Annotated in this window: 55 protein-coding genes, 1 pseudogene and 1 riboswitch (2 of these 57 running past the window's edge); of the genes and pseudogenes, 27 read left to right on the top strand and 29 right to left on the bottom strand. The window is 71.9% G+C overall.

Annotated elements, in window-relative coordinates; all coding sequences use genetic code 11:
- Positions 1–323 carry the 5' portion of a molybdopterin-dependent oxidoreductase gene (locus ACWENQ_RS05270; RefSeq protein WP_449921224.1) on the bottom strand. It extends 310 nt beyond the left edge of the window, so only the first 323 of its 633 coding nucleotides appear in the window; it begins with the start codon at positions 321–323; the stop codon falls past the left edge of the window.
- Between the two features lie 217 nt (positions 324–540).
- Between ACWENQ_RS05270 and aroF the strand changes: the two genes are divergently transcribed.
- On the top strand, positions 541–1575 hold the full coding sequence (aroF, locus tag ACWENQ_RS05265; RefSeq protein WP_449921227.1) for a 3-deoxy-7-phosphoheptulonate synthase: 1035 nt from the start codon (positions 541–543) through the stop codon (positions 1573–1575).
- Between the two features lie 118 nt (positions 1576–1693).
- The gene (locus tag ACWENQ_RS05260) at positions 1694–1984 is read left to right on the top strand and encodes a YiaA/YiaB family inner membrane protein (protein ID WP_354910090.1); all 291 of its coding nucleotides are present in this window, start codon (positions 1694–1696) and stop codon (positions 1982–1984) included.
- A gap of 60 nt (positions 1985–2044) precedes the next feature.
- Here ACWENQ_RS05260 and ACWENQ_RS05255 read toward each other — a convergent pair whose 3' ends face one another.
- On the bottom strand, positions 2045–2230 hold the full coding sequence (locus ACWENQ_RS05255; RefSeq protein ID WP_452412932.1) for a hypothetical protein: 186 nt from the start codon (positions 2228–2230) through the stop codon (positions 2045–2047).
- Here ACWENQ_RS05255 and ACWENQ_RS05250 point away from each other — a divergent pair.
- Positions 2219–2716 (top strand): annotated as a pseudogene (locus ACWENQ_RS05250) (cytosine permease); the annotation flags it as partial. The gene ACWENQ_RS05255 and the pseudogene ACWENQ_RS05250 overlap by 12 nt on opposite strands.
- Before the next feature lie 246 nt (positions 2717–2962).
- Here the strand turns inward: ACWENQ_RS05250 and thiI are convergent.
- The 3 genes from thiI to macS all read right to left on the bottom strand — a co-directional run bounded on the left by thiI (position 2963) and on the right by macS (position 6041).
- Entirely contained in the window at positions 2963–4159 is a 1197-nt protein-coding gene (gene thiI / locus ACWENQ_RS05245) for a tRNA uracil 4-sulfurtransferase ThiI (protein WP_449921237.1), read from the bottom strand.
- Positions 4160–4270: 111 nt separating this feature from the next.
- Positions 4271–4906: a response regulator transcription factor gene (locus tag ACWENQ_RS05240; protein WP_354910087.1), complete on the bottom strand. Its 636-nt coding sequence runs from the start codon at positions 4904–4906 to the stop codon at positions 4271–4273.
- 25 nt (positions 4907–4931) lie between these two features.
- Positions 4932–6041 carry a MacS family sensor histidine kinase gene (gene macS / locus ACWENQ_RS05235; RefSeq protein ID WP_452412931.1) on the bottom strand — a complete coding sequence of 370 codons (1110 nt, stop codon included), beginning with the start codon at positions 6039–6041 and terminating at the stop codon, positions 4932–4934.
- Between the two features lie 115 nt (positions 6042–6156).
- On the opposite strand from macS, the gene ACWENQ_RS05230 reads away from it, so the two are divergent.
- Complete coding sequence (locus ACWENQ_RS05230) at positions 6157–7212, top strand: MHYT domain-containing protein (RefSeq protein WP_449921243.1); 1056 nt, start codon at positions 6157–6159, stop codon at positions 7210–7212.
- 232 nt (positions 7213–7444) lie between these two features.
- On the opposite strand, the gene ACWENQ_RS05225 is transcribed toward ACWENQ_RS05230, so the two are convergent.
- Positions 7445–8470, bottom strand: coding sequence for a 6-phosphofructokinase (locus ACWENQ_RS05225; protein ID WP_354910081.1), 1026 nt, complete (start codon positions 8468–8470; stop codon positions 7445–7447).
- 384 nt (positions 8471–8854) lie between these two features.
- On the opposite strand from ACWENQ_RS05225, the gene ACWENQ_RS05220 reads away from it, so the two are divergent.
- A complete protein-coding gene (locus ACWENQ_RS05220) occupies positions 8855–9565 on the top strand; it encodes a Clp protease N-terminal domain-containing protein (RefSeq protein WP_449921246.1) in 711 nt (236 codons plus the stop codon).
- Here the strand turns inward: ACWENQ_RS05220 and ACWENQ_RS05215 are convergent.
- Positions 9562–10497, bottom strand: coding sequence for a lactonase family protein (locus tag ACWENQ_RS05215; protein WP_452412930.1), 936 nt, complete (start codon positions 10495–10497; stop codon positions 9562–9564). The genes ACWENQ_RS05220 and ACWENQ_RS05215 overlap by 4 nt on opposite strands.
- 22 nt (positions 10498–10519) lie before the next feature.
- Between ACWENQ_RS05215 and ACWENQ_RS05210 the strand changes: the two genes are divergently transcribed.
- The 3 genes from ACWENQ_RS05210 (at position 10520) to ACWENQ_RS05200 (ending at position 12742) form a co-directional block, all read left to right on the top strand.
- Entirely contained in the window at positions 10520–11443 is a 924-nt protein-coding gene (locus tag ACWENQ_RS05210; RefSeq protein ID WP_452412929.1) for a bifunctional helix-turn-helix transcriptional regulator/GNAT family N-acetyltransferase, read from the top strand.
- A gap of 81 nt (positions 11444–11524) precedes the next feature.
- The gene (locus tag ACWENQ_RS05205) at positions 11525–12154 is read left to right on the top strand and encodes a GNAT family N-acetyltransferase (protein WP_452412928.1); all 630 of its coding nucleotides are present in this window, start codon (positions 11525–11527) and stop codon (positions 12152–12154) included.
- A 9-nt stretch (positions 12155–12163) separates the two neighbouring features.
- A complete protein-coding gene (locus ACWENQ_RS05200) occupies positions 12164–12742 on the top strand; it encodes a TetR/AcrR family transcriptional regulator (protein ID WP_452412927.1) in 579 nt (192 codons plus the stop codon).
- Here ACWENQ_RS05200 and ACWENQ_RS05195 read toward each other — a convergent pair.
- Positions 12724–13821, bottom strand: a complete 1098-nt coding sequence (locus ACWENQ_RS05195) for an alkaline phosphatase PhoX (RefSeq protein ID WP_449921260.1) — start codon at positions 13819–13821, stop codon at positions 12724–12726. The genes ACWENQ_RS05200 and ACWENQ_RS05195 overlap by 19 nt on opposite strands.
- A gap of 142 nt (positions 13822–13963) precedes the next feature.
- Between ACWENQ_RS05195 and ACWENQ_RS05190 the strand changes: the two genes are divergently transcribed.
- Positions 13964–16663, top strand: a complete 2700-nt coding sequence (locus tag ACWENQ_RS05190) for a KAP family P-loop NTPase fold protein (protein WP_452412926.1) — start codon at positions 13964–13966, stop codon at positions 16661–16663.
- Between the two features lie 132 nt (positions 16664–16795).
- Here the strand turns inward: ACWENQ_RS05190 and ACWENQ_RS05185 are convergent, their stop codons facing one another.
- Complete coding sequence (locus tag ACWENQ_RS05185; protein ID WP_354919314.1) at positions 16796–17263, bottom strand: Dps family protein; 468 nt, start codon at positions 17261–17263, stop codon at positions 16796–16798.
- A gap of 110 nt (positions 17264–17373) precedes the next feature.
- Between ACWENQ_RS05185 and ACWENQ_RS05180 the strand changes: the two genes are divergently transcribed.
- Both ACWENQ_RS05180 and ACWENQ_RS05175 read left to right on the top strand, forming a co-directional pair.
- Positions 17374–18498 carry a MerR family transcriptional regulator gene (locus ACWENQ_RS05180; RefSeq protein WP_449921267.1) on the top strand — a complete coding sequence of 375 codons (1125 nt, stop codon included), beginning with the start codon at positions 17374–17376 and terminating at the stop codon, positions 18496–18498.
- The gene (locus ACWENQ_RS05175; RefSeq protein WP_452412925.1) at positions 18495–21230 is read left to right on the top strand and encodes a VIT domain-containing protein; all 2736 of its coding nucleotides are present in this window, start codon (positions 18495–18497) and stop codon (positions 21228–21230) included. The genes ACWENQ_RS05180 and ACWENQ_RS05175 overlap by 4 nt, the downstream gene beginning before the upstream one ends.
- 158 nt (positions 21231–21388) lie before the next feature.
- On the opposite strand, the gene ACWENQ_RS05170 is transcribed toward ACWENQ_RS05175, so the two are convergent.
- Complete coding sequence (locus tag ACWENQ_RS05170) at positions 21389–22900, bottom strand: SDR family oxidoreductase (RefSeq protein WP_452412924.1); 1512 nt, start codon at positions 22898–22900, stop codon at positions 21389–21391.
- Positions 22901–23113: 213 nt separating this feature from the next.
- Here ACWENQ_RS05170 and ACWENQ_RS05165 point away from each other — a divergent pair, with 213 nt between their 5' ends.
- Both ACWENQ_RS05165 and mmuM read left to right on the top strand, forming a co-directional pair.
- Positions 23114–23626 (top strand): fasciclin domain-containing protein, encoded by a 513-nt coding sequence (locus ACWENQ_RS05165; protein WP_449921451.1) that lies wholly within the window; start codon positions 23114–23116, stop codon positions 23624–23626.
- A gap of 487 nt (positions 23627–24113) precedes the next feature.
- The gene (gene mmuM / locus ACWENQ_RS05160; protein ID WP_452412923.1) at positions 24114–24980 is read left to right on the top strand and encodes a homocysteine S-methyltransferase; all 867 of its coding nucleotides are present in this window, start codon (positions 24114–24116) and stop codon (positions 24978–24980) included.
- Here the strand turns inward: mmuM and ACWENQ_RS05155 are convergent.
- Positions 24913–25695, bottom strand: a complete 783-nt coding sequence (locus tag ACWENQ_RS05155) for a hypothetical protein (RefSeq protein WP_452412922.1) — start codon at positions 25693–25695, stop codon at positions 24913–24915. The two genes, mmuM and ACWENQ_RS05155, sit on opposite strands and share 68 nt — an antisense overlap.
- A gap of 68 nt (positions 25696–25763) precedes the next feature.
- Positions 25764–26465, bottom strand: a complete 702-nt coding sequence (locus ACWENQ_RS05150) for a lysophospholipid acyltransferase family protein (RefSeq protein ID WP_452412921.1) — start codon at positions 26463–26465, stop codon at positions 25764–25766.
- A 166-nt stretch (positions 26466–26631) separates the two neighbouring features.
- Here ACWENQ_RS05150 and ACWENQ_RS05145 point away from each other — a divergent pair, with 166 nt between their 5' ends.
- Positions 26632–27390 (top strand): alpha/beta hydrolase, encoded by a 759-nt coding sequence (locus ACWENQ_RS05145; protein ID WP_354919334.1) that lies wholly within the window; start codon positions 26632–26634, stop codon positions 27388–27390.
- Positions 27391–27432: 42 nt separating this feature from the next.
- Positions 27433–27876 (top strand): hypothetical protein, encoded by a 444-nt coding sequence (locus ACWENQ_RS05140; protein WP_449921287.1) that lies wholly within the window; start codon positions 27433–27435, stop codon positions 27874–27876.
- 31 nt (positions 27877–27907) lie between these two features.
- Here the strand turns inward: ACWENQ_RS05140 and ACWENQ_RS05135 are convergent, their stop codons facing one another.
- From ACWENQ_RS05135 to ACWENQ_RS05105, 7 genes are read right to left on the bottom strand one after another with little or no spacing between them, the layout of a single operon-like run.
- Positions 27908–29008 (bottom strand): hypothetical protein, encoded by a 1101-nt coding sequence (locus ACWENQ_RS05135; protein WP_449921289.1) that lies wholly within the window; start codon positions 29006–29008, stop codon positions 27908–27910.
- Between the two features lie 36 nt (positions 29009–29044).
- The gene (locus ACWENQ_RS05130) at positions 29045–29737 is read right to left on the bottom strand and encodes an endonuclease/exonuclease/phosphatase family protein (protein ID WP_452412920.1); all 693 of its coding nucleotides are present in this window, start codon (positions 29735–29737) and stop codon (positions 29045–29047) included.
- 9 nt (positions 29738–29746) lie between these two features.
- Positions 29747–30679: an ROK family glucokinase gene (locus ACWENQ_RS05125; RefSeq protein WP_449921293.1), complete on the bottom strand. Its 933-nt coding sequence runs from the start codon at positions 30677–30679 to the stop codon at positions 29747–29749.
- Positions 30680–30708: 29 nt separating this feature from the next.
- Positions 30709–31098, bottom strand: coding sequence for a DUF5304 family protein (locus tag ACWENQ_RS05120; protein WP_449921294.1), 390 nt, complete (start codon positions 31096–31098; stop codon positions 30709–30711).
- Positions 31091–32254, bottom strand: a complete 1164-nt coding sequence (locus tag ACWENQ_RS05115; protein WP_449921297.1) for an ArsA family ATPase — start codon at positions 32252–32254, stop codon at positions 31091–31093. The genes ACWENQ_RS05120 and ACWENQ_RS05115 overlap by 8 nt, the downstream gene beginning before the upstream one ends.
- Positions 32251–32688: an SRPBCC family protein gene (locus ACWENQ_RS05110; RefSeq protein ID WP_354919355.1), complete on the bottom strand. Its 438-nt coding sequence runs from the start codon at positions 32686–32688 to the stop codon at positions 32251–32253. Before ACWENQ_RS05110 ends, ACWENQ_RS05115 begins: the two co-directional genes overlap by 4 nt.
- A gap of 21 nt (positions 32689–32709) precedes the next feature.
- The gene (locus ACWENQ_RS05105; RefSeq protein WP_354919357.1) at positions 32710–33477 is read right to left on the bottom strand and encodes a metallophosphoesterase family protein; all 768 of its coding nucleotides are present in this window, start codon (positions 33475–33477) and stop codon (positions 32710–32712) included.
- A gap of 168 nt (positions 33478–33645) precedes the next feature.
- Here ACWENQ_RS05105 and ACWENQ_RS05100 point away from each other — a divergent pair, with 168 nt between their 5' ends.
- Positions 33646–35397 carry an AMP-dependent synthetase/ligase gene (locus ACWENQ_RS05100; protein ID WP_452412919.1) on the top strand — a complete coding sequence of 584 codons (1752 nt, stop codon included), beginning with the start codon at positions 33646–33648 and terminating at the stop codon, positions 35395–35397.
- A 10-nt stretch (positions 35398–35407) separates the two neighbouring features.
- On the opposite strand, the gene ACWENQ_RS05095 is transcribed toward ACWENQ_RS05100, so the two are convergent.
- Positions 35408–36625 carry an FAD-dependent oxidoreductase gene (locus ACWENQ_RS05095; RefSeq protein ID WP_449921304.1) on the bottom strand — a complete coding sequence of 406 codons (1218 nt, stop codon included), beginning with the start codon at positions 36623–36625 and terminating at the stop codon, positions 35408–35410.
- Positions 36612–37217 carry a PadR family transcriptional regulator gene (locus tag ACWENQ_RS05090; protein ID WP_449921307.1) on the bottom strand — a complete coding sequence of 202 codons (606 nt, stop codon included), beginning with the start codon at positions 37215–37217 and terminating at the stop codon, positions 36612–36614. Before ACWENQ_RS05090 ends, ACWENQ_RS05095 begins: the two co-directional genes overlap by 14 nt.
- Positions 37218–37385: 168 nt before the next feature.
- On the opposite strand from ACWENQ_RS05090, the gene ACWENQ_RS05085 reads away from it, so the two are divergent.
- The 7 genes from ACWENQ_RS05085 (at position 37386) to ACWENQ_RS05055 (ending at position 43165) form a co-directional block, all read left to right on the top strand.
- Positions 37386–38675, top strand: a complete 1290-nt coding sequence (locus ACWENQ_RS05085; protein WP_354919369.1) for an ABC transporter substrate-binding protein — start codon at positions 37386–37388, stop codon at positions 38673–38675.
- Positions 38675–39541: a carbohydrate ABC transporter permease gene (locus tag ACWENQ_RS05080; RefSeq protein WP_452412918.1), complete on the top strand. Its 867-nt coding sequence runs from the start codon at positions 38675–38677 to the stop codon at positions 39539–39541. The genes ACWENQ_RS05085 and ACWENQ_RS05080 overlap by 1 nt, the downstream gene beginning before the upstream one ends.
- Positions 39538–40452 carry a carbohydrate ABC transporter permease gene (locus ACWENQ_RS05075; RefSeq protein WP_354919374.1) on the top strand — a complete coding sequence of 305 codons (915 nt, stop codon included), beginning with the start codon at positions 39538–39540 and terminating at the stop codon, positions 40450–40452. The genes ACWENQ_RS05080 and ACWENQ_RS05075 overlap by 4 nt, the downstream gene beginning before the upstream one ends.
- 72 nt (positions 40453–40524) lie before the next feature.
- Entirely contained in the window at positions 40525–41403 is an 879-nt protein-coding gene (locus ACWENQ_RS05070) for an NAD-dependent epimerase/dehydratase family protein (protein WP_452412917.1), read from the top strand.
- Between the two features lie 47 nt (positions 41404–41450).
- Entirely contained in the window at positions 41451–42023 is a 573-nt protein-coding gene (locus ACWENQ_RS05065) for a toxin-antitoxin system HicB family antitoxin (RefSeq protein ID WP_449921312.1), read from the top strand.
- 35 nt (positions 42024–42058) lie between these two features.
- A complete protein-coding gene (locus ACWENQ_RS05060; RefSeq protein WP_452412916.1) occupies positions 42059–42853 on the top strand; it encodes a DUF4097 family beta strand repeat-containing protein in 795 nt (264 codons plus the stop codon).
- 108 nt (positions 42854–42961) lie between these two features.
- A complete protein-coding gene (locus tag ACWENQ_RS05055) occupies positions 42962–43165 on the top strand; it encodes a hypothetical protein (protein ID WP_452412915.1) in 204 nt (67 codons plus the stop codon).
- A gap of 31 nt (positions 43166–43196) precedes the next feature.
- Here the strand turns inward: ACWENQ_RS05055 and ACWENQ_RS05050 are convergent, their stop codons facing one another.
- From ACWENQ_RS05050 to ACWENQ_RS05035, 4 genes are all read right to left on the bottom strand, one after another.
- The gene (locus ACWENQ_RS05050; RefSeq protein WP_452412914.1) at positions 43197–44285 is read right to left on the bottom strand and encodes a glycosyltransferase family 4 protein; all 1089 of its coding nucleotides are present in this window, start codon (positions 44283–44285) and stop codon (positions 43197–43199) included.
- Positions 44286–44388: 103 nt separating this feature from the next.
- The gene (locus ACWENQ_RS05045) at positions 44389–45612 is read right to left on the bottom strand and encodes a M48 family metallopeptidase (RefSeq protein ID WP_452412913.1); all 1224 of its coding nucleotides are present in this window, start codon (positions 45610–45612) and stop codon (positions 44389–44391) included.
- Complete coding sequence (locus tag ACWENQ_RS05040) at positions 45609–46424, bottom strand: hypothetical protein (protein ID WP_452412912.1); 816 nt, start codon at positions 46422–46424, stop codon at positions 45609–45611. The genes ACWENQ_RS05045 and ACWENQ_RS05040 overlap by 4 nt, the downstream gene beginning before the upstream one ends.
- A gap of 153 nt (positions 46425–46577) precedes the next feature.
- Positions 46578–47114, bottom strand: coding sequence for a C40 family peptidase (locus ACWENQ_RS05035; protein WP_452412911.1), 537 nt, complete (start codon positions 47112–47114; stop codon positions 46578–46580).
- Between the two features lie 73 nt (positions 47115–47187).
- Positions 47188–47330, bottom strand: a riboswitch (cyclic di-AMP (ydaO/yuaA leader).
- A 340-nt stretch (positions 47331–47670) separates the two neighbouring features.
- Between ACWENQ_RS05035 and ACWENQ_RS05030 the strand changes: the two genes are divergently transcribed.
- Positions 47671–48600, top strand: a complete 930-nt coding sequence (locus ACWENQ_RS05030; RefSeq protein ID WP_452412910.1) for a LysR family transcriptional regulator — start codon at positions 47671–47673, stop codon at positions 48598–48600.
- Here the strand turns inward: ACWENQ_RS05030 and ACWENQ_RS05025 are convergent.
- Both ACWENQ_RS05025 and ACWENQ_RS05020 read right to left on the bottom strand, forming a co-directional pair.
- Positions 48564–49520: an NlpC/P60 family protein gene (locus tag ACWENQ_RS05025; RefSeq protein ID WP_452412909.1), complete on the bottom strand. Its 957-nt coding sequence runs from the start codon at positions 49518–49520 to the stop codon at positions 48564–48566. The two genes, ACWENQ_RS05030 and ACWENQ_RS05025, sit on opposite strands and share 37 nt — an antisense overlap.
- Positions 49521–49621: 101 nt before the next feature.
- Positions 49622–50899: an NYN domain-containing protein gene (locus ACWENQ_RS05020; protein ID WP_354919404.1), complete on the bottom strand. Its 1278-nt coding sequence runs from the start codon at positions 50897–50899 to the stop codon at positions 49622–49624.
- 168 nt (positions 50900–51067) lie between these two features.
- Here ACWENQ_RS05020 and ACWENQ_RS05015 point away from each other — a divergent pair, with 168 nt between their 5' ends.
- Positions 51068–52096, top strand: a complete 1029-nt coding sequence (locus ACWENQ_RS05015) for a phosphotransferase family protein (RefSeq protein ID WP_449921328.1) — start codon at positions 51068–51070, stop codon at positions 52094–52096.
- On the opposite strand, the gene ACWENQ_RS05010 is transcribed toward ACWENQ_RS05015, so the two are convergent.
- Positions 52091–52741, bottom strand: coding sequence for a response regulator transcription factor (locus ACWENQ_RS05010; RefSeq protein WP_449921454.1), 651 nt, complete (start codon positions 52739–52741; stop codon positions 52091–52093). The genes ACWENQ_RS05015 and ACWENQ_RS05010 overlap by 6 nt on opposite strands.
- Positions 52738–53907 (bottom strand): sensor histidine kinase, encoded by a 1170-nt coding sequence (locus tag ACWENQ_RS05005; protein WP_452412908.1) that lies wholly within the window; start codon positions 53905–53907, stop codon positions 52738–52740. Before ACWENQ_RS05005 ends, ACWENQ_RS05010 begins: the two co-directional genes overlap by 4 nt.
- Positions 53908–54018: 111 nt before the next feature.
- On the opposite strand from ACWENQ_RS05005, the gene ACWENQ_RS05000 reads away from it, so the two are divergent.
- Together ACWENQ_RS05000 and ACWENQ_RS04995 are read left to right on the top strand one after the other, a co-directional pair.
- A complete protein-coding gene (locus ACWENQ_RS05000; protein ID WP_354919413.1) occupies positions 54019–54237 on the top strand; it encodes a hypothetical protein in 219 nt (72 codons plus the stop codon).
- Between the two features lie 3 nt (positions 54238–54240).
- Positions 54241–54419 carry the 5' portion of a PH domain-containing protein gene (locus tag ACWENQ_RS04995; RefSeq protein WP_449921333.1) on the top strand. 313 nt of this gene lie beyond the right edge of the window, so 179 of the gene's 492 nt are visible here — the first part of the coding sequence; the start codon lies at positions 54241–54243; the stop codon falls past the right edge of the window.

The following is a 54419-nucleotide window of genomic DNA, read 5'->3' as shown; positions in this document are numbered from 1 at the left end:
CGGACGCCGGCGGCCGGCGGCGCGGCCGCGATGATCGTCTGCGGGGTGACGCCCGACCACTCGTTGCCCATGAGTGAGAACTTGGTCACGCAGTGGAAGTCGGCCAGAACCGACGTCCGGGGCAGTCGCCCGAAGTCCGTCCAGGTGAAGCGGTGCTCCTCGCCCGACGCCGTCGCGCCGAAGACCCGGAAGTCCCAGGTGTCCGGCTTGAATCGGGGCACCCGGCCGTAGTGGATGACGGGTCGGCCGCGTGGGATGTACTGGCCTGGGGGCAGGCGCGACTCCTCCACGATCACTCCCTCACCGACTGTGTTCCAGGCCATCCTCCCATCCCGGGTGCGGCGTCGCGGACGCGGTGCCTGGCTTGTCAGGTCTCCGGCATGCGCTACTATTGCCGGACTATGCGGATCACCTTCCTGTTTTGGTATGGCGACGGACCCGATCGGACCGTTCGCCATCTGGTGATGCGCTAGCACACAGGCGAACGAAGGCCCCGGGTCCATGAGGACTCGGGGCCTTCGTCATTTTCGAGGAGAGAACATGGTCATCGTGATGGGCTCCGAGGCGACGCAGGGCGACGTCGAGGCGGTCGTCGGCCTCGTGCAGGCGGCAGGCGTGGAGGCGTTCGTCAGCAGGGGGGTGCAGCGCACGATCATCGGGCTGGTAGGCGACGTCACGCAGCTCAGCGCCGTCAACCTACGCGGCATGAGCGGGGTGCGCGACGTCATGCGGGTGTCGACGCCGTACAAGTTGGTGAGCAGGGAGAACCACCCGGACAGGTCCACCGTGCACGTCGGCGGGGTGCCGATCGGCCCCGACACCGTGACGCTCATCGCGGGGCCCTGCGCGGTGGAGACGCCGCAGCAGACGCTCGAGGCCGCCCAGATGGCCAAGGCCGCGGGCGCGACGCTGCTGCGGGGCGGCGCCTACAAGCCGCGCACCTCCCCGTACGCCTTCCAGGGGCTCGGGGAGAAGGGGTTGCGCATCCTCGCCGACGTGCGCGAGGAGACGGGGCTGCCGGTCGTGACCGAGGTCGTGGACGCCCACGACGTCGACCTCGTCGCCTCCTACGCCGACATGCTGCAGGTCGGCACGCGCAACGCGCAGAACTTCGCGCTGCTGCAGGCGGTCGGCGCGGCGGGCAAGCCGGTCATGCTGAAGCGCGGCATGAACGCCACCATCGAGGAGTGGCTCATGGCCGCCGAGTACATCGCCCAGCGCGGCAACCTCGACATCGTGCTGTGCGAGCGCGGCATCCGCACCTTCGAGACCGCCACCCGCAACACCCTGGACGTCTCCGCCGTCCCGGTCGCCCAGCGGCTCTCGCACCTGCCGGTCATCATCGACCCGTCCCACTCGGGCGGCCGCCGCGACCTGGTGCTGCCGCTGACCCGCGCGGCGATCGCGGTCGGCGCCGACGGCGTCATCGTGGACGTGCACCCACACCCCGAGCAGGCGCTGTGCGACGGCCCGCAGGCCCTGGTCGACGGTGACCTGCGCGAGCTGGCCACGACCATGCGGACCTTCCCCGCCCTGCTGGGCAAGGGCCTGACCGGCGACACGGTCACGGTCTGACCAGGCAGGGGGCTCAGGGCTGGTACGGCCGGCGCGCCACGAACCGCCTGCCGTACTCACGAGTAACTAAGTATTTCTCCGCATGTGTCGGGCGCTCGTGGCGTCTCATCATCGAGCCATGAGCAAACCGATCCAGCCCTCCCAGACCACCGCCTACTACGTGCAGGCGGTCCTGTCCTTCGGCGCGTCGCTCGCCGCCGTGGCGATCGGCGTGGCCTACCTGCCGGTCTCCGGATGGATCAGGGCGTTCCTGACCGTCGGCGTCCTTTACGTGATCACGTCGGCGTTCACGCTGGCCAAGGTGGTACGCGACCGGCAGGAGCTGAGCGCGATGACCAACCGGGTCGACCAGGCGCGCCTCGACAAGCTCCTCGCCGAGCACGATCCCTTCAAGGTCGACACCCCCTGAGCGCGACGGCCCCCCTGATGGGACGGACCTCTGACGGGACGGACCCCTTGACGGGACGGCTCACAGGCTCGCGTCGCGGTGGGTGAGACGCCCGTCGAGGACGGTGAGCAGCACGGGCAGGTCGGGCAGGCCGGCCGTCGCGGTGATCGTGGCGGGCAACCTGTTCTGGGTGCTCACCGGCGTGCTCGCGGTCTCGGGCCCGGCCGCCGGCGCGCCCAGCGAGGTGATCACGGCGTGTACGGGCACGCCGTGATCGTGAAGCTCTACGTCCCGATCACCCTGGCCCTGGCCGCCGCCTTCGCCGTCGTCGCGGTCAGCGTCCTCGGGCACACCGACTTCTCCTACACGCCCCCCGAGCCGCTGACCGGCGTCGACCTGTGGGCCGTCCTCGTCGCCGGTGTCACCCTCATCGCCTCCGGCCCGCTGTCGTACACCACCAGCGCCGACTTCTCCCGCTACCTGCCCCGCGCCTCGTCACCGATGGCGATCGTGGGATGGACCGCCCTGGGCAGCTTCCTGCCCAGCGTCATCGTCTGTTCCCTGGGCGCGTTCGCCGCGACCGCGGTCGACATGACCGACCCGCAGACCGCGCTGGAGAAGATCCTGCCCGGCTGGTTCACGCCCGCCTTCCTGCTTGCGCTGGTCCTCGGCACGATCGCCGTCAACGCCCTGACCGCCTACAGCGCCGGCATGGCCCTGCAGGCCGTCGGCGTCCGCGTCCGCCGCTCCCTCAGCGTGATCGTCGACGGAGCCGTCGCCGTCGCCCTGACCCTGTACGCGCTGCTCGTCTCCGACTTCCTCGGCACCGTCAGCGACGTCCTGCAGCTGACCCGTGGGCATGGTCGTCGCCGCGGCGCTCTACGCGCTCCTCATGCGGCGACCGATCCGCGAAGGCCTCGGTCCGGGCCGGGAGGAGACCCCGCCCGCTCACCGGGCCTGATACTCCCCCGCTCCTCTGGCATGGGACGCCGTGGCCCGTCAGAGGGTGTATTCCTGGATCGAGTCGGCGAGCTGCACCACGAGCTCCTCCGCGTCGAGGCGCTTCTCGATCAGCTTGAGGTCCTCGATCTTGGCACGGGTCTCGGCGCGCTTGGGCGCCAGCAGGCTGCAGCAGTCCTCGTCGGGCAGCTCGGAGATCTCCAGCGTGCCGATCCGCCGGGCCTCGGCCATGATCTCGGTCTTGTCCCAGCCGATCAGCGGTCGCAGGATCGGCAGGTCGACCGCGTTGTCCTGGGCGGTGATGTTCTGCAGCGTCTGGGAGGAGACCTGGCCGAGCGCGTCGCCGGTGACGAGCGCGCCCGCCCTGATGCGGTGGGCGACCTCCTCGGCCGTCTTCAGCATGAGCCGGCGCTGGGCGATCACGGCCAGCCGGTCCTGCCCTGAGGTCCTGATCGACTGCTGTGCCTTGCCGAACGGCACGACCCACAGCCGCGACTTGCCCTGGAAGCGGTCGAGCCTGCGCACCAGCGCGTACGCCTTGTAGATCGACTCGGAGGTGGTGAAGGGGATGCCGGAGAAGTGCAGGAAGTCGACGTGGAGCCCGCGGCGCATCATGCGGTAGGCGGCCACGGGCGAGTCGATGCCGCCGGACATCAGCACCAGGGCCCTGCCGCTGCTGCCCACCGGCAGGCCGCCCTGCCCGGGCAGCCCGTCGGTGAAGACGAAGACCTCGTCGCGGTCGACCTCGATGTAGACGGTCAGCTCGGGGTTCTTCAGGTCGACGGGCAGGCCGTAGGTGTCGTTGATGGTGCCGCCGACCAGCCGGTCGAGCTCGTTGGAGCGCAGCGGGAAGCGCTTGTCGCGGCGGCGCGAGCGCACCGCGAACTTGGCGCCCCGCCTGACCTCCTCGCGGTCCCTGATCAGCTCCAGCGCGGCCTTGACGACCGTGTCGGGGTCCTTGGCGACCCGCCACGCGCGGTGGATCCACACCAGGCCCGGCACGTCGGTCACGCGCTGGGCCACCTGGTCGGCGACCTCGACGCCGGTGCCCTCGGGCAGGAAGATCGCGATGACGCCGTGGCGCTGGCGCACGTCGGTCTTGAGGTCGAAGTCCTTCAGGGCGGCGCGGATGTTGCCGACGAGCCTGCGCTCGAACAGCTCGCGGTTCTTGCCTTTCAGGACGATCTCCCCCAGCTTGAGCAGCACGCACGGCTCGCCCAGGGCGGACATCGTCATGGCGGGAACCTCCGGGAGGAATGTGGGAACGCGGCCCCATCTGCAACGCCGCGACCTTACGAGTTTAGTCCGCCGCGCGGCGGCGAGACCCGCCCGGCGTGCGGTCGTCCGTCAGAGGTCCTCGTCGAGCCCCTGCTCGATCGCGTAACGGACCAGCTCGACGCGGTTGTGGAGCTGGAGCTTGTTGAGCGTGTTCTGGACGTGGTTCTGCACCGTGCGATGGCTGAGCACGAGCCGGTCGGCGATCTGCCTGTAGGACAGCCCCTTGGCCACCAGGCGCAGCACCTCGGTCTCCCGGTCGGTCAGCCGGGGACCCTCCGGCCGCGTGCGCGACTCTGCGGCCAGCCGGCGGTACTCCCCCAGCACCAGCCCCGCGAGCCCGGGCGTGAAGACCGCGTCGCCCACGGCGGTCCGCGCCACCGCGTCGAGGAACTCCTCCCGGCCGGCCGACTTGACCAGGTAGCCGCAGGCGCCGGCTTTCACCGCCTCCAGCACGTCCTCCTGCTCGGCGCTCGCCGACAGCACCAGGATCTTCACCCCGGGCAGCCCTCTGGCCACCTGCGCCCCCGACAGATCGGGCAACTGCAGGTCGAGGACGACCACGTCGGGCCTGACCGCCTCGGCCACCCGGAGCGCCTGCCGTCCCTCGCCCACGGCGGCGACCACCTCGTACCCCGCCTCGGCCAGGTCCCTGGCCACCGCGTCGCGCCACATGGGATGGTCGTCGACCACCATCACCCGCACCATGCCGTCACTCTAAGGGCCGCCACCTTCAGGACCGCCGGCGAAGCGGCGCGGGCACGGTGATCTCCACCTCGGTGCCCTCGCCGGGCGTGGACAGGATCGACACCCTGCCGCCCAGATCGGCCACCCGGCCCTTGATCGACTGGGCGACGCCGAGCCTCCCGTCGGCGCGCGCCTGCTCCAGCCGTCCTGCGGCGATGCCGGGGCCCTCGTCGCGCACGCTGACCGTCACCTCGCCGTCGCCCTCCTCGGCGAACACCCAGGCCCGCGCCCGCTCGCCGCAGTGGGCGCGCACGTTGTCCAGCGCCGCCCGTACGGCGGCCGCCGTCTCCTCGGCCACGCCGGTGGGCAGGACCAGCGGCGTGGCCGGCGTGGAGATCGTCACCTGGGCCGAGCCGAACCTCATGAGCAGCGCCCGCAGATCCGCCGCCCCCGTCGGCGCGGTCCGCACCGCGACCAGCTCGCGCAGCGCGGCCTCCTGCTCCCCGGCCAGCCTGCCCAGCTCGGCCGCCTCGCCGCCGAGCTCCTGACCACGGCGCTTGACCAGCGCCAGCACCTGCAGCACCGAGTCGTGGATGCCGCGGGCCAGCCGTTCGCGTTCGCGCTGGGCGGCCTCCATCTCGACGGCGCGCTGCATGCGCTCCTCGGCCCGTACCGCGAGGCGCGCCACGTGCCCGACGACGACTCCCGCCATGAACAGCAGGACCGCCCCGTTGATCAGGATCGGGGAGCCGGGCCCCGCCATCCGCACCCAGAGGTCGGTGCCCGCCACGATCGCCGCCGCCACCCCGCCCAGGCGGCGCCCGCCGTACACGGCCCAGGCCAGGACGGGGCCGGCGATCCAGATCGCGGGGACCGGCATGCTGCCGAGCTGCCCCTGGAAGGAACCCTGCACGTACGGCGTGGCCAGCAGGCAGCCCAGCGCCACCAGCATGTCGACGGTCAGCAGCGGCCAGCCGCGCAGGGCCTCGACGGAGTAGCAGACGGTGGCGGCCGCGGTCCACAGCGCCATGATCGCGATGACCGTCCAGCCGGCGACCGGGTGGGCGAAGCCCTCGTGCTGGAGCATCAGCACCGCCGCGTAGATAAGCGACGCGACCCTGAAGACCGCGATCGCCCGCCAGAAGGCATCGCCCATGAGAGGTTCTCACGTTTCCGACAGAGGAGATTGACAGATAGTTGAGCTATCCATGCAAATGGGATAGACACGCTGCGACAATCCGGAAGATCCCTATGGCAAGGATTGTCACAACATGAATCATTTCACCCAGGGTCCGCTCACGCCGATCCTCGCGTACGTGATGTCGTGTATGGGCTCGATGCTCGGCCTACGGCTCACCGCTCAGGCCAACGCCTCGACCGGCTCCTCGCGTGCGCGATGGCTCATCGGCGCGGCCATCTCCATCGGCGGCACCGGCATCTGGGTCATGCACTTCATCGCCATGATGGGCTTCGACGTCGAGGGCACCGAGATCAGGTACGACGTCCCGCTCACCGTCGCCTCGGCGCTGGTGGCCGTCGTCGTGGTCGGCGCGGGACTGTTCCTGGTCTCCTTCGGCCGCGCCAAGGTGCTCGCCCTGCTCGGCGGCGGCCTGCTGACCGGGCTCGGCGTGGCCGCCATGCACTACATGGGCATGTACGCCATGAACATGTCGGCCCACGTCACCTACGACCCGACGTTCGTGGGCGCCTCCGTCGTCATCGCGGTCGTCGCCGCGACGGTCGCTCTATGGTTCACCCTGCGCGTCAGGCGGGCCCTGGCGATCACCGGCGCCGCGCTGATCATGGGTGTCGCCGTCGCCGGCATGCACTACACGGGCATGTTCGGGATGAGCGTCCAGCTCCACACCGCATCCGGGCACGTGGCCGGCGCGGACGCGCTGTCCTTCCTCGTGCCGTTGATGACGGTGGTCAGCCTCATCACGCTGACCATGCTGCTGATGGTCATCCTGTCTCCGTCGCAGGCGGAGATGCAGGAGGACGCCGAGCTGATGGCCCGCCTCGAGAGGCGCCGCCAGGCGGCCGAGAGCGCCCAGACCCTTCGCGCGCCCGTGCCCGCGGGCCCGCCCGCGCAGGGCCGGTCGCAGCGCGGCCGTCCCCCGCAGGGCCTGCCCCCGCAGGGCCTGCCCGAGCAAGGGCGGCCCGTGCACGGGCGGCAGGAGCGCGGCCGGGCCGCGCAGGGGCTGGGCGAGCAGGGACGGCCGGAGTACGGCAGACCCGAGTACGGCGCCGCCCCGCAGGCGGGCGGCCCCCTCCCCAGGAGGACGCAGGCGCCCTACGGCCGGCCCCAGCAGCACCCACGGGGTTGAGACATCCGCACGCGAGGGCCGCGGCGGCCGGGGCGATCCCGGATCCGCCGCGGCCCTCGCGGCGTTTCTCCCGGCCCTCCGGCCTGCGGGGACGGCGAGAGCGACAGCATCCGGCGGGTACGGCTCGCCCCCTTCATCATGGGCCGCGACAATCAGGGGCGAGCCGTACCCGGAGGGAATGGAGCGGTCTCCCGCTCTGCCCTCACGGTACGGCCCGCCAATTGCAATCCGCTTAACCGAAGAAGACCTCGGCCTCCTCGTAGCGCTCGACCGGGACGGTCTTCAGCTCCGAGGTGGCCTCGTCGAGCCCCACGCGCACGATGTCGGTGCCGCGCAGCGCCACCATCGTGCCGAAGTCGCCGGCGTGGACCGCGTCGATGGCCTGCAGCCCGAACCTGGTGGCCAGCACCCTGTCGAAGGCGGTCGGCGTGCCGCCGCGCTGGATGTGGCCGAGCACGGTCGTGCGAGCCTCCTTGCCGGTGCGCTTCTCGATCTCCTTGGCCAGCATCTCGCCGATGCCGCCGAGCCGTACGTGGCCGAAGGCGTCGAGCTCGCTCGCCTGCAGTGTCATCTGCCCCTCGAGGGGGTGGGCGCCCTCGGCGACCACGATGATCGGTGAATAGCGCGTGCGGAAGCGCGACTCGACGTACTCGCAGACACGGTCGATGTCGAACGGCTTCTCGGGGATGAGGATGACGTTGGCACCGCCCGCCATGCCCGCGTGCAGCGCGATCCAGCCCGCGTGACGGCCCATGACCTCGCAGATCAGCGCCCTGTGGTGGGACTCGGCGGTGGTGTGGAGCCGGTCGATGGCCTCGGTGGCGATGTTGACGGCGGTGTCGAAGCCGAAGGTGTAGTCGGTGCCGGACAGGTCGTTGTCGATGGTCTTGGGCACGCCGACCACCTTGACCTCACGGTCGGACAACTGGCGGGCGACACCGAGGGTGTCCTCGCCGCCGATGGCGATCAAGGCGTCGATCCCGCTCGCGGTGAGGTTGTCCTTGATCCGGTCGACGCCACCCTCGATCTTGATCGGGTTCGTGCGGGACGAACCCAGAATCGTGCCACCCCGCGGCAGGATCCCTCGCACGGCCTGGATGTCGAGCGGCATGGTGTCGCCCTCGAGGGGGCCGCGCCAGCCGTCCCTGAAGCCGACGAACTCGTGCCCGTAAACGCTGACACCCTTGCGAACAACAGCCCTGATCACAGCATTGAGACCGGGGCAGTCGCCGCCTCCGGTGAGCACTCCAATACGCATGGCGGGTTCCTCCCGATGGGGTTCACGGCCAAACTGCTGGGGCGGTGCCTTCGACGTATCGCCGATGCAACGCATTGTGCCCTTTGGTACCGGCAATGGTCTAGACCAAAAGGCGGGTGCCGTGCGCGGTCCGACGCCGGACGCGGGCACGACAGGCGTGACCGCGCCGGCCGACACCGGGGAGGGGCGGATCGGGTCGCGTGGTCACGAGGAGTTCCCTGCCCATCCTGGCCGGATCGAACACGCGCCGGAGGAGATCATCCGGCGGCGCCCGCGGCGCGGCGTACCGCTCCAGGACGGGGTATCGACGGACTCACCGGCGAGCGGCGGACCGAGCGTCAACCAACGGTTGACGACCCTTTATCGTCAACCTATGGTTGACGAATGGAGAACACCGTCAGGCTCGACGACCTGATCTCAGCGATCAAGACCCGCGGCGGCGATCCGCTCGACCAGCTGTCCGACGCGGTCACGCTCGGCGAACACCTCGGCGACGTCGCCGACCACCTCATCGGCCACTTCGTGGACCAGGCGCGGCATTCGGGCGCCTCCTGGACGGAGATCGGCCGCAGCATGGGCGTGAGCAAGCAGGCCGCGCAGAAGCGGTTCGTGTCGAAGGACGGCCCCACCCTGGCCGAGGACCTGCGCAACTACGCCCGCTTCACCGAGCGCGCCCGCCACGTGGTCGTCCAGGCCCAGGCGGAGGCGCGCGACGGCGGGCACGACCAGATCGAGGTGGGCCACCTCGTGCTCGGCCTCCTGCACGAGCCCGAGGGCATCGCCGCCAAGATCATGGTTACGCTCGGGGCGAGCCCCACGGCCGTGCGGGAGGCGGTGACGCCGCCGGCCGGGTCAGGCGCGCCCGACATGATCGCCTTCTCCGCCCAGGCCACCAAGGCGCTCGAACTCACCCTGCGTGAGGCGCTACGGCTCGGCCACAACTACGTGGGCACCGAGCACATCCTCCTGGGCGTCCTGTCGCTGGAGGAGGGCCCCGCGACGGCGGCGCTGACCGGCCTGGGCGTGACCAAGGAGGCGGTGGAGCCGGAGATCAGGCGGCTGCTGAGCGCGATCCTCGCGGCCAGGCCTGACTAGCGGGGCAGCACGCAGGCGGGCGCGACCACCTCGATGCGCCCGCCCGTCGGCCGGGGCAGGCCGCCGTGCAGTGACAGCACGGAGACCGCGTCGTCGGTCTGGTTGGCCACGTACATGGCGGCGCCGTCGATGGCGAAGTGCCGGGGCCAGGCACCGCCGCTGGACACCTCCGTCACCGGCGCCAGATCGGTCCTGCGCAGGACCGCGATCGTGTCGGGGCCGCGGTTGGCGACATAGACGTAGTCGTCGGCCGCCTCGATGTGCGAGGGATAGTTCGTGCCCGGCGCCTGGCTGGCGGGGGCGGCCGCCAGCTCGTTCCAGTGGCTGTCGTAGCTGCGCACCATGGCGTCGAGCTCGCCGGCCACATGGCAGCGGTCGCCGTCGAACACCAGGTGGCGGGGACCCATCCCGGCGGGCAGCTTCACGAACTCCAGCGCGCGGCCGTCGAGCGCGTAGCGGCGGATCTCGTCGGTGCCGAGATCGCACACGTGCAACACGTCCTGATGGAAGACGATCTGGTGGGCGTGGGGCCGCTCCTGCCGTTCCCACACCGGACCGGAACCGTGGTGGGTGAGCACGACGGGTTCACCGGCGAAGGCGCCGTTCTCGTCGAGCTCGTGCAGGCTCACGACGCCGTCGCCGTAGTTGGCCACCGCCAGCAGCCGCCCGCCCGGATGCACGGCCACATGGCACGGCTGGCCGCCCTCGCTGGAGCGCTCGCCGAGCGGGGCCGGCCGGTCGGCGGCCACCGAGTAGGCGCTCACGGTGCCGCGGTCGTCCTCGCCCACGGCGTACAGCACCGGCATCGCGGGATGGAACGCCAGGAAGGAGGCCTTGTGGGCCGCGGCGCGCGCGAGCACGGCCAGATCCTTGCCCGCGACCACGATGTCGGGACCGTATCCACCAATGAACAGGTGCTTCACAACAGACATCCTCTCATGCTTGACTGTGTCAATGAACTCATTGACCGAGGCAAGGATCGCTGAGATCAGGGCCTTCAATCGCTTCTACACCAAGGTGATCGGCGTCCTGCAGCTCGGCATGCTCGATTCGCCCTACTCCCTGACCGAGGTGAGGGTGCTGTTCGAGCTCGCCAGCGCCGAGGGGCCGGCGCTGGAGGCGGGCGAGCTGCGGCGCATGCTCGACCTCGACGCCGGATACCTGAGCAGAATCCTGGCCAGGTTCGAGGCCGACGGCCTGCTCGTCAGGGAGCGGTCCTCGAGCGACGCCCGCAAGCAGGTCGTCCGGCTCACCGAGGCCGGCACGACCACCTTCGCCGGGCTCGACCGGCGCCAGAGCGAGCGGATCAGCCAGTTGCTCGACGGGCTCGGCGAGGAGGAGCAGGCACGACTCGTCGCGGCGATGTCGTCGATCAGGAAGACGCTCGGCCGGGAGGCGCCCGCCTCGCGCGTGCCGTACGTCATCAGGCCGCCGCGCACGGGCGATCTCGGATGGGCCGTCTGGCGGCACGCGGCGCTGTACGGCAAGGAGTACGGCTGGGGCCTCGAGTTCGAGAAGGTCGTCGCGCGCATCGTCAGCGAGTACGACCCGGCCAGGGACACGGGCTGGATCGCCGAGATCGACGGGGAGCCGGTCGGCTCGGTGTTCTGCGTGCACAAGGACGACACCACCGCGCAGCTGCGGATGCTGCTGGTGGAGCCCGCGGCGCGCGGGCTCGGCCTGGGGCGGCGGCTGGTGGAGGAGTGCCTGCGGCACGCGCGGGAGTCGGGGTACAAGCGGATCGTGCTGTGGACCAGGGACTCGCTGGTGAGCGCGCGCAGGATCTACCAGGCGGCGGGCTTCAGCCTGGACTCGGAGGAGACGTCGGTCGAGAACGGGGTGGACGTCGTCGAGCAGGTCTGGTCCCTCGACCTCTGAAGCGGGCCCGCACTCCCCGGCCTGCGGATTGCGGTAGATCAGGAGGGGATGCCGCGTCCCCGACGACAGGAGAGACCCTTGATGACACTGGCCGAGCTGCTGTCCGACGTGGCGGCGGGCAGGCTTCCCCGCGCCGACGGCACGGTGACGATCGTGCCGCAACCCAGCCACCGCGACATGGGCGTGATCGCCTTCACCGCGCACAGCGTGGTCTTCGCCGACCTCGACCACGGCTGGCTGCGCGACAGGCTGCCCGACGGCGACCTGTCCGCGCCGCTGAACCCGCCGTTCCTGCGGGCGCTGGAGCTGGAGACCGGCAGGACGGTCGACAACCTCGACGCGCTCCTGCTCGCCCGGCCGCTGGCAGGGCCGCCGCCCGCCGGGCTCACCGAGATCACCGACGACGGCCATCCCCGCGTGGCGCGCGCCATGCGGCACCGTGACGCCGTACGCGTGTGGGCCGGCGAGGAGGGCGTGCTGGTGATCGGCAGGGGCGTGGCGGGGCGGTGGGAGGTCGCGGTGGAGGTCGATCCCGCCCACCGGGGACGCGGCGTGGGCCGGAGGCTGGCCGCGGCGGCCCGCGCGCTGTGCGACGAGCCGCTGTGGGCGCAGGTCGCCCCGGGCAACGCGGCCAGCCTGCGCGCCTTCCTGGCGGCCGGGTTCACGCCCGTGGGCGCCGAGGCACTGCTGGTCGCCGACGAAACTCGGTAAACTGCTCGCATGTCCGGCCGTCCGGTACGCCGCCAGGCGCGGGGCCTCAAGCGCATGGCCGAGATCCTCGACGCGGCGGAGCTGGTCATCGCCGAGGTGGGCTACCCCGACCTCACGACGAACCAGGTGGCGGCGCGGGCGGGCATGTCGCCCGGCTCGCTGTACCAGTTCTTCCGCAACAAGGACGAGATCCTCGACGGCCTGGTGGCCCGCTACACCGACGAGCGCGGCGAGTACTGGGCCGAGCGGCTGGCCGCCGTCACCCCCGAGGTGCCGCTGGAGGCCCTGGTGGCGGCGTTCGTCGACGAGAGCGTGGCCTTCAAGAGCCGCTCGCCCGCCTACTGGGCCCTGCTGTACGGCTCGGCCACGGGCGACCGGCTGGCGGCCGCCTCGCAACGGCTGCACGCGGCGATCGCCGAGCAGGTCGCCGCGCTGCTCCTGCGCCGCTCCCCCGGCCTCGACCCCGACCGGGCCCTGCTGATGGGCACGATGGCGGTCTCCATGGTCAAGGCCGTGATCCCGCACCACTCGCCCGCGCTGACCGAGGAGCTGAAGGCGGCGCTGACCGGCTACTTGAGCAACGCCTGAGCGAAAGGCCCCGTCACCTCGAAGGTGTGGCCGTCGAGCCCGCCCGCGTCGCCCTTCCTGCCCCGCTGCGAGGAGAAGTAGAGCCGCCTGCCGTCGGGGGAGAAGGCGGGCCCGGTCAGCTCCGACCGGTCGTGGCCCGCCAGCCGCAGGAACGGGGAAACCTCTCCCGAGCGGCCGACCAGGCTGATCTCCATGTTGCCGCCGTCCTCGGCGACGAACAGCTCGCCCGCCTCCGAACCGGTGATGTTGTCGGCGCCCCGCACCCTCGACAGCGGCTCCAGGCTGCCTTTGACGGCGTCGTAGGCCCACACCTTGCCGTCGCCCTTGGTGGTGAAGTAGCAGACGCCGCCCATGTAGTGGCAGCCCTCACCGCCGTCGAAGTGCCTGGCGTCGTCGACCTGGTGGCGGGTGGCCCTGGTGAGCGCGGCCGGCGAGGGGACACGCCGCCAGGCGCCCGACGTGGTCAGCACCTCCAGCGTGCCCTCCGTCAGGTCGCCCCAGTCGCGCGGCCTGAACCGGTAGAAGCACCCGTCAGGCTCGTCCTCGGTCAGGTAGACGACCTGCCGGTCGGGGTCGCAGGCGGCGGCCTCGTGCTTGAAGCGGCCCATGGCCAGGCGGGGGCGGGCGGCGCGGGAGCCGTACGGGTCGCACTCGAAGACGCGGCCCCTGGTGACCTCCTCGCACGACAGCCAGGTGTTCCACGGGGTGGCGCCGCCGGCGCAGTTGAGGTCGGTGCCCGACAGGATGCGGTAGGCGTCGCGGACGGCGCCGTCAGGCCCGAACCGCAGCGCCGACGCGCCGCCGAGCAGCGGGATCTCGGAGTTGGACACGTAGATCCAGCCGTCGCCGTCGGGGAAGCAGGCACCGCCGTCCGGGGCGGCGTGCCACCTCAGGCCCGCCACCTTGCGCCCCGAACGGGCCACCACCCGGCCCGTGAAGCCCTTGGGGAGCGCCAGTCCGTCGGCGTTGGGCTTGCCGAGCGGCCCGTAGGGGCCGGCGGCGGCGTGGGCCTCCGGCGAGCCGAGCCACAGGGAGCCGACCACGACGGCGCCCGTGCGGAGCACTGTTCTGCGCAACATGTGGGGCCCTCCCTGTCGGTTGCCACGCTAGGCCCAAGCCCTTGCCCAGTCGATCGGAATGACATGAATGGAAAGGGATCGCGCGGTCAAACTCTGCGCAAACCCTGCGCCACCGCCGATCCTGGGTCCCAGCATCCTGGACATGACACCCATGCGGCCGGCACCCCGGATCAAGGCCCGCAGGGCCCTGGTCTTCCTGGACGGTGAGCCCTCCCGCAGGTTCGCGCACGCCCTCCGGCAGTGCGCGTTCGGCGTGCGCACCTGCGGCCCTGAAACCCCCTTCCCCGACCTGGCGGCCTTCCTCCAGTCGGCCGAGCCCGGCGAGCTGCTACTGGTCCGCTGGCCCGCCGGATCGGCGTGGGTGCCGAGCGCGTTCACGGGACTGATCGCCGAGTTCTCGCGGCGGCTCGGCGACTCCTGCGCGGCGGCGCTGCTGCTGGTGGTCGACTTCGGCTGGGTGCTGCACACCGGCCCCGAGCAGCCCGGCCACGCGCGGCTCAACGTGCCGGGCGACCCACCCGTGGCCGCCGCCGCCCTGACGGCCGCGCTCGGCCGCGGCACCGAGCGGCCCGGCCCCGCCCCCTCCCTCACCGGGCTGCTGGCCGACGGCCTGCTGTCCCGGCGCGACGCGGTCACGGTCGCCGACCTGTACGGCATGGCGCGGCAAGCCTACGAGGAACGCGGCTCCGACCTGCGCGCGATCATGTTCGGCCACGGCGACATCGAGGACGTGACCGTCAGCGCGGGCCGTACCCCGGGAGAGGTGGCGCTGGCGCACACGGCGGCCATGCTGAGAGCGGTGGGCGAGCGGGAGGTGCCCGAATCGGCGGCCGAGATCGTCGCCCGCGTCCACGACCTGCACCTGAGCGAGGCCGCGCGGCGGCTGCTGCCCGTGGCCTCGCTGCTCGGGCCCGCCGAGCAGCTGACGGCCGACCACGCCGCCCTGCTGGACGCCCGCGAAGGCCTGGACGAGCTGGTCCGCTGGGGTCTGGCCCCGGTTCCGCACCAGGCGGTACGCGAGTTCGGCGGATCGCTGCTGACACTCGAGGAGGCCGACCGGCTGGCGTGGAACCTGCGGCGGCTGCGCGCGGGCCGCACCGCCGTACGGCCGAGAGCCCGCCTGACCCCGGACCGGTGGACGCTCGACGACCGGCTCGGGCACCGCGTCTACGCCGAGGCGATGGCCGCCTTCATCCGCCACCCCGACACCCAGCCGCCGCTGACGATCGGCGTGAAAGGGCCGTGGGGCGTCGGCAAGACCTCACTCATGCGGATGGTGCAGGAACTTCTCGACCCGGGAGCCAGCGGCGAGAACCCGGTCGGGCTGCGCGTGCCGCGCCGCGAGCGCGGCCAGGTGACCAACGCCGAGATCCTCGATCGGGTACGGCGGGCGGTCGCCCCGCGCGCCGGCCGGGCCGTACCGGAGGCCGGGGGCGACTGGCGGCCGACGGTCTGGTTCAACCCGTGGATGTACCAGGACGGCGAGCAGGTGTGGGCCGGTCTCGCCCACGAGATCATCACGCAGGTCACCCGGCGCCTGCCGCCCGCCGAGCGGGAACGGTTCTGGCTGGAGCTGAACCTCACCCGGGTCGACAGGGAGTCCGTCCGCCGCCAGGCCTACCGGCTGGCCCTCACCAGGCTCGCGCCCGCCGGGATCGCGCTGGCCGGCACGCTGCTGCTGTCCGGCGCGGCGCTGGCGGCCGAACAGCTGCTGCCGTGGCTGAAGGGCGCGGCCGCCGCGATCGGCTCGTCGGGCGCCCTGGCCTCGATGATCACCGGGACGCTGCGGATGGCCAGGTTCTTCGGCGAGGCGGCGAGCGGCAGCTTCAGCGACCTGATGCGCCCGGCCGACCCGCTCGGTCTCGCCGGCGAGCACGGCTACCGCGGCAAGGCGGGCTTCCTGCACCTGGTGCAGACCGACATGCGCAACGTGCTGGACCTGGTGGCCACCCCCGAACGCCCGCTGGTGGTGTTCGTCGACGACCTCGACCGCTGCTCCGCCGGCACGGTCGCGCACGTCATCGAGGCGATCAACCTGTTCCTGGCGGGCGAGTTCCCCAACTGCGTCTTCGTGCTGGCGATGGAGCCCGACGTGGTGGCCGCGCACGTCGAGAACGCCTACCGGGGGCTGCGGCTGCCCGAAGGCGTCGGCTGGCGGTTCCTGGAGAAGATCGTGCAGCTGCCGCTGAGCGTGCCGCAGCTCGACGAGGACCGCCTGCCCCACTACCTGCGCGGCCTGCTCGGCCTGCAGGCCGACGACGCGCCGCCGTCCGCCGAACCCGTACGGGAGGAGGAGATCGACAAGGTGGAGGCCGCCATCAGGCGCCTGTCGCCCACGTCGGCGACCCTGGAGCACAGCGTCCGCCACGCGCAGCACGCCCTCGGCGCCCGCCCCGAAGAGGTACGGCGGGCCGCCGACCGCGTCTTCGGCGACCTCTACAGCGACGAGAACGCCTTCCACGCCATCGGGGGCACCCTCCCGTGGCTCGACCTGCGCAACCCGCGCGAGGTGAAGCGGTACCTCAACGTGTTCCGCTTCTACTCGTTCGTCAGCTACCGGCGGCAGCTGGCCGGGGCGCCCCGCACGCCCGACGCGGCGGTGGCCAAGCTGGCCGCCCTCACGGTCGGGTGGCCGCACCTGCTGTCGGCGCTGACCAGGGAGGCGCACCCGGGCGCGACCGTGCTCGACCGGCTGGAAGGGGCGGCGCTGCGGGGCGACGGCGACGCGTGGCTGCGGGCGCTGGTGGAGGCCGAGGTGGCCACCCACGGGACGGAGGAGGGGCTGCGCCTGCTGCTGGCCACCCGCCCCCCGATCGCCACGCTGGCCGCCTTCTTCCTGTAGCCCTCCGCCCTTCCTGCCGCCCTCCGCCCGGCTTCCCGCGGTCCCTCCGCCCGGGGCCTTCGCCCGGCGCGGCGCAGGGCCGTGCGCATGGGCGTGCCGTGCGGGTGCCGTGTCCGGCGCAGGGCCGTGACGTCAGCGCTGGGCCTGGAACATCCAGTGCTGCTTCTCGACGTCCTGCGTGACGGCGATCAGCAGGTCCTGCGTCACGGGGTCCGGCTCGTCGGTGGCGGCGACCCGCTCCCGCATCCGCCTGATGACGCCTTCGAGGATGTCGGTGAAGGTCGCGACGACCTTGCCGTCCTCGATCCAGCCGTGTTCCGGCTGCGGCAGCTTCGTCGACGCCGCGATCGTGGCCGAGCGCCCGTCGGGGTTGATCCCCAGCGCGACGGCACGCTCCGCGACGGTGTCGGCGTGCTCACGCGCGACCGTCACCAGCTCGTCCAGCTGCAGGTGCAGCGGACGGAAGTGGGGACCGATCACGTTCCAGTGGGCCTGCTTGCCCACCAGAGACAGATCGATCAGGTCGACCAGCGCCCCCTGCAGAGCCTCCGCGACAACCTTGCGCGCGTCGCCCGACAGCGGTCCGGTGATCGTAGCCATGAGGTTTCCTCTCGTCGCTCGACAATCTGGTCTCCCCCGTAACAACCCCGGCCACCAGCCGAATCTTCCCCATCTTGACACTGCAACGATGACAGTGTCATTGTTGCATCATGAGCGAGACCTGGACGATCAGCGAGCTGGCGGAGCGCGCCGCCGAGCATCTGCGCGCCTCGGGCCAGCAGGTCAACGGCCGGGTGCGCGAGGTGCCGAGCGAGCGGCTGATCCGGTGGTACGCCACGATCGGGCTCCTCGACCCGCCGCTCACCAGGCGCGGCAGGGTGGCCCTCTATGGGCGGCGGCACCTGCTGCAACTGGTGGCGATCAAGCGGATGCAGGCCGACGGATCGTCCATCGCCGAGATCCAGGTCGCTCTGGCAGGCGCCACCGACACGATGCTCGCCCGGGCCGCCCACCTCACCCCGCCCACCGAGACCTCTCCCCCGCACCCCCCGCGCGACCCCGCCGAGCCGTCTGCCCCGGAGCGCACAGTCGCTCCCCCGCCGGTTCCGGCCGCGCCTTCTCAGCCCTCCCCCACCGCATCGTCCGCCCAGGAGCGCACAGCCACGTCCCCGCCGGTCTCAGCCGCGCCTGCCCAGGCCGCCCCCGCCGCGCCGGGGCCGACTCCCCCGCAGCCTCATGCCACACCTTCGGCGTCCGCTCCACCGAACGCCTCCCGACCGCCCGCGACCGCTGCGCTCCGTCCCGAAGCCACCCCCGGCCCGGCGCCATACCAGGCGCCGCCCCGCGACCCTTCACGGGTCCCCGATCCGATCCACGACCTCGCTCCCCACCGGGACCACGCCCCTGCCGCCGGCGCCGGGCCCGACGCGTCTCTCACCGCCGACCCAGCGTCGCCGTCATGGCCCCCGGCGGTTCCCGGCGGCTCGTCCCCCAGCCCGCCGTCGCCATCTGCCCCCGCCGCGGGTCCCGGATCCGCCTGGCCGCCCGACGGAGGGTCCTGGATGGCTCCGGCCCCGCTCCTCGGCGCGCCGGGCGGCCCCGACATCGTGTGGCCGGGTGAAGGCGCACGGCCGAGGTTCTGGGCGCGCCGGCCCCAGCACGGCCCGCGGTCATGGCCTGTCCACGGCGTACGGCTGGCCGAGGGCGTGACGCTGCTCATCGACGGCGCCGGCCGTACCCCCTCAGAAGCCGACATCGAGGCAGTCCTCGCCGCCGCCGGACCGCTTCTCGCGGTGCTCGAAGAGCGCCGCCTCCACGAAGGGAGCGCGACATGAAGATCATCTCGCTGGACCCGACAGAGTGCCTGCCGCTCCCCGAGGCCGGCATGGGCGCGCTGCGGACCGAGCGCGGCAACCTCCCGATGGAGAGCGTCGACGTCGTCGCGCGCATCAGCGGGCTGATCGCGGGCGTGGAGGTGGCCCAGGGCTTCCGCAACCCGTTCGACGTGACGTTGGAGGCCACGTACGTCTTCCCGCTGCCGGACAGGGCGGCCGTGACCGCGTTCACGATGGAGGCCGACGGCCGGGTGATCGAGGGGGTGCTCAAGGAGCGCGGCCAGGCCAGAGCCGACTACGACAGGGCGCTCAGCGAGGGCAGGCGGGCCGCGCTCGCCGAGGAGGACAGGCCCGACGTCTTCACGATCACGGTGGGCAACATCCTGCCGGGCGAGCGCGTCACCGTGCGCCTCACGCTGAGCCAGCCGCTGCCGTACGAGGACGGTGCGGCCACCTTCCGCTTCCCCCTCGTGGTCGCGCCCCGCTACATCCCCGGCGCGCCCGTCGACGGCGCCCCCGCGGGCGGCGGCGTGGCCCCCGACACCGACGCCGTTCCCGACGCCTCCCGCGTCACCCCGCCCGTGCTGCTGCCGGGCTTCCCCCATCCGGTACGGCTGTCGCTGCGCGCCGACGTCGATCCGGCGGGCCTCGAGCTGCGCGAGCTGGCCTCGAGCCTGCACGTCGTCCAGCGCGAGGGCACGACCGTCGAGGTACGCCCCGGCGAGCGCCTCGACCGCGACTTCATCCTGCGCCTGGGCTTCGACGCCTCGACGGCGCTGCTGCTCGACGGCGAGGGCACCTTCGACCTGACCGTGCTGCCGCCCGCGCTCCCGGAGCGGCGTACCCCCCGCGACGTGGTGTTGCTGCTCGACCGCTCGGGCAGCATGACCGGCTGGAAGATGGTGGCGGCCCGGCGTGCCGCCGCCCGCATCGTCGACACGCTCACCGGCGACGACAGGTTCGCGGTGCTGACGTTCGACTCGGTGGTGGAGCCGGCGTTCGAGGGGCTGCGGGCGGCCTCCGACCGCAACCGCTACCGCGCGGTCGAACACCTGTCGAGGGTCGACGCCCGCGGCGGCACCGAACTGCTCGCCCCGCTCCGGCGGGCCATCACCCTGCTCGCCCAGCCCCGGGCGGCCGGCACGGATGCCATCGCCCAGGACGGCGTCGCCGCCCCGCCCGGCGGGCCCGTCGGCGAGCCCGCCACCGCGCCGGGCGAGCCGGTCGAGGACGGGCCTCGCGACCGGATCGTCGTGCTGGTCACCGACGGCCAGGTCGGCAACGAGGACCAGATCCTGGAGCAGACCGGAGGCGCCCTGTCGGCCATGCGCGTGCACGTCGTCGGCATCGACAGGGCCGTCAACGCGGGCTTCCTCGGCAGGCTCGCCAGCCTCGGCGCCGGCCGCTGCGAGCTGGTCGAGTCGGAGGACCGCCTCGACGCCGCCATGGACCACATCCACCGCAGGATCGGCGCCCCGCTGGTCACCGACCTGTCGTTGAAGGGCCTCGACGTCGAGGCCGGCACCGTCACTCACCTGGGCGCGATCTTCCCTGGCGTCCCGCTGACCGTGTCGGGGCGCTACCGCGACGGCTCCTCCGTCACCGTCCACGGTCTCGCGGGCGGCGCGCCGTGGGAGCAGACCGTTCCCGGCACCGTGGTAGACAATCCCGCCATCCGCGCCGTCTGGGCCCGCGCGCACCTGCGCGACCTGGAGGACCGCTACGCCATGGGCGAGCACGACCTGGAGTCCAGGATCGTGGAGACCTCCCTCATCTACGGCGTGCTGTGCCGCTTCACCGCATACGTCGCCGTCGACACCCGCCAGGTCACCGACGGCGCCCCCGAACACCACGTGATCCAGCCCGTCGAACCGCCCAGCGGGTGGGAGCCACCCATGGCGCCACCCGCCGCGTCCGGCATGATGTTCACCGCGATGGCGGCCGCCGCTCCCGTCACCCCGCCCAGGCCGGCCGCCCCCAGGCGTACCGGCTCGCCGGCCCCCGGGGGCCTGCCCGAGCCCGGCGCTCCGGCCTCCGGCGGCTTCTCGGGCGGCTTCGGCACGGCCCACGTCGCGGAGTCCGCGCCTGGACCGGCAGCACCAGCAGGACCGTCAGACACCGGACAGCACGGCAGCCCTGGTGGGCCCGGAGGGCCCGGCGGAGCTGGAGGGCCCGGAGGGCCCGGCGGAGCTGGAGAGCCCGGGGCTGGAGAGCCTGCTGGATCTGGAGGGTCCGGTGTCTCCGGTTTGCCCGGCGGAGGCGGCGACCGCGGTGGACCCGGCGGGTCCGGCGGGGTGCGCTGGTTGCCTGAAGGACCCTCGCGCGAAGCGAGCGAGGACGCGGCACGCGTCACGCGTGGCAGGCCGTCCCGCGGGCTCAGCGCCAGGCTCGGCCGCGGGAAGGCCACCCCGCCGCGTCCGGCGGCCGGGCAGTCGCTCGACCTGGTCAGACCGCAGCTGGTGGCCGAACTCGACCGGCTGAAGACGGTCCACGTCGACCGCCGGCTCTACCTGGCCGATCTAGGCAGCAGGCTGGCCGCCCTCGCCGCCCATCTCGGCGGTCATGCCGAGCTGTCGGCGCTGGCCACCGAACTCGAAGCGGCCGAACACCCCGGCGCCGACACGGACGCGCTGTGGGCACGCGCGGTGGAGGTCCTCACTCTGCTGGTGGGCGAGTCCTCCACCGACTCCGCCACCCGCCGCTCCCGCCCGTTCTGGAAACGAGGAGGCTGAGGACGGGTCCGGCGTTCGGAGACAGGATGGAGGGTCCGAGAGCCCATGGCCGCGTGGATTCACCGCCGCGCGGCCTCCATCCAGCAGCCCAGTGACCCGGCGGCGGAGGACGCTGCCCTGTCGTCAGCGTGCCCGCCCCTGGGTCCCGCCGTCATCTCTCACCCTCCGGGGCTCACCCGTGGCCCGCCATCCGGTCCTCGGCGTGCGGTGTCGCGGGCCGCGGCCGCCACGTTCCTCGGCATCCGGCCGAAGATCAGCCCGTGGAAGGGGAGGATCGTCCACCAGTAGAGGTGCCCGAGCAGACCGTGGGGATGGAAGACGGCCCGCTGGTGGTAGACGGTGCGCCCGTTCTCGAGGTGCTGGCTCAGCTCGAGCCAGGCCAGTCCGGGCAGCCGCATCTCGGCGCGCAGCCGTAGCAGGTGTCCGTGTTCGATCTCCTCGACCCGCCAGAAGTCGATGGAGTCGCCGACCCGGAGTCGCAGCGGGTCGCGGCGGCCTCGGCGCAGGCCCACCCCGCCGACCAGCCGGTCGAGGACGCCGCGGATCTTCCATGCGACGGGGAGGGAGTACCAGCCGTTCTCGCCGCCGATGCCCTCGATGACCCCCCACAGCTCTTCGGGGGCGGCGCTGACGACCGCGCTGCGCTGGTCGATGTAGAGGCTGCCGCCCGCCCAGTCCGGGTCGGTGGGGAGAGGGTCGCTCGGCGCGCCCGGTACGGCCGCCGAGGACCATCGGGTCGCCACGTCGACTTCCTTGATCTTCTGGAGCGCGAGCGATACGGCCCGGTCGAAGCGGATCAGGCCGTCCGGCGGGTCGCCGACGTACCGGGCGATGTCGTGCTCGCGGCACACGGCCTGGGTGCGCAGCGACTCCACCAGGGGGCGGGCGATCGAGGCGGGGACCGGCGTGACGAGCCCCACCCACAGGCTCGACAGCCTGGGTGTCAGCAGCGGCACGGGGATGATCAGTCGCGGGGGCAGGCCGGCCACGGCCGCGTAGCGGTTCATCATCTCGGCGTAGGTCAGCACGTCGGGCCCGCCGATGTCGAAGTCCCTGTTGACCTCCTCGTCGATCGCCGCCCACGCCACGAGGTAGCGCAGCACGTCCCGGACGGCGATGGGCTGGGTACGGCTGCGCACCCAGCGCGGCGTCGTCATCACCGGCAGCCGCTCGGTCAGGTACCGCAGCATCTCGAAGGAGGCCGACCCGGACCCGATGATCACCGCGGCGCGGAGGACCACGGTCGGCACCCCTGACGACAGGAAGATCTCGCCGACCTCGGCGCGGGAGCTCATGTGCGTCGAGACGGCCCGGCCTTCGCCCGGCTCCGGTGTGAGGCCGCCGAGGTAGACGATCCGCCGGACCCCGGCACGCCGCGCCGCGGCGGCGAACGTGCGCGCCGCCTGCCGGTCGGCGGCGGCGAAGTCCCGGCCGCCGCTCATGGAGTGGATGAGGTAGTAGGCGACGTCGATGCCGCGCAGGGCGTCGGCGGTCCGGTCGAGGTCGCGAGCGTCGGTCTCGGCGATCTCGGTTCGTCCTGCCCAGGACAGGTCGCGCAGCCGTCCCGCCGAGCGCACCATGCAGCGCACGTCGTGCCCGGCGGCGAGCAGTTCGGGTACGAGCCGTCCGCCGATGTACCCGCTCGCCCCGGTCACCAGACATCGAGCCATACAGCACGCTTGCCCGGCAGAACGGCAGGCTCGTCACGCTTTGACCTTTCTTGACAGCTCAATGGAATTGTCATGCTTTGCCGTTTCTTGGGCCGCCTGTCGCCTCCGGGCCATCGGAAAGGCCGAATACCGGGCTGACGACACAATCCCAGACAAGGAAGCACCATGAGACGCATCTTCCTTTTTCCGGCGGCCCTGACCCTGGCCGCCACCATGGCGGTCAGCACGATGGCCACCGCCATGTCCGGGGCGGCCGAGGAGCCGTTCGGTCCCGCGTGCTCGGCCGTACCCGACTCGGGCACCGGCAGCTTCAGCGCGATGGCCGAGCAGCCCGTGGCGACGGCGGCGGCCACCACCCCCGCACTGTCCACGCTGACCGCCGCCGTGGCGAAGGCCGGGCTCGTGGACACGCTCAACTCCGCCAAGGACATCACCCTGTTCGCGCCGACGAACGCCGCCTTCGCCGCGATCCCGCAACAGACGCGGGATCGGGTACTGGCCGACAAGGAGATGCTCACCAAGGTCCTCGCCTATCACGTGGTCAAGGGTGAGCAGACGCCCACCGACCTGGCCGACGCCACACTCACCACTCTCGAGGGCGGCCGGCTGACCACCTCGGGCTCGGGAGAGAGCTATCGGGTGAATGACGCCAAGGTGGTCTGCGGCGACGTTCGCACGACCAACGCGACCGTGTACGTCATCGACAGGGTCCTCATGCCCGAGTAACCGACACGACGGCTCTCGCGGGCGGGGCCTCCACCGTCCGCCAGACCGGGCGAGGGCCCACCGTCCGCCAGAGCGGGCGGGGGCCCATCGTCCGCCGGACCGGGCGGGGGTTCTCACCGTCGCGAGTTCGGGAGGCCCGGCACCTCCCGGGGGTCGGGGTGCATCACCCACCCTTGCGTCGAGTACCGCAGGCAAGCGAGGCGCCGTCCGATGACGGTCACGGAAGGGAGGGAAAGCACACGGGAAGCGGGCGGAGGCGCACGCGAGGAGCGAGTGGAGGCGCACGCGGTAGTGGGGGGCGGCCGGCCCCCATGGCGAGCGCGGGCAGGGCGGGAGTCTTCCTGCCGCCGGGGCAGGATTTCTCGGGGCCGAATGCGGGCGCGAGCCTCCACGGGTGTGCTCGCACCGACCACATCCGGACGAACGAGCGCGGGAGGCGCCCGTCCTACGGGAAGAACGCCCAGGCAGCAGCGCATAAGGTGATGGTGTGAGCACACTTGTCCTGGATGGCGGTCTTGCCACCCACCTCGAAGCCCTGGGTGCCGACCTGAGCGACGACCTGTGGTCGGCCCGGCTGCTGGTGGAGGACCCCTCCCTGATCCGCCGCGTCCACGCCGACTACTTCGCCGCCGGCGCGCAGGTGGCCACGACCGCCAGCTACCAGGCCTCCGTCCCCGGCTTCGTCAAGCGGGGGATGTCCGAGCGCGAGGCCGCCGACCTGATCGCCCTGTCCGTCGAGCTCGCCGTCCAGGCCAGGGACGAGGCGGGCGGCGGTCTGGTCGCGGCGAGCGTCGGCCCCTACGGCGCGTACCTGGCCAACGGCGCGGAATACACCGGTGACTACGACCTCGACGAGGACGGCCTGGTCGCCTGGCACCGTCCGAGGTGGGAGATCCTGGCGGGTTCGGGCGCTGACCTGCTGGCCTGTGAGACCATCCCGTCGTTCGCGGAGGCCAAGGCGATCGGCCGCCTCCTCAAGGAGACGCCCGAGACGAAGGCCTGGCTCGCCTTCTCCTGCCGCGACGACAAGCACCTCAACGACGGCACCCCGATCAGGCTCGCCGCGGCCCTGTTCGCCGACAGCCCGCAGGTGGTGGCGGTCGGCGTGAACTGCACCTCGCCGGCCCACATCCCGGGCCTGATCCGGCAGCTGGCCGGGTTCACGATCGTCGTCTACCCGAACTCGGGCGAGACGTGGGACGCGGACAACCGGCGCTGGCTGGGGACCGCCGACCCGGCCGAGTTCGGCGAGGCCGCCAGGGAGTGGAAGGAGCTGGGCGCCGCTCTCATCGGGGGCTGCTGCCGTACGACGCCTGAGCACGTGCGGCGGGTGCGCGAAGCCACCGCAGGGTGAGCAGCGCCCCGGCGAGGACGACGCCCGCGATCACGAGGTAGCCCGCCGACATGCCGTGGGTGGCCAGGGCGGCGCCCATGAGCGTGGGCCCGACGGCGTAGACCAGGTACGGCGTGCCGGCGCCCGCGAACGACAGCGTCACCAGCCCGGCCACGACCAGCGCGAGCCCGGACGGCACCGCGACGCGCGGGTCGAAGCGCGCCGACAGCCGGGACAGCACGATCATCGGGATGGTGAGGGGCAGGATCGCCAGGCCGGTGAGCAGCGGCGACAGGCCCATGACGTCCTGCAGGTAGCGGGCGTTGACGAAGAACAGCGCGAACAACCCGAAGAAGAGCACGGCGACGCCGAGCGTGCCCGCGCGCAGTCCCGGCCTGGCGAACAGGCGGGGGTCGAGCAGCGGCCCCGCCGTACGGAACTGGTGGGCGACGAATCCCGCGAGGAGCGCGGCGGCGACGGCGAAGGCGCCGAGCACGGGGGCGCTGAGCCAGCCGTGCGAGGGTCCTTCGATGACGCCGAACAGCAGCGCGACGGATCCGGCGATCAGCAGCGCGGCGTCGGGCAGGTCGAGGTCGGCGTGGTGGCGGGGCAGCCGGGGCGCGAGCCTGGCGGTGAGCAGGGCGAGCAGCCCGGCGATCGGGACGGGGATGAGGAACAGCGCCTGCCACGGCAGGCGCAGGCCTGGCATCCTCGCCACGACGCCGACGCGGCGCACGCGTGGCTGCGCGCCACCATCAAGCGGGCGTTCGAGGACAGCGGGCGGCGCCAGGCTGCCGAGGAGGGTTAGGCGCGTGCCGCCCTGGCGGCGCGCTCCATCTCGACCCTGGCGCTGGCGGCGTACTTGTCGACGTACTCCTGGCCCGACAGCTCCATCAGCGCGTACATGATCTCGTCGGTGACCGCGCGAAGCACCAGGCGGTCGTCCTCCATGCCGTAGTAGCGGGAGAAGTCGAGCGGCTTGCCGAAGCGCACGCCCGGCCTGATGCCGAGCTTGGGCAGCGGCCGTCCCGGCGGCATCATCTCGAAGGTGTTGACCATGGCCCAGGGGATGACCGGGGCCCGCGACTCCAGCGCCAGCCTGGCCACGCCGGTCTTGCCCTTGTAGAGGCGGCCGTCGGGCGAGCGGGTGCCCTCGGGGTAGATGCCGAGCACGCTGCCCTCGGCGAGGATCCGCTTGCCGGTGCGCAGCGCCGCCTCGCTGGCCTTGCCGCCCGAACGGTCGATCGGCACGGTGCCGACGCCGCTGAAGAACAGCCGGGTGAAGAAGCCCTTGACGCCGCGGCCGGTGAAGTAGTCGGATTTGCCGAGCGAGATCACCTTGCGCGGCAGGTGGAGGGCGCCGAAGAAATGGTCGGCGAAGGACAGGTGGTTGCCCGCGAGGATGACGGGCCCCTGACGCGGCACGTTGTCGAGGCCCTCGGCCCACGGCCGGAAGATCAGATGCAGGAACGGCGCCAAGATGGCCTTGACCACCCAATAGAACACCTGGCCACCTCTCCCTCGGAACAGTCGGTAATCATCTTCGCATCTCGGTGGCCAAGCTCCTACACCACCACTCGCGCAACTCCCCCATATCATGCGACGATCGGGCAAATCGGGGATCAATTACCGACGAAATTGTGCAGGGATGATTTCCCGGCGAGGAGCGGTTATGCCGGTCATGCCAGGCGCGGAGCCGTACCACCACGAGGCCGGACAGGTGGGTGTCCTGCTGTGTCACGGCTTCACCGGCACACCACAGTCGTTGCGGCCCTGGGGCGAGTACCTGGCGGCGCACGGCCTCACCGTGGCCCTGCCGCGGCTGCCCGGGCACGGGACCACCTGGCAGGAGATGAGCCACACCCGCTGGGAGGACTGGTTCGCCGAGCTGGAGAAGGCCTTCGAGGACCTGCAGGGCAGGTGCGCGGAGGTGTTCGTGGCCGGGCTCTCGCTGGGCGGCTGCATGGCGTTAAGGCTGGCGGAGGTGCACGGTCCTGGCGTCAAGGGCGTGATCGTGGTCAACCCGTCGATCGCCAACGACGTGCCGCTGCTGCGTCTCGCGCCGCTGCTGAAGTGGTTCATCGCGTCGGTTCCCGGAGTGGCGGGCGACATCAAGAAGCCGGGAGCGGCCGAGCTGGCCTACACGCGCACACCGGTCAAGGCGGCGGCGTCGCTGCCGTGGCTGTGGTCGCTCGTGCAGGCCGACCTGGCGACGCTCGAGGCGCCGGTGCTGGTCTTCCACAGCCCCGAGGACCACGTGGTCAAACCGACGAGCGTGGCGATCCTGCGCGAGCGGGTCGCCGGAGTGACGGTGGAGGAGCTCCCCGATAGCTACCATGTTGCGACCCTCGACAACGATGCCGACAAGATCTTTGCCGGGAGCCTGGACTTCATCAGGACACATGCCTCGGTACCCTTGCAGAGAGACTGATCGCCACCGGGGGACAAGTGCGATCTTCGTGAAGGATGTGACGTGACGCCGCAGAGTGACGAGGACGAGGTCTGGCGTCAGATCGTCGCGTCCTACAACGAGCCGGACTCGGCCGAGCAGCCGTGGCCCGACAGCGAGAACCTGTCCCCCGCCGATCACGAGCCCGAGCCCACCCGCAGGGTGATCAAGGCCTCCGAGCCGGACGACGACCAGACGCCCCTGGAGGAGGACGACGACGAGGGCCACTTCGTGCCCGAGCCGCCCCCTCCGCTGCCCAAGATCGACCTGGCCACCAAGCTCGCGTGGGTGGCACTGTTCGGCGGCCCCGCCTACCTGCTGGTGGCGGCCATGAGCGGCTGGGACATGCAGGGGTGGGCGCTGTTCACCGCGGTGGCCGCCTTCATCGGCGGCTTCGTGGCGCTCGTGGTGCGCATGGGTGACGGCCCGCCCAACGACTCCGGCTGGGACGACGGCGCGGTCGTCTGACCGCCGGAAGCACGCGCCGCGGCGGTCGCGGTCAGCGGTCCGCCGAGCGCGCGAAGGACTCCACGATGTCGGTGTAGCGTTCGGCCGCGTCGACGACGTGGCCGACGGCCCAGACCGCGCCCTTGCCCGGCAGGTAGGTCACCGCCTGCAGCCTGACGCTGCCCCTGACCTTCTCGGGGCCGCCGCGGATGACCTCCCACCGCTTCTTCTCCCTGCGCAGCAGGTACGCCTCGTCGTCGTGGTCGGGGTCGTAGCCGGAGACCCAGAAGCGGCCCTTGCCGTCCCCGGTGACGCCGTACAGCCTGGCGCGTGACTCCGGCAGGTCGGCGCGGCTCCAGCGCTTGCCGTTCCAGACCAGCGCGAGCGGCTCGGACACGCCCAGCTCACCGTAGACGCCGCCCACCGCCACCGCCCGCTTGGCGCTGTCGACGTAGACGTCGCGCAGGTAGCCGCCGGGGACGGAGGGCAGCGGCATCCGGGTCCACTTGCCCTCGGCGTAGCGCATGATCAGCGGCGCCTTGCCGGTGTCGCCGACGGCGAAGGTGCCGGCGACCGCGTAGAGGGTGCCGTCCTCCTCGCTCTGGTGCAGCGTCCACCTGCCGTCCTGCCCGGTCAGCAGCAGCGCCTTGCCGTCGCGGCTGCCCGCGGCGACGACCCGGCCGGCGCGGGCGTCGATGCCGCCGAACCAGTCGCCCGCCCGCACACCGGGCACCCTGACCCTGTCGAAGCCGCCGGCGTCACCCCTGCCCAGGTACGGCAGGCCGTCGTGGCCGTCGCCCACCGTCCAGACCTGGCCGGCGGAGACGGCCGACACGCTGCGCAGTTGCCCTGTGCCCGTCGTGTCGCGGATGGGCACCTCGCTCCACGTCTTGCCGTTCCACCGGCTGATGGAGCCGCGGTTCTCCCACACGTCCCAGATCTGCTGCTGGCCGACCGCCCACACCTCGGTCGCGGAGACCGCGTCCACGTCGGTCAGCGTGCTGTCGGCCCGCAGGTGCACGCTCGTCGAGCGCTGCCACGCCTCGATCGGCGTGCTGGCGGGCTCGGCGTGCGCGGCGCCCACGACGGGCAGTCCGGAGACGATGGTTGCCACGCACAGGAACAGCGCACGCCGCCGAAGGCGACGGGTCATGAGCAAATGGTACGGCCCGCGGCGCCGCGTCGCGGCCTAGGTCCGCACAAGCCTGGCGGCCACCGGCAGATGGTCGGTGGCCGCCATGAGGTCGCCGGGATCGGCGTCGACGCCACCGCACCAGGCGACCTCGAGGCCCTGAGCGGCGAAGATCGCGTCGATGCGCTTGCCGGGGCGCCTGGCCGTGAAGGTGAAACCATTACCTCGCGGCGCCCTCGGATAGCAGTCGCTCAGCCTGGCCGCGATGTAGCGCCAGGTGGCCTTGTCGTCCTGCTCGTTGATGTCGCCCGCGAGGACGATCGCGGCGCCGAACCTGGCCGCGACCTGCTCGATCATGGTGACGGCCTCCGTGGCGTGGTGGAGCCTGGCCGCCTCGTCGAGGTCGAGGTGGATCGAGCCGACGGCGAAGCGCGCGCCCTCCACCTCGACGACGGCGATGGCGACGGCTCTGATCTCCAAGCCTAAGAAGATCTTTAACACGTGGCTCTCGGTGTGCAGCAGCCGTACCCCGGGAGCGGTGAGGATGGCCACCCCGCCGAGCCTGCCGCCCGCGGCGACGCGCAACCCCGCCGACTCGGCCAGTTCCGCGCGCCGGCGCCGCCAGCACAGCAGCCGCGGCGCCTCCTGCACGCACAGCACGTCAGGACTCATCGCCTTGATGACCCTGGCAAGCGCGGCGACGTCATCCTTCATGCCGCGCACGTTGTAGGTGCCGACCGTGATGGTCACCCCGTGAATTTACCTCCTGCGGGCCAGATCCGCAGCGCCCACGAGCCCGGCCGACGCGCCGAGCCGGGCGAGCTTGATCTCGGCGACCGGCCGGTGGCCCCTGCCGGTCAGCGCGCGGGCGAACGTCTCGCGTGTCCTGTCGATGAACAGGTCGGCTGCCCGCGACACGCCGCCGCCGACGATGAAGAGCCCGGGGTCGAGCACGGCCGCGAGGTCGGCCATGCCCTGCGCCAGCCAGTCGGCCATGCTGGCGAAGGCGGCCAGCGAGGCCTCGTCACCCTGCCGGGCGGCCTCGGTGATCTCCTCGCCCTCGATCGTGTCGCCTACCATGCCGAGCAGGATCGAGGCCCGCTCCGGCTGGTTGGCGACGATCTCGCGGGTCTCGCGGACGAGCGCGTTGCCGCTGGCGTACTGCTCCCAGCAGCCGAGGTTGCCGCACCCGCAGAGCCTGCCCTCGGGCACCACCTGCATGTGGCCGAGCTCGGCGCCCATGCCCCACCGGCCGCGGTAGAGCTGGCCGTCGATGACGATGCCGCCGCCGATGCCGGTGCCGACGGTGACGCAGACGATGTGGCTCTCGCCCCTGCCCGCGCCGAAGCGGGCCTCGCCCCACGCCATGGCGTTGGCGTCGTTCTCCACGACGACGGGCAGGCCGACGAGCTCGGTGATCTTCTTCTGGAGCGGCTCCTCGCGCCAGGCCAGGTTCGGCGCGAAGCGGACGATGGAGCGGGTCTCGTCGACGAAGCCCGCCGCGCCCACGCCGACCGCCTCGATCTCCTTGCCCTTCGACAGCTCCTTGACCACGTCGGCGACCGTCACGGCGAGCAGGTCGGGCCGGTCTGCCGCGGTGGGCCGCAAGGCGTTGTCGATGATGGTGCCGTTCTCGTCCACCACGCCCGCGGCGACCTTCGTCCCGCCGATGTCCACGCCGATCGTCAGCATGTCCGTCCCAACCTTTCCTCCGGAGCTCCTCAGCCCAGGTCGATGTGCTCCACGTCGTCGCGTCGCTCCTCACGGGGCCTGCGGGCGGTGCTCGGACGGCTCAGCGCGTCGACGGCCTGGCGGAAGGCGGCGAACAGCTCGCCACCGGCGGCCATCAGATGCCCTGTCACGTCCGACCCCGACTCCCGCTGCGCGGCGATGGCCCGGCAGAACGGGCACGCGCGGCAGATGTACTCGCCCTCGGGGTGTTCGGCGACCGCCTCACCCCACACGTCCCTGTCCCGGCTGCCGCCGCCGGTGAACGAGTTGATCACCGTCTTGCCGACCTGGCGGGTGGCTCTCCCCTGCAGCGCGTCGAACAGCTTGCGCGCTTCCTCGGCGACCGTGCCGATGGGATCTCTGTCGTTGCTCTCAGTCATCTCGCCCTCCTGCCAGGAACCGTACCCGCAGGCGGCCGTCGCGGAGCACGGCGCCGCCGATCTTCCTGCGCGCCAGCGCGGCGGGCAGCGCCAGGATCCTCCGGTACGGCCCGGCCGTGACGATCAGCTCGTCGCCCTTGCGGGCCAGGTCGATCTCGCTCCTGTCGGCTCCCGGCAGGGCGAGGGACAGCTCGTCGCCGTCGAAGGCGAGCGGCGGCTCGACGCCGGGATCGGCGAACGGATCGCTGCCGGCGTAAACGGCCGCGCCCACCTCGGCCAGCGCGTCGGCGCCGACGGGCTCGCCCGGCAGGTAGGGGACGACGTGGACGGGCAGCGGGGCGAACGACTCCTCGGCCTCCGCCAGGAGCTTCGACTGGGCGATCACCCACTGGGTGCGCCACTCGTCGGCGTCCTCGGCGGGGAAGACGCGGTTGGCGATCACCGCGTCGACGCGGTAGCCGTACAGGTTGAGCGAGGTGAGGGTGCGCCTGGCCTCGGCCAGCACCACCGACTCGGGCGTCAGCACGAGGCGGACGGAGGCGGAGGGGCCGGTGAGCAGCCCGCGCACGTCCATGAGGCTGCGGTGCAGGCGCTCGGCCGCGCCGACGACCTCGTCGCCGGGGGTGCTGACGTGGGCGAGACCGCGCACGAACGGCGCGACGACCTTCATCAGCCTGCGTCCGACGGGCAGCAGCCGCGAGACGTGCCAGTCGAGCGCCTCGGGCAGGGACAGCAGGCGCAGCGTCTCGGCGGTCGGCGCGCAGTCGACGACGATGACGTCCCAGCGTCCCGACCGGGCCTGCTCGCGCAGCTCGAGCAGCGCGATGACCTCCTCGGCGCCCGGCAGGACGGTGATCTCCTCGGCGGTGATCTCGTCGAGGCCGAGCTCGGTGAACAGGCCCCTGGCGTAGTCCTGCAGCTCTCCCCAGTGGCGTTCGAGCGACTTCTGGGTGTCGACCTGGTGGAGGTGCAGGCCGGGCTCGATCTCCACCGGCTGGTCGGCCACGGTGACGGCGAGCGCGTCGGCCAGCGAGTGGGCGGTGTCGGTGGAGACGACCAGGGTCTTCAGCCCGCGCCGCGCGGCGAGCGTCGCGGTGGCCGCGGCCACCGTCGTCTTGCCGACGCCGCCCTTACCGGTGAAGAGCAGGACTCTCATCGGCCCTCGACACGCCTCTTCAGACCCTTGAGCGCCGTGTCGACGATGACCTTCTCCGCCTTGCGCTTGATCATGCCGATCATCGGGACCTTCAGGTCGACCGCGAGATCGTAGGTCACCTCGGTGCCACTGCCCCGATCGGCGAGGGTGTAACTCCCCCTCAGCTCGCGCACCATCGTGCCGGACTCGACGACCCGCCAGCTGACGCTGTCGTCGTCGTTCCACTCGTAGCCGAGGGTGTAGGTGTCGCTGATCACCCCCGCGTCGAGCACGAAGCGCACGGTCTGCGGGCGTCCGTCGCCGTCCGTGGTCAGGACCTCGGCCGACTTCACCTGACCCGCCCATTCGGGGTAGGCGGGGAAGTCGGCGACGACGGTCATCACGCTGGAGCGGTCGGCGTCGATGGTGATGCTCGACGTGGTGCGGTCAGCCATGCGACCAAGGTACCGGTCAGGTCACCATTCGAGGACGTAAGGGACGCCGTTTCCACGGAAGTGGCCGACGTTCACGCATTCGGTCCTGCCGATCCTGGTGCGCGCGTAGAGCGGCTGGTGCACGTGCCCGAACAGCGCGTAGCGCGGCTGGGTGCGCCTGATCGCCTCCAGCGTCGCCTCGCTGCCCCTCTCGTAGCGCCTGGCCACCACGTCGTAGAGCAGCTCGGGCACCGCGGGCGGGATGTGGCAGCACAGGACGTCCACCTCGCCGACCGCGGCCACCTTGGCGGCGAACTCCTCGTCGCTGATCTCGTACGGCGTGCGGTAGGGCGTGCGCAGCCCTCCCCCGACGAAGCCGAACGTGAGCCCGCCGATCTCCACGGTCTGCCCGTCGAGCACGGTCAGCCCAGGCCTGAGGTAGTCGCCCCACAGCCGGGGCAGGTCGACGTTGCCGTAGGTCAGGTAGGCCGGCGTCGGCATGGCCGCGAACAGCCGCGCGTACTGGTCCCTGACGATCCGCTCGATGTGATCGCGCGGATCGCCGTCGAGGCTCGCCCACAGCCGTCCTGACAGCTGCCTGGCCTCGTCGAACCGCTTGGCGGTGCGCAGCGCGATGAACTCGGCGGCCATCTCCGCGCCGAACAGCTCGGGGAAGATGCCCTGGGCGTGGTCGGCGTAGTCGATGAAGAGGATCAGGTCGCCCAGGCAGATCAGGGCGTCGGCGCCGTCGCCCGCGCGGGCCAGCGCGTCGACGCTTCCGTGGACATCGCTCACGACATGCACCCGCATACGGGACACCCTAGTGGCGCCCCTTCGCGGCTGGTGCGGCACTGCGCCCAACGGCTGCTAGCGTGATGAACGCCCTTGATAACGCCTATGTGACGAGGCTACCCACGCGTAACTTAACGCGGTAGCGTCCTCGGTCGTCCCAGAAGCGTGCACCCGGAGGAGTGATCCGTGCGCGAGTACAGCGTCCCCGTCCTGGTGGATGTTCCGCTAACCGCCAACTGCACCGACACGGTCTTCAGGCGCGGCGAGCAGGAGCCTGGGGCGGTCGTGATGCGCAGGAAGGCCGGCGAGAGCTGGCCGGCCGTCACCGCGGGCGAGTTCCGTGACGAGGTCGCCGCGCTGGCCAAGGGCCTCATCGCCGCGGGCATCGAGCCCGGCGACCGCATCGCGCTGATGTCGCGCACCCGGTACGAGTGGACCGTCATCGACTACGCCATCTGGGCGGCCGGCGCGGTCAGCGTGCCCGTGTACGAGACCTCCGCCACCGACCAGGTCGCGTGGATCCTGTCCGACAGCGGCGCCAAGGCCGCCTTCGTCGAGCTCGACGCCCATGAGGAGACGGTCAAGGCGGCCCAGCCGGCGCTGGAGAACATCTGGCGGGTGACGGAGATCGGCGACCTGACCGGTCCCGGCGTCTCCGACGAGGAGCTGGAGGCGCGCCGTACCTCCCGTCAGGGCGGCGACCTGGCGACGATCATCTACACCTCCGGCACCACGGGCAGGCCGAAGGGCTGCCGGCTCACCCACGACAACCTGCTGTTCACCTCGATCAACGTGGCCAGGGGGCCGCTGGAGCCGCTCTTCGACGTGCCGGGCCGGGCGGCGCTGCTGTTCCTGCCGCTGGCGCACGTGTTCGCCAGGGTGATCCAGATCGTGCTCGTCGAGACCGGCACCGTGCTGGCCCACACGCCGAACATGAAGAACGTCGCGCCCGACCTGGCGGCCTTCCAGCCGACGTTCCTGCTCGGCGTGCCCAGGGTGTTCGAGAAGGTCTACAACGGCGCCGAGCAGAAGGCCGTCGCGAGCGGCAAGGGCAGGATCTTCGCCCGCGCCGCCGACGTCGCCATCGCCTACAGCAAGGCCCGGTCCGCCGGCGGCGCGCCGCTCGGCCTGCGCCTGCGGCACCTGCTGTTCGACAGGCTGGTGTACGGCAAGCTCCGCCAGGCCACGGGCGGCCGGCTGTCGGCGGCCGTCTCCGGCGGCGGCGCGCTCGGCGAGCGGCTCGGTCACTTCTTCACCGGTGTCGGCATCGAGGTCTTCGAGGGGTACGGCCTGACCGAGACGACCGCGCCCGTCTCGGTCAACATGCCCGGCGCCAACAAGATCGGCACTGTGGGCAAGCCGATCCCGGGCGCCAGTGTCAGGATCGACGAGGACGGCGAGATCCTCACCAAGGGCCGCCACGTCTTCCACGGCTACTGGAACAACGACGAGGCCACCGCGGCGGCGGTCGACGCCGACGGCTGGTACCACACCGGCGACGTCGGGGAGCTCGACGGCGACGGGTACCTGCGCATCACCGGGCGCAAGAAGGAGATCCTGGTCACGGCCGCGGGCAAGAACATCGCGCCCGCGCCGCTCGAGGACGCCATCAGGTCGCACCCGCTGATCTCCCAGGCGATGGTCGTCGGCGACGGCAGGCCGTTCGCCGCCGCCCTCGTCACGCTCGACCCCGAGGCGCTGGCGCAGCGCGGGCTGCCGGCCGGGCAGGCCGGGCAGGACGCCGCGGTGCTGGCGGAGGTGCAGTCGGCGGTCGACGCGGCCAACAGGAGCGTGTCGCGGGCGGAGCAGATCAAGAAGTTCGTCATCCTGGACGCGGACCTGACCGAGGAGAGCGGACATCTGACGCCGACGCTCAAGGTCAAGCGGAACCTGGTGATGAAGGACTTCGCCGCCGAGATCGACGACCTGTACGCCTAGCGACGGGGGCTCATCGCGCCGAGGTGGCCGAGGGGGCGCCGACGGGGGCGTCCCACTCGACGTGGTGGCGTTGCTCGACGCCGAGCGTCCGCTCCGGCTTCAGGAACGTCCGCGTCGCCAGCGGCATCATCAGCCTCATCATCGTGATGGCGAACGGCCCGAGCGCCTTGCTGTTGTTGGTCCTGGCGGCCCGCCTGGCGACCTTCTCCACGCGCTCGCGGCGCAGCCGTTCGTAGGCCGCGAAGGCGCGGGCGGGGTCGGGCAGGTCGCGCAGGCAGCGGGCGAGCTCGACCGCGCTCTCCGCCGCCAGTGACGCGCCCTGTCCCGAGCTGGGCGACGGCGCGTGGACGGAGTCGCCGACCAGCACCATCCTGTCGCTGTGCCAGCGCGGCACGCTCGGCATGATCTCGACCGTGCCCAGCGTGACCAGGTCCTCGGGCCTGGTGTGCCGCAGCAGCTCCGGGCCGGGCACGTCGCCCGCGTAGATCTCGCGCAGCCGGCGCAGCCACTCGTCCGCGGGCACGGCCCGCGCCTGGGCGGTGGTCATCGGCCTGTCGTGGGGGACGTTGGCGAACCAGGCGGTCCTGCCGTCGGGCTGGACCCAGTAGCCGAGGAAGCCGCGCCCGCCGAAGACGAAGTACGCGGCGTCGGGCCGGGCCGGTGGCGCGACGTCGGCCAGGCCGCCGAAGTTCAGCAGGGGGACGTGGCGCGGCTCGGGCGCCGCGGGGTCGATGAGCGTGCGGACGACGGAGCGGATGCCGTCCGCGCCGACGAGGATGTCGGCGCTCGCGCTCGTGCCGTCGGCGAAGTGCGCGGTGACGCCCGTGGCGCTCTCGTCGGCGCCGACCAGGCGCCTGCCGTAGGCGAAGGGGACGCCGGAGGCGACGGCGTGGGCGTGCACCGCCCGGTACAGGTCGCCGCGCCACATCGCCTGGCCGGGCTCGAGGTCGGCCAGGCCACGGAACTCGCCGATGAGCCTGCCCGCGCCGTCGGTGATCACCGTGTCCTTCACGGGCTGCCCGGTGGCCTTGACCGGCGTGTCCGCGCCGACGGCCCGTAAGGCGTCCAGCCCGTTCGGCGCGATGGTGAGCGTGCCGCCGATGCCGTCCGCGGTGCCCGCGTAGGCCTCGTGGACGGTCGCCTCGATGCCCGCGCGGCGCAGTGCCATCGCGGTCACGGGGCCCGCGATGCCGCCGCCGATCACCAGTGCCGTGCTAACCGCTGCCATGATGACTCCCGAAGATCGTGTGCCAGGTGGTGACGTAGTCGGGTTGCTGGAGCGCCTCGACGAGCCGGTCGACGAAGCGGAGCTCGGCCTCGATCACGGCGAGCCGGTAGTCCTCCTCGACGAGGAACACCCACGCGACGCCGCTCTCGGTGGCGGCGCGCACGCTCTCGCGGATCTCGCCGGCCTGCGCCTCGATCGCGGTGGCGCGCCGGCGCAGCAGGCCGGCCGCCTCGGCCGGATCGAGGACGCTCAGCAGGGAGAGCGCGACCCCGAAGTGCGGGTACTCCTCCGCCGGCTGGGCGACCAGCTCACGCAGCCAGTCGTAGAGCTCGCGCCGGCCGGGGTCGGTGAGCGCGTAGAGCGTGCGCTCGGGGCGTTCGGTGTCGCGCACGGTCTCCCGCTCGACGATGAGACCCGCCTTCGCCAGCTGCTTGACCACCATGTAGAGCGAGCCCCTGTTGTACTTGAAGCTGCGGTCCTTGTGGGTCTCCTGCAGCCGCCGCCCGAGTTCGTACGGATGCATCGGCTCCATCAGCAGGAACGCCAGCACCGCCAGGGCGAGCGGGTTGGACACCTTGCGCCGGTTCTCCACGCACATCTCCATAGTTGACATCAACTAGTTGACATCAACTATAGGCGCGGAAGTCGCCTCTGGGAAGCCCTCCGATCGTTAGGAAACCTACGTTGACATTCGTGCTGATTCTGTGGGAATTTGCGGAATATCGGGGGAATCTGAGGGTCGGCCAAGGAGGAACTCACCATGACCCAACGTCTGCCGATCACCCGCCGGAACCTGCTGCTCGGCGCAGCGGCCTTCGGAGTCCCCGCGATCCTCGCGGGATGCGGCGGAAACCCCAGCGATCAGCGCGCCCCCGGCGCGAGCGGTTCGGCGGCGCGCGGCACCGTCACCATCGGCTCCAACGCCTCCGACGAAATCCCCAAGAAGTCACTGGAAACCGTGATCAAGGCCTTCACGCAGGCCGACGTCAGAATCAACACGGTCGACCACAACACCTTCCAGGAGAACATCAACCGCTACCTCAAGGGCACGCCCGACGACGTGTTCACCTGGTTCGCGGGCTACCGCATGCAGTTCTTCGCCGAGCAGGGGCTGGCCACCGACATCTCCGACGTGTGGCAGGAGATCGGCGCCGACTACACCCCCGCCTTCAAGGCGGCCTCGACAGGCTCGGACGGCAAGCAGTACTTCGTCCCGTTCACCTACTACCCGTGGGCGGTCTTCTACCGCAAGAGCCTGTGGGAGGAGAAGGGCTACCAGCCACCCAAGACGCTGGACGAGTTAACCGCGCTGGCCAGGAAGATGAAGGCCGACGGGCTCATCCCCATCGCCTTCGCCGACAAGGACGGCTGGCCCGCGATGGGCACCTTCGACATCCTCAACATGCGGACCAACGGCTACGACTTCCACATCTCCCTGATGGCTGGCAAGGAGACGTGGACCGACCCGAAGGTCAGGCAGGTCTTCGACACCTGGCGGGGCCTGATGGAGTTCCACCAGCCCGCGGCGCTGGGCCGTACCTGGCAGGAGGCCGGGCAGTCGCTCGCCCAGAAGAAGACCGGCATGTACCTGCTGGGCATGTTCGTCGCCCAGCAGTTCCCCGAGGCCGACCGCGACGACATCGACTTCTTCACCTTCCCCGAGATCAACCCGCAGTTCGGCACCGACTCCATCGACGCGCCGATCGACGGCTACATGATCTCGGCCAAGGCCAAGAACGTGGACGGCGCCAAGACGCTGCTCAAGCACTTCGCGCAGGCCACCTCGCAGAACGCGGCCACCAAGCTCGACCCCGGCACACTGGCGGCCAGCTCCAAGGCCGACACCGGCGGCTACAGCGCGCTGCAGAAACGGGGTGCCGAGCTGGTCTCGCAGGCCAAGCACATCGCCCAGTTCCTCGACCGCGACACCCGGCCCGACTTCGCCTCGACCGTGATGATCCCGGCGCTGCAGCGGTTCGTCGGCAAACCCGACGACATCGACTCCTTGCTGAAGGACATCGAGGCGCAGAAGCTCAACATCTTCCGTTGATGACCCGCCGATACTCCCCCAGGGACCTCGCTGTCCTGAGCCTGGGGCTCGGGACGGCCGTCCTGGTCAACGTGGCTCTCATCTGGGGACCCACGCTGGCCTCGATCGCGCTGTCGGGCACCGACTGGAACGGCATCTCCGAGCTGCGCTGGATCGGGACGCGCAACTACGGAGACCTGACGGGCGAGTACCCGCCGTTCTGGTCCGCGGTCCGCAACAACGTGCTGTGGCTGGGCTTCCTCGGCCTGGTCGCCACCCCCTTCGGGCTGTTCTGCGCGGTGCTGCTCGACCGGCGGCTGCGGCTGTCGCGGGCCTACCAGAGCGCGCTCTACCTGCCCGTCGTCCTGTCCCTCGCCGTCGTCGGCTTCATCGCCCAGCTCGTCTACTCCTCCGACTACGGCGTGCTGAACGCGGTGACCGGGCTCACCACTGACTGGCTCGGCGACAGCGACATCAACATCTGGGTCGTCATGGTGGCCGCCGCCTGGCGGCACGTCGGCTACGTGATGATCATCTACCTGGCCGGGCTGAAGGCGGTCGACCCCGCGCTGAAGGAGGCCGCGGCGATCGACGGGGCCAACGAGGCGCAGTCGTTCTTCCGCGTGGTCTTCCCCACCCTGCGGCCGATCAACATCATCGTGCTGGTGATCACGGTCATCGAGGCGCTGCGCGCCTTCGACATCGTCTACGCCATCAACAAGGGCAGGAACGGGCTCGAACTGCTGTCGGTGCTGGTCACCGAGAACATCGTGGGCGAGGCGAGCAGGATCGGGTTCGGCTCGGCGATCGCGGTGATCCTGCTGGTGATCTCGATGGGGTTCATCGTCACCTACCTGACGCAGATGTTCAAGGAGGACCGCAGGTGACGCTGACCGCCTCCCGCCCCACCGCCGTCCAGCCGGCCCGGCCGCCGGCCAAACGCCCCTTCCGGCCGTCGCGCGTGGTGCTGCACGCCTTCCTCGTGGTCGTGTCGCTGGGCTGGCTGCTGCCGCTGCTGCTGGCCGTCTACGCCTCGCTGCGGCCGTACGAGGAGACGGCCGAGCTGGGCTACTTCTCGCTGCCCCGCACGCTCACCCTCGACTACTACACCCAGGCCTGGGCCCAGGCCGAGCTGCCCAAGTACTACCTCAACACGCTCATCGTCGTCGTGCCCGGCGTGATCCTCACCCTGCTGCTGGCCTCCTTCGCCGCCTTCGTGATCGCCCGGCTGCGCATCCCGGGGCGCAAGGTGCTGCTGGTGGTGTTCACGGCGGGCAACCTGCTGCCGCCGCAGGTGCTGATCACGCCGCTGTACACGCTGTACACGCTGGTCCCGCTGCCGTGGTGGCTGTCGGACTCGCTGTCGCTGTACGACTCCTACCTCGGGCTGATCCTCGTCCACGTGGCCTTCCAGTTCGGTTTCTGCGTGTTCGTGCTGGCCAACTTCATGCGGACGATCCCCGAGGAGATCTCCGAGGCGGCGCTGGTGGACGGGGCGAGCGTGTGGCGGCGCTACTGGCAGCTGACGTTGCCGCTGTGCCGTCCCGCGCTGGCGGCGCTGGCCACGCTGGAGTTCACGTGGATGTACAACGACTTCCTGTGGGCGCTGGTGCTGATGTCGTCGGGCGACAAGCTGCCGGTGACGTCGGCGCTGAACAACCTGCGCGGGCAGTTCTTCACCGACTACAACCTGCTGGCGGCCGGGTCGCTGCTGGTGGCGCTGCCGACGCTGATCGTCTTCCAGCTGGCGCACAAGCAGTTCATCTCCGGGCTCACGCTCGGCTCCACGAAGGGCTGACGCGCCTCCTCCCCCGTCTTTCCCAGGGGGAGGCGCGCCGCCCGCCCGGCCGGGCCGTACGAAAGGAACGACGTGCGCGTCGCAGTCACAGGAGCCCACGGCAAGGTGGGGCGCGCCACCGTGCGCGCCCTCCAGGCGGCCGGACACGAGGTGACGGCGATCGACCTCACCCGTCCCGTCCACGAGCGCGTCGAGCCCGGTGCGCCCGCCTACCAGCAGGCCGACCTCACCGACGCCGGCCAGGCGTTCGCCGCCGTCAGGGGCGTCGAGGCGGTCGTGCACGCCGCCGCCATCCCCGATCCGCTGTCCAACCCGCCGCACGTGGTCTTCCACAACAACCTCATGGCGCTGTTCAACGTGCTGGAGGCGGCGATCGCCTGCGGCGCCGGACGGTTCGTGAACATCTCCAGCGAGACCGTGCCGGGCTTCTTCTTCCCCGACCGGCCCTTCCTGCCCGACTACGTCCCCGTCGACGAGGAGCATCCCGCCCACCCGCAGGACCCCTACGCGCTGGCCAAGCACTTCGGCGAGCAGCTCATGGACGCCGCGGTGCGCCGCTGCGACCTGCGCTGCGTCTCGATCAGGCCGAGCTGGGTGCAGCACGAGGGCAACTACGAGCGCAACCTCGGCCCCGTCGTCAGGGACGCCGCGGCGGCCGGCGTCAGCCTGGGCGGCTACGTCGACGTCCACGACCTGGCCGACGCGATCGTGCTGGCCGTGGAGTGCTCGCTGCCGGGGCACGAGATCTTCTACATCGCCTCCCCCGACAACGCCGGCGGCCACGACCTGCGCGCGCTGGCCGCCCGGCTGTACGGCGACGCGGTCGAGGTGCGCCCGCACGACCGCGTGGACGCCTCGGCGATCTCGTGCGAGAAGGCGGTCAGGATGCTCGGCTGGAGGCCGAAGCGGTCGTGGCGCGACTACCTCGACGAGGACGGCCGCGCCCACTGACGTCACCCCCTCTTGTGTTGACGTCATGGTGATGCCATGATGACGTCATGGATCTGACGCACTACATCGAGAACCTGCGCCGCGAGTTCGGCGACGCGGCCGACGCCGCGGGGCCAGAGGCGCGGGCGATGGCCGACCGGCTCACCGGGCTGCTCGACTCTTCTCTGCGGCTCACGCTCATCGAGGTGCTCTCCGAGGCCGCCGACGAGCTGACGAGGGAGATCGAGCCCGGCGTCGTCGACGTGCGCATCCGCGGCAGGCAGCCCGAGTTCGTGGTCACCGTGCCACCCGCCTGGCACGCGGGCACGCCCGCCGCTCCGCAGCCGCCCTTCCCGCCCGCCCCGGGGGCTGCCCCGCTGCCGCCCTTCCCGGCCGCTCCGGGGTTCCCGCCGGAGGCCCCCGAGCCGCCGACGCCGCCCGGCGAGGCCGACCAGGGCACCGCCCGGATGACGCTCCGGCTGCCGGAGGCGCTGAAGGCCCGCATCGAACGGGCCGCCGCCGCCTCGGGCGTCTCGGTCAACGCCTGGCTGGTCAGGGCGCTGTCCGGCGCCGTCGCCGAGCCCGCGCCCGGCACGCCGCCCCCCACGATCGGCCGCCGCATCAGCGGCTGGGTGAGCTGACCGCCGTCCTTCTCTCACACGTTTGGAGTTCCGTCATGCCCGTCTTCTCCACACCCGAGCCCGTCACCGCCCACGTCGACATCCCGGCCGGCCAGATCAGGATCAGCGCGAGCGACCGCGACGACACCCACGTCGAGGTACGGCCGGCCGACCCCGGCAGCCCCACCGACATCGAGTACGCGCAGGACGTCGTCGTCGAGCACGCCGACGGGGTGATCACCGTCAAGGCCCCCGGCCGGCAGCGGTTCAGGAGGGCGCCCGCACTCCACGTCTCCATCGCGCTGCCCTCACGCTCCAACCTGCGCGCCACGACCGCCTCCGCCGACGTCATCGCCACGGGCGAACTGCGGGCAGTGGCTGTCGACTGCGCCTCGGGTGACGTCACGGTGGCGCACGCGGTCGAACTCGGCGTCAAAAGCGCCTCCGGCGACGTCAGATGTGACGTCATCGAAAGCGACGCGATCGTCGATGCCACCTCAGGCAACGTGCGGCTCGGCACCGTCGGCGGCGGGATCTCCGTCGTCACCGCCTCCGGTGACACCGTCATCGGCCATGCGGGCGGCGACGTCGGCAGCCGCTCGGCCTCCGGCGACCTGGTCGTGGAGAGCGTCGCGCGCGGCAGGGTCGGCGCCGAGAGCGCCTCGGGAGACATCAGGATCGCGATCGCCGAGGGGTCGGCCGCCTGGCTCGAGGTGTCGTCGCTGTCCGGGCGCGTCCGGTCCGAGCTGCGGCAGTCGGAGGAACCCGCCGAGGGCGTCGACAAGGTCGAGGTGCGGGCACGCACGCTGAGCGGCGACATCGCGATCGTCAGGGCCGCGGGCGCACGATGAACGACCGGATCGACCGGCCGGCGGCAGTGAAAACGGAGGACGCTCGATGAACGACCGGATCGACCGATCCGCGCGCCCGGATGGCGGCACCGAAACGGAGGACGCGCGATGAACGACCAGCTGAGCTACCTGTACACCCGGGCGGCGCACCGGGACCGCGTCGCCGCGGCGGAGCGCCTGGCCGCCTTACGGCCGTGGCGGGCCGGCCGGGACGGCGGGCTGCGTCACACGCTCGCGCTCGGCCTGCACCGCCTGGCCGACTCCATCGAGCCGTCCCGCCCGACCGGCGTCCATCCCGCCCCCTCGGCCTGACCCCGCCCGGGGCACACGTCACAGACCCGTGTCACAGGAGGGTGTGGAAACGGGCGGCGACGCGCTCCCAGTCCCACTCGCCCGACACCCACTCCCTGCCCCGCTCCCCCATCTTGCGCGCCCTTCCGGGATCGCCCAGCAGGTCGATCAGCGCGCCCGCCACCTCCTCCACCGACCTGCCGTCCACCACCAACCCCGTCTCGCCGTGCCGTACGGCGTCGGGGGCTCCGCCGGAGGCGCCCGCCACCACCGGCAGGCCGGTCGCCGACGCCTCGAGGAACACGATCCCCAGCCCCTCGACGTCGATCCCGCCCAGCCGGGTCCTGCACGGCATGGCGAACACGTCGCCCACCGCGTAGTACGAGGGCAGCTCGGCGGGGGGCACGACGCCGGTGAACCGTACGGACCCGCCGAGGGGTGCCGCCATGCGGGCCAGCCGCCGGTGGTACGGCCCGCCGCCCACGACGAGCAGCACCGCCGACGGGACCGCCCGCAGCACCAGCGGCCATGCCGTGATCAGCGTGTCCTGTCCCTTGCGCGGCACGAGCCTGGACACGCAGACCGCGACGGGCCTGCCGTCGAGCCCGAGTGACCGGCGCAGCGCCGCCGCCTCCACCGACGGGTGGAAGAGTGCCGGGTCGACGCCCGGCGTGAGCCGGACGAGCTTGGCGGCGGGCACCACCCCGACGAGCCGGGCGTGGGTGTAGGACCCGAGGTAGGTGACCACGTCCGCGTGGGCGCCGATCCGCCGCATGAGGGGGCGGAACAGCGGCGAGGACTCGTGCCCGTGGGTGAGCATGACGATCCTGCGCGCTCCCGCGGCGCGCAGGCGGGGGGCGAGGAGGCCGAGCGGGGCGGCCGCGCCGAAGACGACGGTGTCGACGCCGTGCGCGGTCACCAGCCTGGCCGCCGCGCGCGCCACCGCGGCCGTGGGCAGCATGAGGGAGGTGGGATGCCGGACGACCGGGTACGGCTGGCGCCCGTCGAACTCCTCCCAGCCGCGCCACCGCGAGGCATGGACGATCACGGAGGGGGTGCGCAGGGCCAGCCCGTGGACGAACGACTGGATACCGCCCGGCCTGGGCGGGAAGTCGTTGGTGACGATGAGCACCCTGGTCACGCCGCCACCCCGCCCACATCCGGCCGGCCGGCACGGCGCGTCCGCCGGGAGGCGGGGCGGGGCCGGGGCGCGGCAGGGGCGGAGGTCATGGGAAGCGCCCTGCTCACGGGGCGTTCATGAGCTCCCATGAGCGGGCCATGGAGATGCGCTGCGGCGCGGTCGGATGCGAGGCATAGAGCACATATTCCACAGCATCAGGCGACAAGTCCGAAATGTTGGTAACAGCAAGCCGTTTTTGCATCGCGATGAACGTCCCCGGGTCCCGGGTCAGGTCCAGCGCGTGCAGGTCGGCCCTCGCCTCGACGTGACGGCTGACGAGGTTCTGCGCGGGCCCCGACAACACCGTCGCCAGCGACAGGAACCCCATGACGGCCCCCACCGCCAGCGGGTCCGACAACGGCCGGCGCCACAGCGGGGCCACGCAGAACAGCAGCACCGCCCCGAAGGCCGCGCCGAGCCCGCCCACGAGCGTGCCGTGGAGCACGTCGTCGTACGTGGCGTGCCCCAGCTCGTGCGCGATGATCAGCTCCACCTCCTTGTCCGGCGCCTTCAGCAGCGTGTCGTAGACGACGATCCTGCGCGTGGCGCCGAACCCGGAGACGTAGGCGTTGAGCGCGGTGGTCCGGCGGGAGGCGTCGGCGACGAGCACGTCCTCGACCGGCACGTCGGCCCGCCTGGCCAGATCGAGCAGGTCGGTACGCAGCTCTCCCGCGGGCATCGGGGCGAAGTCGTTGAAGATCGGCTCGAACACGACGGGGTAGACGAAGGAGGCGCCCACCGTCAGCACGAACGCGCCGGCCGCCACGGGCACCCACCACCGCCTGAAGCGCCTGGCCAGGCCGACGATCGCGAGCACCATGACCGACAGCAGCGCGACGCGCACGCCGATGGACTTGAGCCGGTCGCCCGTCCAGCTCCACCAGTTCTGGGTGGACAGCCCGAAGGCGCGCAGCTCGGTCTCGAACCACATGCCCAGCGGCCAGCGCAGCACCTCGACGACGGCGGTCAGCACGACGACGCCGAGGACGACCCGCAGCCACCACGGTCCCCTCAGCCCGCGCAGCAGCCGCGCGCCGAGGGGGGTGGCCACGAGCAGGCCGGCGAACACGACGGTCAGGCCGAGCGACAGGTAGGAGGCCACGCTCGTGGCCGCGTCGAAGGCGCGGGAGCGGGCGATCTGGGCGGAGGTGAAGTCCTGTGCGGGGTCGGGCGGCACCGTGGGCGCCCCCGCCATGACGTCCCACGGCGTGGTGAGCACCACGACCACCAGGATGGCCACCCCGAGCACCGTCAACGCGATGCCCGCCTGCCGATCCAGCCGCCTCATCCGTCTCCCTCCGCGCCTGTCAGCTCGTTGCGGACATACTCCCGCCAGTGCGCGACGAGCGCGCGGACCGACAGGCCCAGCGGCTCGAGCGCCTGGCCGAGCCGCATTCCGGCGGCCCGCTGGTAGAGGTCGGCCAGCGCCCGCTCGCCGTACCTGGCGGCGATCAGGCGGCAGGCCAGCCATGACTCCTGGTAGACCTGCGCGAGCCGGGGCGAGCCCGGCGCGAAGGCGGCGTCGGCGGGCAGCGCGCCGGGCAGCCGTCCCGCGCGTGCCTCGGCCGCCAGTTCCGCGGCCGCCACCCGCGTCGCGAGTCCCGAGCGCAGGTAGCCGACGTAGTCGGCGAACCCTTCCCGCAGCCACACGGGCCGCCCTTCCGTTCCGGCGGCCACGTGGGTCAGCTCGTGGGTGAGGACGACGTCGCGGCCCACGGGTGTGAGGCGCGCGAAGGCGCCGGGCAGGACGATCACCTGTTCCGCCGAGGCCAGCGCGGCCAGCCCGTCGACGGGGCCCGTGCCCGCGAGGGCGGCCGCCTCCGCGGTGGTCCTGGGCACCACGACCCGTGGCCGTACGGCGCGCCGCAGGACCGCCGAGACGGTGAGGGCCGCCGCGTCGGCCCGCGTGGCCAGGTCGCGCAGGAGGGCGGCGGCGGTGTGGTGCCCGACGACGAGCGAGCGCGCGCCGTAGGCGACGACGACGCCTGACTCGCCGAGCGCGCGGGCCTCGGGCGGCAGGCGGCGTCCCGCGGACCCGGCCACCGTGCAGATCGCCGGTCCGGCCAGCGCGGCCGCCAGCAGGGTTCTGCGGGTCACCACGGCTGTGATGCTAGCCCGGACAGGCCGAAGCCCCGTCCGAGGGGGATGGACGGGGCTTCGGGCGTCCGGCGGCCGGGGGCTACGCGCCGGGGCTTCGGGCGTCCGGCGGCCGGGGGCTACGCGCCGGGGCTTCGGGCGTCCGGCGGCCGAGGGCTACGCGCCGGGGCGGACCGCGCCGGCGAAGGACGCCTTGCGCCAGCCGCCGAGCTTCTCGATCCGCACGGTCTTGCCCGTGCTCGGCGAGTGGACCATCCGGCCCTTGCCGACGTACATGCCGACGTGGCCCTTCCCGCGGAAGAACATCAGGTCACCAGGCTTGAGATCGCTCCACCTGACCTTCTTCTTGATGCGCGCGTACTGGCTGTACGTGACGCGGGGGATCTTGATGCCGGCCTTGGCCCAGGAGTACTGGACCAGTCCCGAGCAGTCGAAGGCGCCGGGTCCTGTGCCGCCGAAGCGGTAGGGGTCGCCGATCTGCTTCTTGGCGGTGGCGACGGCCTTGGCCGCCTTCAGCCGCTGTCGAGCCGCCTTGGCCTGCCGTGTCGCCGCGGCCGTCGACGCCGCGCCCGCCTGTACGGCCGGCGCCGTCTTCACGGTCGTCGTCGTCGCCAGGGTGGTGGTCGCGGGGGCCGCTGTCGCCGGGGTCACTGTCGCCTGCGCCGCGGGTGCGTGGAGGACGATCCCTCCCATCGCCACCACGACGCCGCTGAGGGCAAGGCAGGACAGACGGGTTGTGCTAGAGGGGGTAGACAGAATGTCTCCTTGGGACTTCCACCAATGCCTACCGGGTTAGCTGACGGGTTCGGGCGGGGAAGTCGCCCTTCCGGCCCGCAGGCCGGATTCACCCCAGGAACGTGGGTCCCCGGCTCCGTGCTCCATGCCGCACGGACTCGGCGGGTCGACCGCGCATGCCTGTCTGGGGTTACGGCGCGGCGACCAGCGGATCTTTATGCGTGCACCGGCCGTTGGGGGGCCGGTGAGCGGTTCCGGCGCCATGGCTTGGTCGCCGCGATGCGAGAACGTACCCGGCGCCCCAAGGCCAGGCAAAGGCCGGGCAAAGCTGTCAAGATCACCGACTGGTTCTTGTCAGAAGAGGAGTCGCTGCTCTACACCGGGTTTCGTTATCCGAATGTGACCCTGCTCACAGTTGCTTCTGTGGCGACCTGTCAGATCGCATCCGTTACTTTCCTCACACTCCCGGTATAAGGAGAATTAAGGCTTAATCCCTGCGACATACACTCGGCGCATGCTTGATGGGTGGTCGCTACGCGTCCTGGTGGAGGTCGGACGGCGCGGCTCGTTCTCCGGAGCGGCCGAGGTGCTCTCCATGACCCAGCCGGCCGTCTCGCGGCAGATCGCCATGCTCGAACGCCACACCGGCGTCACGCTCTTCCACCGCCGCCCGAGGGGCGTCCAGCCGACGGAGGCGGGCCGGGCGGCGATCGAGCAGGCCATGGCCGTGCTCGACGGCATGAGCCTGTTCGAGACCAGGCTGCGCGCCTTCGCCACGGCCGACACCGGCCGGGTCAGGGTCACCGCCTTCCCGAGCGCGGCCACCAGGTTCGTGCCCGAGAGCTTCCGCCGCTTCGCCGCCGACCACCCCGGCGTCGAGCTCTCCCTCAAGGTCGGCGGCCCTGACGTCGCGTGCCCCGTCACCGCCGGCCTGGCGGAGGGCGCCACCGACGTCGCTCTGCTGACCTCGTGGGATCCCGTCCCCGACCCGGGGCTGGAAGTGCTCGACCTGTTCGACGACGAGCTGCTGGTCGCCCTGCCGGCCGGGCATCCGCTGGCGGCCGGAGAGCGGGTACGGCTGGCCGACCTCGCCGCCGAGCCCTGGATCGACGGCACGCACCCCGACGGCCTGGCCCCCGTCGCGCAGCTGCGGGCCGCGATGGGACGCGCGCCGAGGATCGCCCACCTGTGCGACGACTGGAACGGCCGCCAGGGCCTGGTGGCGGCGGGCGTGGGCGTGATGCTCCACCCGTCGATCGCGGGCATGGCCGTGCGCTCCGGCATCCGGCTGGTCGAGCCCGCGCCGCGACTGCCCGCCAGGCGGATCAGCGCCGCCGTCCTGCCGGCGCCGGGCCGCCCGCCCGCGGTGAGCGCCTACCTGCGGGTGCTGCGCGAGATGAGCGAGACCTACGGCCGGATGGCGCCGACCAGCCGCCCGCCGTAGGAGGACAGGCTGGCGACCTTCACCACGTCACCCGTCTGGGGGGCGTGCACGATCTTGCCGCCGCCGGCGTAGATGCTCACGTGCCCGAGCCCTGAGCTGAAGATGAGGTCGCCGGGCTGCAGCTTGTCGAGAGAGACCCTGCGCTTGGCACCCCAGGCCCACTGCTCCCAGGTGGTGCGCGGCAGCGACACGCCGGCGGCCCGCCACGAGGCCTGGGTCAGTCCCGAGCAGTCCCAGCCGCCCGGGCCCGTCCCGCCGTACTGGTACGGCTTGCCGATCTGCGCGTAGGCGAAGCTCAGCACGGCGGCGGCGTTGCCGGAGGCCGAGCCGGTGTACTTGAGGCCGGTGCTGTTGGGGTTGCCCACCCGGTAGGCGCCGAGCCTGCGCAGCAGCTTCTTCTGCTGCTCGACCAGCTCGAGGATCTTGTCCCGCTCCGACTTGACGTCGTCGCGCAGCTTGTCGGCCTCGGTGAGCGCGCCCTGCGCCTCCTCCTTGTCGGCCTTGAGCTGCCGGTTCTCCTCGTCGAAGGCGGCGAGGGTCTGCGCCCGCTCGGCCGTCATCTGGCCCATCAGCGCCATGCTGCCGAGGGTCGCCGTGGGGTCGGCGTCACCCATCAGCGAGGACCAGGTGGTGGCGTCGACGCCCTGGTAGGCGTTGACCGCCATGCCGACGACCTCGGCACGCAGGCCCGCCACCCTGGCCAGCTTGCTCTTGTACCTGGTGTTGAGCCCGTCGTAGGTCTTCTTGGCCTTCTTGTACTTCTCGGTGGCCGTGTTGTACCTGTCGACGACCTTGTCGGCCTTGTCGTTGAGCTTCTCGAGCTTGGCCTTGGCCTGAGAGATCGAGGGGCGGGGATCGGCGAGCGCGCCGTCCAAGGGCAGGAAAAGCGCTCCGAGCGCGAGACCCACAGCCACCGGCACCCGGCCAAACCTCACGACGACACGCCTCCCAGTGATCACGCCTGGGGCGAAATAGTACAGAAGCGGTGCCTAGCAGCTCAAAAAGTCACCCAATTTGTGACCTAGGCTCGGCCAAGACGGCGCAGGAGCAGCGCCGACTGCACGGGGCGCGCCCCCATCCTGCGCACCGACTCGGCCACCTCGCGGTCGGAGGAGACCACCGCGATCGCCCTGCCCTGCGGTTCGGCCCGCACCAGCTGGCGGATCAGATCGTCGGCGATCTCGCCGGGCGCGCTGAACATCACCCGGACCCCGCGCGGCGCGACGACCTGCACGGGCGCGTTGAGCTCCGCGCCGTCGAAGACGACCGTGACCTCGACCCTGGTCTGCGCGACCAGGCCGCCGAGGCCCGTCATCAGCCGGTTGCGCTGGTCGGCGAGGGTGAGCGTGCCGTACCCGGTCTTGGTGACGTTGTAGCCGTCGATGATCAGGTGCACCTGGGGCAGCGCGAGCAACTGGTCGAGCAGCTGTGGGTCGTCGTCGGCCAGCGCCCTGGCGGGCACTCCCCGCACGGTGGGCGCGCCGGGGGCGACGGCCGCGACCGAGTCGGCGGGCCTGCTGATCGTCGTGGGCAGGGCGAGCTCCCTGCGCAGCCCGGCGGAGGCGTCCTGGAGCGCGTCCAGCAGCACCCTGATCCTGGTGTCCTCGATGCTGCGGCCCTCACGGGCCGCCCTGCGCGAGGCCTCGAGCTGCCGCTCGACGTCGACCAGGCGCTCGCGCGTCCGCCGGAGCTCGGCCTCCCCCGCGCTGCCGGCCGTGGACGCCGCCACCCTGGCATCCTCGGCGGTCTGGGCCAGCTCGGCGGCCCGCTGCTCGGCGGTCTTGAGCCGCTCCCTGGCGTCGTGGAGCTTGCGGCGCAGGTCGGAGTTCTCGGCCCTGGCCGCCTTGAGCTGCTCGCGCAGCCGTTCGGACTCCTCCTTGGCGGCGGTCTTCTGGGTGGCCAGCTGCTCGCGCAGCCGGGTGACGGTCGCCTCCTGCGCCGATCCCTCGGCGGCGACAGCCGACTGCTCCAGGTCGGCCCTGGCCATCTCCACCATGTCCGCCCAGCCGGGCGGCCTGGTCAGGTACGCAGCGGCCGCGACCAGCACGGGGTCGGCGGCGGGCGGCACGTGCCCCTCGGCCAGCGAGGCGACCAGCTCGGGCCAGCCCTTCTCGATCGACTCGGCGACGGCCTCGCGGAAGGTCTTGTCGTTCTCCAGCTGGGCGGCGATGGGCGCGCCGCCCAGCTTGGCGCGTTTACGGGGGTCGAACTTCGCGATGCCGCGCAGCGGCGCCGGCACGGACGTGGGCGGCATGGCGCCGAGCAGCTGGGCCGCCAGGTCCACCACGTTGAGCCTCACCTGCTCGGGAAGCGGACGAGACAGGCCATCACCGGCTGAGCTCATCCCACTGCCTCTCGACTGACCCTTCGCGATTGTCCTACTCACCAAGGGTAAGGGTGTCACACACATGTCCGTGTCGTGACTCGTATATGGACAAGCGCTTGGTTGGAGAGGTACGACAGGGTCGTGACCGAGCAGATGCGCACCTCCACCAGGGACCTCGACGAGCTGCGCGAGCGGCTGAGCGCCTGGCTCGGGCAGGAGGTCTCGCAGCTCTCGCGACCCTCGGCCAACGGGATGTCCAGCGAGACGCTGTTCTTCACCGCGGGCACGACCAGGTGCGTGGCCCGGCTGGCGCCCGCGCGGGAGGCGGTGCCGGTCTTCCCCACCTACGACCTCGGCACGCAGTTCGAGGTGATGCGGCTGGCCAGGGAACGGGCCGGGGTGCTCGCGCCGAGGGCGCTGCGGTTCGAGCCGTCGGCCGGACCGCTCGGCACGCCGTTCTTCGTGATGGAGCGGGAGGAGGGCGAGGTGCCGCCCGACGTCCCGCCGTACACCTTCGAGGGCTGGCTGCTGGAGGCGGCGCCCGACGACCGGCGGCGGCTGCAGGACGCCACGGTCGCCGTGGCCGCCCGGCTGCACGGCACCCGCTTCAGCGACGCCGAGCTGGCTCCGCTCGGCCGGCGCGGGCTGCGGGCACACGTCGACGCGCAGCGCGCCTACTACGAGTGGATGCGCGGGCCCTCGCGCATCCCGCTGCTGGAACGGGCCTTCGACTGGCTGGAGGACCACTGGCCCGCCGAGCCCGGCCCCGACGTGCTGACCTGGGGAGACGCCAGGATCGGCAACGTGATGTACCGCGACTTCACCCCCGTGGCGGTGCTCGACTGGGAGATGGCGGCGGTGGGGCCGCGCGAGCTCGACCTGGCCTGGATGATCTTCCTGCACCGGTTCTTCCAGGACCTGGCCGAGGTCTTCGAGCTGCCCGGCCTGCCCGGCTTCATGCGCCGCGCCGACGTCTGCGCCACCTACCGCGACCTGTCCGGCCACACGCCCAGGGACATGGACTTCTACGAGGTGTACGCGGCGCTGCGGCACGGCATCGTCATGGCCCGCGTCTGGCAGCGCCGGATCCACTTCGGCGAGCAGCCCGCTCCCGACGACCCCGACGACATGGTGCTGCACCGCGCCCGGCTGGAGCGGATGCTGTCATGACTCCGCGTCGTGGACCAGCAGCGCGATCTGCACCCTGTTGTTGAGCGCCAGCTTGGTGAGGATACGCGAGACATGGGCCTTGACGGTCGCGACGCTCATGTAGAGCTCGCCGCCGATCTCGGCGTTGGACCGCCCCCGCCCCACCGAGACCGCCACCTCGCGCTCGCGCTCGCTCAGCCGGTCGAGCATCGCCCGCGCCCGGTCCCTGCGGGTGCCCGCGCCGCCGTCGGCCACGTGGGAGATGAGCTGCCTGGTGACCGCGGGCGACAGGATCGGCTCCCCCGCGGCCACCCGGCGGATGGCGGCGACCAGGTCGGCCGGCGGGATGTCCTTCAGCAGGAACCCGGCCGCCCCCGCCCGCAGCGCCCTGAGCACCTGGGCGTCGGCGTGGAAGGTGGTGAGCACGACCACCTCCGGCGGGCTCGCCGTGCCGCGCAGCGCCTCGGTCGCGGACAGCCCGTCGACGCGCGGCATGCGGATGTCCATGAGCACCACGTCGGGCCGGTGCTCGGCGACCAGCCTCGGCACCTGGTCGCCGTCGGCGGCCTCGCCCACCACCTCGATGTCGCCGGTGCCGCCGAGGATCATCGACAGCCCCGCTCGGACCAGCGCGTCGTCGTCGACGATCAGTACCCGGATCTTCATTTCTCCCACGGCAGCCATGCTTCCAGAACGAAATCCCCCTCGGCGGCGCGCCGGTGGGCCAGCCTGCCACCGGCCAGCTCCGCCCGCTCGGCCAGCCCGATCAGCCCCGTGCCGGTACCGGGGATGCTGGACGGCCAGCTGGTCTTGTTGCGGACCGCGATGGTCAGCCCCTCGCCAGGGCCGCCCGTCACCACCACCCGGACGGGCGCGCCGGGGGCGTGCTTGCGCGCGTTGGTGAGCGCCTCCTGGACGATCCGGTAGGCGTTGCGGCCGAGACTCTCCGGCGCGTGGCCGACCGCCTCCAGCCGGAGCGCCACCTCCATGCCCGCCGCGCGCGACTCCTCGACCAGCCCGCGCAGGTCGTCCAGCGTGGGCTGCGGGCGCTCGGGACGGCCGTCGGCGTCGTCGCCCGGCTGGCGGAGCACGCCGATGACCTCACGCAGGTCCTGCAGCGCCTGGTGGGCGCTCTCCCTGATCGCCCCTGCCGCCTTGGAGATCTGCTCGGGCGGCGCGTCAGGCCGGAACTCCAGGGCACCCGCGTGCAGGCTGAGGATGGAGATGCGGTGGGCGAGCACGTCGTGCATCTCGCGGGCGATGCGCTCGCGTTCGAGCCGCCTGGCCTCCCGGCCGGCCACCTGCGCCTGCTCCCTGAGGGTGTGGACCAGCTGGCGCCTGGACCTGACGACCATGCCCCAGCCGAACACCGCGAACACGAGCAGCACCCCGACGCCCATCATCCACGCGGGACCGAGCTCGTCGGGGCGCCACAGCGCCAGCGGGAAGACGCTGACCAGGTTGAGCGCGAGCACGATGCCGGAGATCTTGAAGGGGCGGTGCACGGCCACCGTGAACAGCGCCACGGCCGAGGCGCCGCCCACCATGACGAAGGTGGCCGACAGCAGCGTCGTCACGACCGCCAGGGTGACCGGCCAGCGACGGCGCAGCCACACCGACGCGCACGCCAGCGCGCCCAGCACCTGCTCACTGACCCGCAACGGCCTGGCCAGGCCGTCCAGGTCGGGCAGCGACAGCACCGCCAGCCCGCAGGCGACCAGGAAGACCAGGATGTCCACGATCCAGTCGCGGGTCGAGCGGCGCACCGGCCGCCCCTCCTCCGGATCGCCGAGCAGGACCGAGGGCAGCAGCCACCGGTACTCCACCTTCATGGTCCCCCACCGTAGGGCCACCATTCGGCGGGGCGACAGCGACCAAAGTCGATACCGGTCTCAACCTGTGGCCGACGCAGCGGCCGCCGCCCGAACCCGAGGCTTGGCTGCATGAAGGCAATCCTCGACGTGGCCGGCGCCGTGCTCCTCATCCAGGGCGTCGGCGGCGTGGTCAACACCGTCCTCGGCTGGTGGGGCTGGGCGCACGACTTCCTGATCGTCAACCGCCTGCCGTTCCTCGACGGCTACGAGGTCTTCGCCGGCATCGGGCTCGGCATCCTCGGCTTCGCGCTGCTGGCCACCGCCGACTCGATGAAGAGGACCGGCTGACCCGTGACCGAGCTCACCCTGCGCCCTCCTCGCAACCTGGCCGACCCGCGCACGGTCGCCTGGTGGACCGTCCAGGCCTTCCTGCTGGCCGTCCCCCTGGCGGCGGCCGTCCTGGCGGCCTACTGGTTCCTCACGCCGCGGCCGGCCGTTCTCGGCGGGCTGGCCGTGGCCGTCGCGCTGGC

The sequence above is a fragment of the Nonomuraea sp. NPDC004354 genome, assembly GCF_053602555.1.
Note: the sequence above shows the minus strand (reverse complement) of the source record. Positions and strands in the feature narration are given on the sequence as shown.

What these genes read in the sequence shown, in the direction of transcription:
- aroF (WP_449921227.1), top strand. Translation starts at nt 541, where the DNA reads ATGGTCATCGTGATGGGCTCCGAGGCGACGCAGGGCGACGTCGAGGCG.
- ACWENQ_RS05260 (WP_354910090.1), top strand. Translation starts at nt 1,694, where the DNA reads ATGAGCAAACCGATCCAGCCCTCCCAGACCACCGCCTACTACGTGCAG.
- thiI (WP_449921237.1), bottom strand. Translation starts at nt 4,159, where the DNA reads ATGACGATGTCCGCCCTGGGCGAGCCGTGCGTGCTGCTCAAGCTGGGG.
- ACWENQ_RS05240 (WP_354910087.1), bottom strand. Translation starts at nt 4,906, where the DNA reads ATGGTGCGGGTGATGGTGGTCGACGACCATCCCATGTGGCGCGACGCG.
- macS (WP_452412931.1), bottom strand. Translation starts at nt 6,041, where the DNA reads ATGGGCGATGCCTTCTGGCGGGCGATCGCGGTCTTCAGGGTCGCGTCG.
- ACWENQ_RS05230 (WP_449921243.1), top strand. Translation starts at nt 6,157, where the DNA reads ATGAATCATTTCACCCAGGGTCCGCTCACGCCGATCCTCGCGTACGTG.
- ACWENQ_RS05225 (WP_354910081.1), bottom strand. Translation starts at nt 8,470, where the DNA reads ATGCGTATTGGAGTGCTCACCGGAGGCGGCGACTGCCCCGGTCTCAAT.
- ACWENQ_RS05220 (WP_449921246.1), top strand. Translation starts at nt 8,855, where the DNA reads ATGGAGAACACCGTCAGGCTCGACGACCTGATCTCAGCGATCAAGACC.
- ACWENQ_RS05215 (WP_452412930.1), bottom strand. Translation starts at nt 10,497, where the DNA reads ATGTCTGTTGTGAAGCACCTGTTCATTGGTGGATACGGTCCCGACATC.
- ACWENQ_RS05210 (WP_452412929.1), top strand. Translation starts at nt 10,520, where the DNA reads ATGAACTCATTGACCGAGGCAAGGATCGCTGAGATCAGGGCCTTCAAT.
- ACWENQ_RS05205 (WP_452412928.1), top strand. Translation starts at nt 11,525, where the DNA reads ATGACACTGGCCGAGCTGCTGTCCGACGTGGCGGCGGGCAGGCTTCCC.
- ACWENQ_RS05200 (WP_452412927.1), top strand. Translation starts at nt 12,164, where the DNA reads ATGTCCGGCCGTCCGGTACGCCGCCAGGCGCGGGGCCTCAAGCGCATG.
- ACWENQ_RS05195 (WP_449921260.1), bottom strand. Translation starts at nt 13,821, where the DNA reads ATGTTGCGCAGAACAGTGCTCCGCACGGGCGCCGTCGTGGTCGGCTCC.
- ACWENQ_RS05190 (WP_452412926.1), top strand. Translation starts at nt 13,964, where the DNA reads ATGACACCCATGCGGCCGGCACCCCGGATCAAGGCCCGCAGGGCCCTG.
- ACWENQ_RS05185 (WP_354919314.1), bottom strand. Translation starts at nt 17,263, where the DNA reads ATGGCTACGATCACCGGACCGCTGTCGGGCGACGCGCGCAAGGTTGTC.
- ACWENQ_RS05180 (WP_449921267.1), top strand. Translation starts at nt 17,374, where the DNA reads ATGAGCGAGACCTGGACGATCAGCGAGCTGGCGGAGCGCGCCGCCGAG.
- ACWENQ_RS05175 (WP_452412925.1), top strand. Translation starts at nt 18,495, where the DNA reads ATGAAGATCATCTCGCTGGACCCGACAGAGTGCCTGCCGCTCCCCGAG.
- ACWENQ_RS05170 (WP_452412924.1), bottom strand. Translation starts at nt 22,900, where the DNA reads ATGGCTCGATGTCTGGTGACCGGGGCGAGCGGGTACATCGGCGGACGG.
- ACWENQ_RS05165 (WP_449921451.1), top strand. Translation starts at nt 23,114, where the DNA reads ATGGCGGTCAGCACGATGGCCACCGCCATGTCCGGGGCGGCCGAGGAG.
- ACWENQ_RS05145 (WP_354919334.1), top strand. Translation starts at nt 26,632, where the DNA reads ATGCCGGTCATGCCAGGCGCGGAGCCGTACCACCACGAGGCCGGACAG.
- ACWENQ_RS05135 (WP_449921289.1), bottom strand. Translation starts at nt 29,008, where the DNA reads ATGACCCGTCGCCTTCGGCGGCGTGCGCTGTTCCTGTGCGTGGCAACC.
- ACWENQ_RS05125 (WP_449921293.1), bottom strand. Translation starts at nt 30,679, where the DNA reads ATGCTGACGATCGGCGTGGACATCGGCGGGACGAAGGTCGCCGCGGGC.
- ACWENQ_RS05120 (WP_449921294.1), bottom strand. Translation starts at nt 31,098, where the DNA reads ATGACTGAGAGCAACGACAGAGATCCCATCGGCACGGTCGCCGAGGAA.
- ACWENQ_RS05115 (WP_449921297.1), bottom strand. Translation starts at nt 32,254, where the DNA reads ATGAGAGTCCTGCTCTTCACCGGTAAGGGCGGCGTCGGCAAGACGACG.
- ACWENQ_RS05110 (WP_354919355.1), bottom strand. Translation starts at nt 32,688, where the DNA reads ATGGCTGACCGCACCACGTCGAGCATCACCATCGACGCCGACCGCTCC.
- ACWENQ_RS05105 (WP_354919357.1), bottom strand. Translation starts at nt 33,477, where the DNA reads ATGCGGGTGCATGTCGTGAGCGATGTCCACGGAAGCGTCGACGCGCTG.
- ACWENQ_RS05095 (WP_449921304.1), bottom strand. Translation starts at nt 36,625, where the DNA reads ATGGCAGCGGTTAGCACGGCACTGGTGATCGGCGGCGGCATCGCGGGC.
- ACWENQ_RS05085 (WP_354919369.1), top strand. Translation starts at nt 37,386, where the DNA reads ATGACCCAACGTCTGCCGATCACCCGCCGGAACCTGCTGCTCGGCGCA.
- ACWENQ_RS05080 (WP_452412918.1), top strand. Translation starts at nt 38,675, where the DNA reads ATGACCCGCCGATACTCCCCCAGGGACCTCGCTGTCCTGAGCCTGGGG.
- ACWENQ_RS05065 (WP_449921312.1), top strand. Translation starts at nt 41,451, where the DNA reads ATGGATCTGACGCACTACATCGAGAACCTGCGCCGCGAGTTCGGCGAC.
- ACWENQ_RS05060 (WP_452412916.1), top strand. Translation starts at nt 42,059, where the DNA reads ATGCCCGTCTTCTCCACACCCGAGCCCGTCACCGCCCACGTCGACATC.
- ACWENQ_RS05055 (WP_452412915.1), top strand. Translation starts at nt 42,962, where the DNA reads ATGAACGACCAGCTGAGCTACCTGTACACCCGGGCGGCGCACCGGGAC.
- ACWENQ_RS05045 (WP_452412913.1), bottom strand. Translation starts at nt 45,612, where the DNA reads ATGAGGCGGCTGGATCGGCAGGCGGGCATCGCGTTGACGGTGCTCGGG.
- ACWENQ_RS05035 (WP_452412911.1), bottom strand. Translation starts at nt 47,114, where the DNA reads ATGGGAGGGATCGTCCTCCACGCACCCGCGGCGCAGGCGACAGTGACC.
- ACWENQ_RS05030 (WP_452412910.1), top strand. Translation starts at nt 47,671, where the DNA reads ATGCTTGATGGGTGGTCGCTACGCGTCCTGGTGGAGGTCGGACGGCGC.
- ACWENQ_RS05010 (WP_449921454.1), bottom strand. Translation starts at nt 52,741, where the DNA reads ATGAAGATCCGGGTACTGATCGTCGACGACGACGCGCTGGTCCGAGCG.
- ACWENQ_RS05005 (WP_452412908.1), bottom strand. Translation starts at nt 53,907, where the DNA reads ATGAAGGTGGAGTACCGGTGGCTGCTGCCCTCGGTCCTGCTCGGCGAT.
- ACWENQ_RS05000 (WP_354919413.1), top strand. Translation starts at nt 54,019, where the DNA reads ATGAAGGCAATCCTCGACGTGGCCGGCGCCGTGCTCCTCATCCAGGGC.